Annotated in this window: 54 protein-coding genes (1 of these 54 only partly in view); 30 read left to right on the top strand and 24 right to left on the bottom strand. The window is 67.3% G+C overall.

The window, feature by feature from the left end; translation table 11 throughout:
* A protein-coding gene (locus LQ955_RS07050; RefSeq protein ID WP_231027461.1) for a pyruvate carboxylase crosses the window boundary here: on the bottom strand, positions 1-1,280 show its start. Its footprint begins 2,122 nt before the window's first position; the window shows 1,280 of its 3,402 coding nt (coding positions 1-1,280); it begins with the start codon at positions 1,278-1,280; its stop codon lies beyond the left edge, outside the window.
* 88 nt (positions 1,281-1,368) lie between these two features.
* Between LQ955_RS07050 and LQ955_RS07055 the strand changes: the two genes are divergently transcribed.
* A complete protein-coding gene (locus LQ955_RS07055; protein ID WP_231027462.1) occupies positions 1,369-2,184 on the top strand; it encodes a ParA family protein in 816 nt (271 codons plus the stop codon).
* Between the two features lie 82 nt (positions 2,185-2,266).
* On the opposite strand, the gene LQ955_RS07060 is transcribed toward LQ955_RS07055, so the two are convergent.
* The 3 genes from LQ955_RS07060 to LQ955_RS07070 all read right to left on the bottom strand — a co-directional run bounded on the left by LQ955_RS07060 (position 2,267) and on the right by LQ955_RS07070 (position 4,140).
* Entirely contained in the window at positions 2,267-2,812 is a 546-nt protein-coding gene (locus tag LQ955_RS07060; RefSeq protein WP_231027463.1) for a MerR family transcriptional regulator, read from the bottom strand.
* 160 nt (positions 2,813-2,972) lie between these two features.
* Complete coding sequence (gene ftsR / locus LQ955_RS07065) at positions 2,973-3,692, bottom strand: transcriptional regulator FtsR (RefSeq protein WP_231027464.1); 720 nt, start codon at positions 3,690-3,692, stop codon at positions 2,973-2,975.
* A 16-nt stretch (positions 3,693-3,708) separates the two neighbouring features.
* Entirely contained in the window at positions 3,709-4,140 is a 432-nt protein-coding gene (locus tag LQ955_RS07070) for an FHA domain-containing protein (RefSeq protein WP_231028081.1), read from the bottom strand.
* 177 nt (positions 4,141-4,317) lie between these two features.
* Between LQ955_RS07070 and LQ955_RS07075 the strand changes: the two genes are divergently transcribed.
* From LQ955_RS07075 to LQ955_RS07090, 4 genes are all read left to right on the top strand, one after another.
* The gene (locus LQ955_RS07075; RefSeq protein ID WP_231027465.1) at positions 4,318-5,139 is read left to right on the top strand and encodes a DUF1295 domain-containing protein; all 822 of its coding nucleotides are present in this window, start codon (positions 4,318-4,320) and stop codon (positions 5,137-5,139) included.
* 23 nt (positions 5,140-5,162) lie between these two features.
* Positions 5,163-6,014, top strand: a complete 852-nt coding sequence (locus LQ955_RS07080; RefSeq protein WP_231027466.1) for a DUF3097 domain-containing protein — start codon at positions 5,163-5,165, stop codon at positions 6,012-6,014.
* Between the two features lie 72 nt (positions 6,015-6,086).
* A complete protein-coding gene (locus LQ955_RS07085) occupies positions 6,087-6,953 on the top strand; it encodes an aminodeoxychorismate lyase (RefSeq protein WP_231027467.1) in 867 nt (288 codons plus the stop codon).
* Positions 6,950-7,687 (top strand): trimeric intracellular cation channel family protein, encoded by a 738-nt coding sequence (locus tag LQ955_RS07090; RefSeq protein WP_231027468.1) that lies wholly within the window; start codon positions 6,950-6,952, stop codon positions 7,685-7,687. Before LQ955_RS07085 ends, LQ955_RS07090 begins: the two co-directional genes overlap by 4 nt.
* A gap of 61 nt (positions 7,688-7,748) precedes the next feature.
* Here the strand turns inward: LQ955_RS07090 and LQ955_RS07095 are convergent, their stop codons facing one another.
* A complete protein-coding gene (locus LQ955_RS07095) occupies positions 7,749-9,371 on the bottom strand; it encodes a S1C family serine protease (protein ID WP_231027469.1) in 1,623 nt (540 codons plus the stop codon).
* A 290-nt stretch (positions 9,372-9,661) separates the two neighbouring features.
* Between LQ955_RS07095 and LQ955_RS07100 the strand changes: the two genes are divergently transcribed.
* Complete coding sequence (locus LQ955_RS07100; protein WP_231027470.1) at positions 9,662-11,341, top strand: coiled-coil domain-containing protein; 1,680 nt, start codon at positions 9,662-9,664, stop codon at positions 11,339-11,341.
* Positions 11,342-11,395: 54 nt separating this feature from the next.
* Positions 11,396-11,767 (top strand): RNA-binding S4 domain-containing protein, encoded by a 372-nt coding sequence (locus LQ955_RS07105; protein WP_231027471.1) that lies wholly within the window; start codon positions 11,396-11,398, stop codon positions 11,765-11,767.
* A gap of 108 nt (positions 11,768-11,875) precedes the next feature.
* Here LQ955_RS07105 and LQ955_RS07110 read toward each other — a convergent pair whose 3' ends face one another.
* The 6 genes from LQ955_RS07110 to LQ955_RS07135 form a co-directional block, all read right to left on the bottom strand.
* Positions 11,876-12,823, bottom strand: a complete 948-nt coding sequence (locus LQ955_RS07110; RefSeq protein WP_231027472.1) for a 3-methyladenine DNA glycosylase — start codon at positions 12,821-12,823, stop codon at positions 11,876-11,878.
* Positions 12,824-12,859: 36 nt separating this feature from the next.
* Positions 12,860-14,161 carry an FtsX-like permease family protein gene (locus LQ955_RS07115; protein WP_231027473.1) on the bottom strand — a complete coding sequence of 434 codons (1,302 nt, stop codon included), beginning with the start codon at positions 14,159-14,161 and terminating at the stop codon, positions 12,860-12,862.
* A gap of 155 nt (positions 14,162-14,316) precedes the next feature.
* Positions 14,317-14,958, bottom strand: a complete 642-nt coding sequence (locus LQ955_RS07120) for an ABC transporter ATP-binding protein (protein ID WP_231027474.1) — start codon at positions 14,956-14,958, stop codon at positions 14,317-14,319.
* Positions 14,955-16,238, bottom strand: coding sequence for a peptidoglycan-binding domain-containing protein (locus tag LQ955_RS20075; RefSeq protein ID WP_304961540.1), 1,284 nt, complete (start codon positions 16,236-16,238; stop codon positions 14,955-14,957). Before LQ955_RS20075 ends, LQ955_RS07120 begins: the two co-directional genes overlap by 4 nt.
* Positions 16,235-16,453 carry a hypothetical protein gene (locus LQ955_RS07130; protein WP_231027475.1) on the bottom strand — a complete coding sequence of 73 codons (219 nt, stop codon included), beginning with the start codon at positions 16,451-16,453 and terminating at the stop codon, positions 16,235-16,237. The genes LQ955_RS20075 and LQ955_RS07130 overlap by 4 nt, the downstream gene beginning before the upstream one ends.
* A 3-nt stretch (positions 16,454-16,456) precedes the next feature.
* Positions 16,457-16,777 (bottom strand): hypothetical protein, encoded by a 321-nt coding sequence (locus LQ955_RS07135; protein ID WP_231027476.1) that lies wholly within the window; start codon positions 16,775-16,777, stop codon positions 16,457-16,459.
* A 186-nt stretch (positions 16,778-16,963) separates the two neighbouring features.
* Between LQ955_RS07135 and LQ955_RS07140 the strand changes: the two genes are divergently transcribed.
* Positions 16,964-17,518 carry a hypothetical protein gene (locus LQ955_RS07140; RefSeq protein WP_231027477.1) on the top strand — a complete coding sequence of 185 codons (555 nt, stop codon included), beginning with the start codon at positions 16,964-16,966 and terminating at the stop codon, positions 17,516-17,518.
* A 39-nt stretch (positions 17,519-17,557) separates the two neighbouring features.
* On the opposite strand, the gene LQ955_RS07145 is transcribed toward LQ955_RS07140, so the two are convergent.
* Positions 17,558-19,192 carry a ribonuclease E domain-containing protein gene (locus tag LQ955_RS07145; protein WP_231027478.1) on the bottom strand — a complete coding sequence of 545 codons (1,635 nt, stop codon included), beginning with the start codon at positions 19,190-19,192 and terminating at the stop codon, positions 17,558-17,560.
* Between the two features lie 209 nt (positions 19,193-19,401).
* The gene (locus tag LQ955_RS07150) at positions 19,402-20,343 is read right to left on the bottom strand and encodes a DnaJ domain-containing protein (protein ID WP_231027479.1); all 942 of its coding nucleotides are present in this window, start codon (positions 20,341-20,343) and stop codon (positions 19,402-19,404) included.
* A gap of 100 nt (positions 20,344-20,443) precedes the next feature.
* Between LQ955_RS07150 and LQ955_RS07155 the strand changes: the two genes are divergently transcribed.
* Entirely contained in the window at positions 20,444-21,283 is an 840-nt protein-coding gene (locus LQ955_RS07155) for an aldo/keto reductase (protein WP_231027480.1), read from the top strand.
* Here LQ955_RS07155 and LQ955_RS07160 read toward each other — a convergent pair.
* A complete protein-coding gene (locus LQ955_RS07160; protein WP_231027481.1) occupies positions 21,280-22,248 on the bottom strand; it encodes a helix-turn-helix transcriptional regulator in 969 nt (322 codons plus the stop codon). The two genes, LQ955_RS07155 and LQ955_RS07160, sit on opposite strands and share 4 nt — an antisense overlap.
* A gap of 106 nt (positions 22,249-22,354) precedes the next feature.
* Here LQ955_RS07160 and LQ955_RS07165 point away from each other — a divergent pair, with 106 nt between their 5' ends.
* The 4 genes from LQ955_RS07165 to LQ955_RS07180 all read left to right on the top strand — a co-directional run bounded on the left by LQ955_RS07165 (position 22,355) and on the right by LQ955_RS07180 (position 24,458).
* Positions 22,355-22,723, top strand: coding sequence for a glyoxalase superfamily protein (locus LQ955_RS07165; RefSeq protein ID WP_231027482.1), 369 nt, complete (start codon positions 22,355-22,357; stop codon positions 22,721-22,723).
* Positions 22,724-22,787: 64 nt separating this feature from the next.
* Positions 22,788-23,171 (top strand): ArsR/SmtB family transcription factor, encoded by a 384-nt coding sequence (locus LQ955_RS07170; protein ID WP_231027483.1) that lies wholly within the window; start codon positions 22,788-22,790, stop codon positions 23,169-23,171.
* A complete protein-coding gene (locus LQ955_RS07175; RefSeq protein ID WP_231027484.1) occupies positions 23,164-23,637 on the top strand; it encodes an SRPBCC family protein in 474 nt (157 codons plus the stop codon). The genes LQ955_RS07170 and LQ955_RS07175 overlap by 8 nt, the downstream gene beginning before the upstream one ends.
* Positions 23,638-23,639: 2 nt before the next feature.
* Positions 23,640-24,458: an alpha/beta fold hydrolase gene (locus LQ955_RS07180; protein ID WP_231027485.1), complete on the top strand. Its 819-nt coding sequence runs from the start codon at positions 23,640-23,642 to the stop codon at positions 24,456-24,458.
* Positions 24,459-24,510: 52 nt separating this feature from the next.
* On the opposite strand, the gene LQ955_RS07185 is transcribed toward LQ955_RS07180, so the two are convergent.
* Positions 24,511-25,917, bottom strand: a complete 1,407-nt coding sequence (locus LQ955_RS07185; protein ID WP_231027486.1) for an aminotransferase-like domain-containing protein — start codon at positions 25,915-25,917, stop codon at positions 24,511-24,513.
* Here LQ955_RS07185 and LQ955_RS07190 point away from each other — a divergent pair.
* From LQ955_RS07190 to LQ955_RS07200, 3 genes are all read left to right on the top strand, one after another.
* The gene (locus LQ955_RS07190; protein WP_231027487.1) at positions 25,916-26,938 is read left to right on the top strand and encodes a DMT family transporter; all 1,023 of its coding nucleotides are present in this window, start codon (positions 25,916-25,918) and stop codon (positions 26,936-26,938) included. The genes LQ955_RS07185 and LQ955_RS07190 overlap by 2 nt on opposite strands.
* Positions 26,935-27,432, top strand: a complete 498-nt coding sequence (locus LQ955_RS07195) for a pyridoxamine 5'-phosphate oxidase family protein (protein ID WP_231027488.1) — start codon at positions 26,935-26,937, stop codon at positions 27,430-27,432. The genes LQ955_RS07190 and LQ955_RS07195 overlap by 4 nt, the downstream gene beginning before the upstream one ends.
* A gap of 98 nt (positions 27,433-27,530) precedes the next feature.
* Positions 27,531-27,881 carry an A1S_2505 family phage non-structural protein gene (locus LQ955_RS07200; protein ID WP_231027489.1) on the top strand — a complete coding sequence of 117 codons (351 nt, stop codon included), beginning with the start codon at positions 27,531-27,533 and terminating at the stop codon, positions 27,879-27,881.
* Positions 27,882-28,054: 173 nt separating this feature from the next.
* Here LQ955_RS07200 and LQ955_RS07205 read toward each other — a convergent pair whose 3' ends face one another.
* On the bottom strand, positions 28,055-29,128 hold the full coding sequence (locus LQ955_RS07205; RefSeq protein WP_231027490.1) for an LLM class flavin-dependent oxidoreductase: 1,074 nt from the start codon (positions 29,126-29,128) through the stop codon (positions 28,055-28,057).
* A 155-nt stretch (positions 29,129-29,283) separates the two neighbouring features.
* Here LQ955_RS07205 and LQ955_RS07210 point away from each other — a divergent pair, with 155 nt between their 5' ends.
* On the top strand, positions 29,284-30,744 hold the full coding sequence (locus LQ955_RS07210) for an LCP family protein (protein WP_231027491.1): 1,461 nt from the start codon (positions 29,284-29,286) through the stop codon (positions 30,742-30,744).
* Between the two features lie 109 nt (positions 30,745-30,853).
* Here the strand turns inward: LQ955_RS07210 and LQ955_RS07215 are convergent, their stop codons facing one another.
* Positions 30,854-31,552: a hypothetical protein gene (locus tag LQ955_RS07215; RefSeq protein WP_231027492.1), complete on the bottom strand. Its 699-nt coding sequence runs from the start codon at positions 31,550-31,552 to the stop codon at positions 30,854-30,856.
* Positions 31,553-31,707: 155 nt separating this feature from the next.
* Between LQ955_RS07215 and LQ955_RS07220 the strand changes: the two genes are divergently transcribed.
* From LQ955_RS07220 to dhaK, 5 genes are all read left to right on the top strand, one after another.
* Complete coding sequence (locus LQ955_RS07220; RefSeq protein ID WP_231027493.1) at positions 31,708-32,451, top strand: GAF domain-containing protein; 744 nt, start codon at positions 31,708-31,710, stop codon at positions 32,449-32,451.
* A gap of 85 nt (positions 32,452-32,536) precedes the next feature.
* Positions 32,537-33,397: a class II fructose-bisphosphate aldolase gene (locus LQ955_RS07225; RefSeq protein ID WP_231027494.1), complete on the top strand. Its 861-nt coding sequence runs from the start codon at positions 32,537-32,539 to the stop codon at positions 33,395-33,397.
* 4 nt (positions 33,398-33,401) lie between these two features.
* A complete protein-coding gene (locus tag LQ955_RS07230; RefSeq protein WP_231027495.1) occupies positions 33,402-34,277 on the top strand; it encodes an HAD-IA family hydrolase in 876 nt (291 codons plus the stop codon).
* A complete protein-coding gene (gene dhaL / locus LQ955_RS07235; protein ID WP_231027496.1) occupies positions 34,274-34,909 on the top strand; it encodes a dihydroxyacetone kinase subunit DhaL in 636 nt (211 codons plus the stop codon). The genes LQ955_RS07230 and dhaL overlap by 4 nt, the downstream gene beginning before the upstream one ends.
* 59 nt (positions 34,910-34,968) lie before the next feature.
* Complete coding sequence (gene dhaK, locus LQ955_RS07240; RefSeq protein ID WP_231027497.1) at positions 34,969-35,964, top strand: dihydroxyacetone kinase subunit DhaK; 996 nt, start codon at positions 34,969-34,971, stop codon at positions 35,962-35,964.
* A 204-nt stretch (positions 35,965-36,168) separates the two neighbouring features.
* On the opposite strand, the gene LQ955_RS07245 is transcribed toward dhaK, so the two are convergent.
* Positions 36,169-37,581, bottom strand: a complete 1,413-nt coding sequence (locus LQ955_RS07245) for a glucose-6-phosphate dehydrogenase (protein WP_231027498.1) — start codon at positions 37,579-37,581, stop codon at positions 36,169-36,171.
* Between the two features lie 110 nt (positions 37,582-37,691).
* On the opposite strand from LQ955_RS07245, the gene LQ955_RS07250 reads away from it, so the two are divergent.
* The 4 genes from LQ955_RS07250 (at position 37,692) to LQ955_RS07265 (ending at position 43,129) form a co-directional block, all read left to right on the top strand.
* A complete protein-coding gene (locus LQ955_RS07250) occupies positions 37,692-38,723 on the top strand; it encodes a hypothetical protein (RefSeq protein ID WP_231027499.1) in 1,032 nt (343 codons plus the stop codon).
* 30 nt (positions 38,724-38,753) lie between these two features.
* Positions 38,754-39,821, top strand: a complete 1,068-nt coding sequence (locus LQ955_RS07255; RefSeq protein WP_231027500.1) for a hypothetical protein — start codon at positions 38,754-38,756, stop codon at positions 39,819-39,821.
* A 74-nt stretch (positions 39,822-39,895) separates the two neighbouring features.
* A complete protein-coding gene (locus LQ955_RS07260; protein ID WP_231027501.1) occupies positions 39,896-41,617 on the top strand; it encodes a class I adenylate-forming enzyme family protein in 1,722 nt (573 codons plus the stop codon).
* Positions 41,618-41,761: 144 nt separating this feature from the next.
* Positions 41,762-43,129 carry an MFS transporter gene (locus tag LQ955_RS07265; protein WP_231028082.1) on the top strand — a complete coding sequence of 456 codons (1,368 nt, stop codon included), beginning with the start codon at positions 41,762-41,764 and terminating at the stop codon, positions 43,127-43,129.
* Positions 43,130-43,172: 43 nt separating this feature from the next.
* Here LQ955_RS07265 and LQ955_RS07270 read toward each other — a convergent pair whose 3' ends face one another.
* Genes LQ955_RS07270 through LQ955_RS07280 form a run of 4 tightly spaced genes read right to left on the bottom strand, consistent with a single transcriptional unit; the run spans position 43,173 to position 47,347 of the window.
* The gene (locus tag LQ955_RS07270; protein ID WP_231027502.1) at positions 43,173-44,513 is read right to left on the bottom strand and encodes a helix-turn-helix transcriptional regulator; all 1,341 of its coding nucleotides are present in this window, start codon (positions 44,511-44,513) and stop codon (positions 43,173-43,175) included.
* Positions 44,510-46,108 (bottom strand): helix-turn-helix transcriptional regulator, encoded by a 1,599-nt coding sequence (locus tag LQ955_RS07275; protein WP_231027503.1) that lies wholly within the window; start codon positions 46,106-46,108, stop codon positions 44,510-44,512. The genes LQ955_RS07270 and LQ955_RS07275 overlap by 4 nt, the downstream gene beginning before the upstream one ends.
* A gap of 9 nt (positions 46,109-46,117) precedes the next feature.
* Entirely contained in the window at positions 46,118-46,888 is a 771-nt protein-coding gene (locus LQ955_RS20175) for an SOS response-associated peptidase family protein (protein ID WP_390623450.1), read from the bottom strand.
* Between the two features lie 39 nt (positions 46,889-46,927).
* Positions 46,928-47,347 carry a hypothetical protein gene (locus tag LQ955_RS07280; protein ID WP_231027504.1) on the bottom strand — a complete coding sequence of 140 codons (420 nt, stop codon included), beginning with the start codon at positions 47,345-47,347 and terminating at the stop codon, positions 46,928-46,930.
* A gap of 91 nt (positions 47,348-47,438) precedes the next feature.
* Here LQ955_RS07280 and LQ955_RS07285 point away from each other — a divergent pair, with 91 nt between their 5' ends.
* The 4 genes from LQ955_RS07285 (at position 47,439) to LQ955_RS07300 (ending at position 52,164) form a co-directional block, all read left to right on the top strand.
* Entirely contained in the window at positions 47,439-48,863 is a 1,425-nt protein-coding gene (locus LQ955_RS07285; RefSeq protein ID WP_231027505.1) for a GAF domain-containing protein, read from the top strand.
* A 76-nt stretch (positions 48,864-48,939) separates the two neighbouring features.
* Complete coding sequence (exaC, locus tag LQ955_RS07290; RefSeq protein WP_231027506.1) at positions 48,940-50,463, top strand: acetaldehyde dehydrogenase ExaC; 1,524 nt, start codon at positions 48,940-48,942, stop codon at positions 50,461-50,463.
* Between the two features lie 114 nt (positions 50,464-50,577).
* Positions 50,578-50,988 (top strand): DUF779 domain-containing protein, encoded by a 411-nt coding sequence (locus LQ955_RS07295; RefSeq protein WP_231027507.1) that lies wholly within the window; start codon positions 50,578-50,580, stop codon positions 50,986-50,988.
* 204 nt (positions 50,989-51,192) lie between these two features.
* Positions 51,193-52,164 (top strand): D-2-hydroxyacid dehydrogenase family protein, encoded by a 972-nt coding sequence (locus tag LQ955_RS07300; protein ID WP_231027508.1) that lies wholly within the window; start codon positions 51,193-51,195, stop codon positions 52,162-52,164.
* Positions 52,165-52,577: 413 nt separating this feature from the next.
* On the opposite strand, the gene LQ955_RS07305 is transcribed toward LQ955_RS07300, so the two are convergent.
* Both LQ955_RS07305 and LQ955_RS07310 read right to left on the bottom strand, forming a co-directional pair.
* Entirely contained in the window at positions 52,578-55,292 is a 2,715-nt protein-coding gene (locus tag LQ955_RS07305) for an FAD-dependent oxidoreductase (protein ID WP_231027509.1), read from the bottom strand.
* Entirely contained in the window at positions 55,273-56,124 is an 852-nt protein-coding gene (locus LQ955_RS07310) for an SDR family oxidoreductase (RefSeq protein ID WP_231027510.1), read from the bottom strand. The genes LQ955_RS07305 and LQ955_RS07310 overlap by 20 nt, the downstream gene beginning before the upstream one ends.
* Positions 56,125-56,142: the final 18 nt, after the last annotated feature.

The raw sequence follows: 56,142 nt of genomic DNA on the forward strand, positions 1-56,142 counted from the left end.
ATGTTCGTGGAGACACCGCGAATGCGGAACTCCGCCAGGGCACGCTTCGAGCGGCGCACCGCGGTAGCGAAGTCACGCCCGCGGCACGTGAGCTTGGCGAGCATCGAGTCGAAGTGCGGGCTGATCTGGGCACCGGATGCCACGGTTCCACCGTCGAGGCGAATGCCCGCGCCGCCCGGCGAACGATACGTGGTGATCTTGCCCGTGTCGGGCCGGAAGCCCGCGTTCGGGTCTTCGGTGGTGATGCGGCACTGCAGCGCCGCCCCGCGCAACACGATCGTGTCTTGCGTCAGACCGAGCTCGGAGAGAGACGAGCCCGAGGCGATGAGCATCTGCGACTGAACCAAGTCGACGTCGGTGACCTCTTCGGTGACGGTGTGCTCGACCTGAATGCGTGGGTTCATCTCGATGAAGACGTGCTCCCCCGCGCGCTCCCCCACGGTATCCACCAAGAACTCGACCGTACCGGCGTTCACGTACCCGATCGACTTGGCGAACTTGATGGCGTCGGAGTGCAGCGCATCGCGCAGCTCGTCGCTGATGTTGGGTGCCGGAGCGATCTCGATGACCTTCTGGTTGCGGCGCTGTACCGAGCAATCGCGCTCGAACAGGTGCAACGTGGTGCCGTGCGCGTCGGCGAGAATCTGCACCTCGATGTGCCGGGGCCGCAGAACCGCCTGCTCCAAGAACATGGTCGGGTCGCCGAACGCACTGTCGGCCTCTCGCATGGCCGCCTCGAGCGCACCGCGCAGATCGGCGGGGGTCTCGACCCGGCGCATGCCGCGCCCGCCACCACCGGCGACGGCCTTGGCGAAGATCGGAAAACCGATCGCCTCCGCCCCGGCGATGAGCTCCTCGATGTCTCGAGTCGCCGGCGTCGACTTCAGCACCGGAACACCCGCAGCGATCGCGTGTTCCTTAGCGGTGACCTTGTTGCCGGCCATCTCGAGCACGTGCTGACCCGGGCCGATGAAGGTAATGCCGTTCTCGGCGGCGGCCTTTGCGAGCTCGGGGTTCTCCGACAAGAAGCCGTACCCCGGGTAGATGGCGTCGGCGCCCGACTCCTTCGCGACGCGAATGATCTCGCTGACATCGAGATACGCGCGAACCGGATGCCCGACCTCGCCGATCTGGTAGGCCTCGTCTGCCTTCAGACGATGCATCGAGTTTCGGTCTTCGTAGGGAAAGACGGCAACCGTCTTTGCACCGAGTTCATACGCAGCCCGAAATGCACGGATCGCGATTTCACCACGGTTTGCTACCAGAATCTTCTTGAACATGGAGTCCTTCTGATGGTCGTGCGGCATCGATGCAGCACACAGGCGACAGTTAGGTTCTCCCAGCCTAGTGAAGGTAACGTAGACGATTGTGCATGTACTCAGCGTCAGCTCACTCAAGGGCGGTGTCGGTAAGACGACCGTGACCCTCGGTTTGGCTTCGGCAGCCTTCGCAAAGGGGCTGCGTACGCTTGTCGTCGACCTCGATCCGCAGTCCGATGTCTCGACCGGTATGGACATCAACGTCACGGGCCACCTCAACGTGGCCGACGTTCTCGCGTCGCCGAAAGAGAAGATCGTGCGCGCCGCCATCGCTCCGAGCGGCTGGACCAAAGACCGCGGCGGCACCATCGACGTCATGATCGGTTCGCCGTCGGCACTCAACTTCGACGGGCCGCACCCGTCTATCCGCGACATCTGGAAGCTCGAAGAGGCACTGGCCACCGTCGAGAGCGACTATGATCTCGTGCTCATCGACTGCGCCCCCTCGCTGAACGCCTTGACTCGCACCGCCTGGGCCGCGAGCGACCGGGTGACCGTCGTCACCGAGCCCGGGCTGTTCTCCGTGGCCGCCGCCGACCGCGCTCTTCGCGCCATCGAAGAGATTCGCCGTGGGCTCTCGCCTCGGCTGCAGCCGCTCGGCATCATCGTCAACCGGGTTCGTTCGCAGTCGCTCGAGCACCAGTTTCGTATCAAAGAGTTGCGCGACATGTTCGGACCGCTGGTGCTCTCGCCACAGTTGCCCGAGCGCACGTCGCTGCAGCAGGCGCAGGGCGCGGCCAAGCCGCTGCACGTCTGGCCGGGTGAGGGCGCGCAAGAGATGGCGCGCAACTTCGACCTGCTGCTCGAGCGCGTGATGCGCACGGGCCGTCTCGGCGACTACGCCGACCTCGCCGCCAAGAGCTGACCGAAAGGGCCTACGCGCTGCCAGCGGCACGCAGCTTGGAGCCTCTTGCCTGTGAGCTGCAGCGGGTGGTGGCTCGGGTGCGTCAGGCGCTGCGGGCCGCGCGGCGGGCGGCCAGTTCATCCATCGGGTCTGCGATGTCGGTACCCAGCTCGACGAGGCTCGACTCGACCTCACGCAGAACCTTGCCCACGGCGATGCCGAAGACGCCCTGACCGCGGCTGACGAGGTCGATGACCTCGTCGTTCGAGGTGCAGAGGTACACACTTGCGCCATCACTCATCAGCGTCGTCTGAGCCAAGTCGGTGACACCGGATTCACGCAGCTGCTCGATGGCGGTACGAATCTGCTGAAGCGAGATTCCCGTGTCGAGAAGACGCTTCACCAGTTTGAGAACAAGAATGTCGCGAAAGCCGTAGAGACGCTGCGAACCAGAGCCGGCCGCGCCGCGCACGGTGGGCTCGACGAGGCTCGTGCGTGCCCAATAGTCGAGCTGGCGGTAGGTGATTCCCGCCGCGCGGGCCGCGACGGCACCGCGGTACCCTGCAGCGTCGTCGAGCTCGGGAAGACCGTCGGTGAAGAGCAAGCCCTGATCGAAACGAGCTTGCTCGTCGTGGACATGCTCATTCATGCGTTACGCCCTTCTGGTTCGGCATTCAGCCGATTTCACTACCTGACCCACGCTAGCGAGCGGACTTGCCCCGGGCAACGACATTCGCTTAAATGCCCCGGCGTGTCGTCGCTGTGTTCGTGTTGCTGGGTTTCTTCCACTCTACGTGGCCGAGCTCGTTCTATGGTGTCAACTTCGCAAGCGCCGATCGAATCAGGCTTGTTCGCACCATCTCGAGCTGACCGGAGATCTCGGCGGCGCGCTCAGCGACCTGGGCCCGGCTCGTGACATTGTTGCGGCGCGCGACGGGCACGAGAGCGCTCTCGATGAGCCCGACCTCGCGATCTGCCGCGGCACGAAAGCCGCGCAGGTGTCGCGGTTCGATGCCGACCTTCTGCAGCTCCACCAGCGCCTTCAGCACGGCCAAGGCGTCGTCGCCGTACGTTTCGGATGCCGTGACCAACGAGGCGCTCACAGCGTCGTTCAGCAGGCCGGCGCTCGCGCGTGCCTCCCGTACGAGATCGTCACGCGAGTACCGGCGCGCCCCGCCGAGCATCGAGGGAGCACCGGTGAGCGCAGCACCGGGCATCGGCGGGTTGAGCCCGGCGTCGAGGTCGAGCAGGTACTGCTTGATGACGTTCAGCGGCAGGTAACAATCTCGCTGCATGGCCAGCACCAGCCGCAACCGCTCGACGTCACCCTCGGAGAACTTGCGATAACCCGAGGGCGTGCGCGCCGGGCTGACGAGACCGCGCTCTTCGAGAAAGCGCAGCTTCGACGGGCTCACGTCGCTGAACTCGGGCTGCAGAAGAGAAAGCACCTGCCCGATGCTGAGCAGGTTGGCAGCTGCGGTGCTGGGGGCGGAACGGGAATGCGAGGCGCGGGCTGAGGAGGCCGCCACTAGTGACCCGCCCCCACTAGATCTCCGCGTTCGCCGCCACGTCGCGACGTGAGGGATAGAAGGTGAGCCGGAACTTGCCGACCTGGATCTCTGAGCCGTCACTGAGCAGAGCGTCGTCGATGCGTACTCCGTCGAAGTAAGTGCCGTTCAGCGAGTGCAGGTCGCGAACACGGAAGGTCTTGCCGACGCGCGTGAATTCGGCGTGCCGACGAGAGACCGTTACGTCGTCGAGAAAAATGTCGGCATCGGGGTGCCGGCCGACCGTGGCCGTCAGCGTGTCGAGCAGAAAGCGCGCGCCCGCATTCGGGCCGCGCCGCACGATCAGCAGCGCCGAGCCCGACGGCAGAGCCGCAATGGCGTCGAGTTCTTCGCTCGACACGCCGCCTTCGAGGGCAGCGAGCTGCGATGCGAACTCGCCCGTGAGGTTGAGCGTGGTGTCGCTCGACATGCTGTCGAAGGGCCGCGCATGCTGCCCGCCATCGCCTGCCGCACCCGCACGCGTCACGTTCGCGCTGGATTGTTCGGTCTCATCTGACATCGTCGACCCTCCTCACGTCTCCAGAGTAGCCGATTCGGTGGGGGCGCCCACCAGCCTTGTGCACAACTCCCACGATACGATTTTCAGATGAGCCCTCTGTTCTGGTGCCTGCTGGTTTTCGCCGCCGTCTGTGTCGTGGTGTGGGTTTTGTCGATGCTCACGAACGAGCACTCTTGGGTCGATCGCATCTGGTCGGTCGTGCCCGTGGTGTACGCCTGGATCTTCGCTGCGTCGGCGGGCCTCGGTGATCTGCGCCTGAACGTCGTTGCGACGCTGATCACGCTGTGGGGCATCCGCCTGACCTTCAATTTCGCTCGAAAGGGCGGCTACAAGCGCGGCGGCGAAGACTACCGCTGGCAGATTCTGCGCTCCCGGATGCCCGGCTGGCAGTTTCAGGTGTTCAACATCTTCTTCATCACGATCTACCAGAACATCCTCTTGCTGCTGATCACCCTGCCGATGCTCACCATGACGCAGAACCCCCGGCCATTCGGGGCGCTCGACGTCATCGCGACCATCGTGTTCGCGGGCTTTCTCGTCGGCGAGACCACCGCCGACCAGCAGCAGTGGAACTTTCACCAGCGCAAGAATTCCGACATCGCAGCCGGTCGCCAGCCGAACCCGCGCTTTCTGCAATCCGGACTCTTCTCGGTGTCGCGACACCCCAATTTCTTCTTCGAACAGGCACAGTGGTGGGTGGTGTTCTTCTTCGGCGCCATCGCAGCGGGCTCTGTACTGCAGTGGACGGTCGCCGGCGCCGTGCTGCTCACGGTGCTCTTCATCGGCTCGACCTCGTTCACCGAGAGCATCAGCAAATCGCGCTACCCGGAATACGCCGACTACCAGGCCAGAACCTCGGCGCTCATTCCGTGGTTTCCGCGGCGCGGTGCGGCAACCCGAACGGCGTAGCGCAGCGCTGTAACGTCTGACGGGTGACTTTCGATCGATACGGCTCCGACGTTCTTGCCGACTTCTCGCGCCGCCCGGTGCGCCAGGCCGCTCCCAAACTCGAGGCGACGCTCGACCTGGTGGTCGAAGACATCGGCACCGATTTCTGCGGGTCGGTGACGGCCGTCGACGGCAAGCTGGTGCAGCTCGAAGACCGGCACGGCAAGCGCCGCACCTTTCCGCTCGGCGGAGGTTTTCTGTTCGAAGGCTCACCGGTCATCCTCGTCGCCCCGGCGAAGAAGGCGCCCACCGGCACCGCCCGCACCGCTTCGGGCTCGGTCAAGGCTCCGGATGCCCGGGCCAGAGTCGCACGGGCCAGCCGCATCTTCGTCGAAGGCCGGCACGACGCCGAACTCGTGGAGAAGGTCTGGGGTGACGACCTGCGCGCCGAGGGTGTCGTGGTGGAGTACCTCGAAGGAGTCGACCACCTCGACGAGGCGCTGCGCGACTTCGCTCCGACCACCGAACGCAGGGTCGGCGTGCTCGTCGATCACCTCGTGCAGGGTTCGAAAGAGAGCCGCATCGCCGACCAGGTGATGACGGGAAAGTACTCGGGCGCGGTGCTCATCGTCGGGCATCCGTACATCGACGTGTGGCAGTCGGTGAAGCCCGAACGGCTCGGCATCACCGCGTGGCCGACCGTGCCGCGCAGCATCGAGTGGAAACACGGCATCTGCGAGGCGTTCGGCTGGCCGCACGACGACCAGGCCGACATCGCAGCCGCGTGGCAGCGCATTCTCGGCCGGGTGCGCAGCTACACCGACCTCGAACCCGAGCTGCTCGGCCGGGTCGAGCAGCTGATCGACTTCGTCACCAGCGCGCCAGGCGGCGAGTAACACCGCGAGCCGGGTAGCGGGCACGGGCGCGGCTGCGAACGAGGCCAGGCTCGCACCTCGATAATGGTCAGCATGGCTACACCCGTTCTTCTCCTTCTGCGCGACCCCGCCGGCTCCCCCGGATTCGACAGCGCCGACCCTGGTCAGTCGGCAGCGAGCGCCTTCGACCTCGGCATCACCCGCGGCGACGGCATCTTCGAGACCATCACGGTCATCGGCGGCATTCCGCAGGCACTGGATGCCCACCTCGCCCGTTTCGCACGTTCGGCCGCGCTGCTCGAGTTGCCGGAGCCGCACCAGGCTGCCTGGCGTGGGGCCGTCTTCGCCGCAATCGACGCGCACGACGAGGCGATCGAGGCGTTTGTGAAGCTCATCTACACCCGCGGAATCGAGGGCACGGACTCCCCCACCGGGTGGGTCTCGATGCTGCCGAGCGCAGACTTCACGACCGAGCGTACGGCCGGCGTCGCGGTGGTGCTGCTCGACCGCGGTTACCACAGCACCATCGCCCAGACCTCGCCGTGGCTGCTGCAGGGCGCGAAGACGCTCTCGTACGCCATCAACCGCGCCGCCGCGCGCGAAGCGCACCGCCGGGGTGCCGACGATGTCATCTTCGTGAGCACTGATGGGCTGCTGCTCGAAGGGCCCAGTTCCACGGTCGTGCTGAAGCTCGACGGCCGCATCGTGACGCCCGAGACTACGCTCGGCATTCTGCCGGGCACGACACAAGAGAGCATCTTCGAGATCGCCCGGGTGAACGGGTACCCGACGGCCTACGAACGGCTGACTCCCGACGATCTGGCCCGAGCGGATGCCGCGTGGCTGGTGTCGAGCGTGCGGAATGCCGCACCGATCCGCTCGGTCGACGGGCGGGCGCGTGCGGTCGATGCCGAGCTGACGGAGTCCATCAACGCGGGGCTGGCGGCGCGCACGCAGTGAGCGACACGGGCGGGGGCAGCGCGGGCGCTGGTGGCATGGGCGACGGCCACGGTAGGGCCAGCGGAGACGGGCCGCTGCCGACAACGCGGAGTGTTGCAGTGGCGGAGAGCCGGGCATCCCGTGTCGGCCGTCGAATGTACTCGGTGGTCGACCACGCGGCCACCGGTATCTTCGCCATCGAGGGCGCGACCGCCGGGGTGCTTTCGGGGCTCGATGTGCTCGGGGTACTCGTGGTCGGCTTCTGCACGGCCCTTGCCGGCGGCATTCTGCGCGACGTGCTGCTCGGCGATCTTCCGCCGGCCGCGTTCCGCTCGCCATCGCGCATCGTGGTGGCGCTGCTGGCGGCCGCGTTCACCTGCCTGATCGCAGGCGAGCTCAACGAGGTGCCGACGGGGCTGCTTTCGGTTCTGGATGCCGCGGGGCTGGCCCTGTTCACCGTGACCGGAGCGCAGAAGGCGCTCGACCACCACTCGAACGGTCTCGTCGTGGTGATTCTGGGCACGATGACGGCGGTCGGCGGCGGGGTGGTGCGCGATGTGCTGCTCAACCGTGTACCGCTGGTGCTGAGCGGCGACTTCTACGCGACGGCTGCGGCTGCGGGCGCGTTGGCCGTCTACATCGCCACCCGGGCCAAGTTCGCGCCGGTCTGGGCGATGAGCGCCGGTTTCGCCGTGTGTTTCGTGCTGCGACTCGTCGCCTTAACGTACGGATGGCAGCTACCGTCGTTTCGGTAACTGCCATCCGTTCGGCCGGGCGCTTCGGGTGTGCTCCGGCTGTGCTGGTGCTCTGTCGTGCTTAGGCGGCCGGGCCCTGAATCAGGGTGACCTTTGCGCTCTGCGCGGCGCCGGTGGAATCGGTCCAGCTGACGGTGATGGAGTCACCGGGCTTGAACGACTTGAGCGTGCTGGTGAGGTCGGATCCTGAGGCGACGGCCGTACCGTTCACCGCGGTGATCGTGTCGCCCGCGGCGAGGCCGGCCGTAGCGGCGGGGGTGCCGTCGATGACACCGGCGACGGATGCGCCGGCCGTCGTGCTCGAACCCGTGCCCTGGCCACCGACGCCGAGGCCGGAGGTCGCGGAGCCGACCTCGATGCCGAGGAACGCCGGGTAGCCGATGACGATCGAGTCGGTCGCGGTGCCCGACAGAATCTGCTTGGCGATGCTCAGCGCACTGTTGATCGGAATCGCGAACCCGGTGACGTCGCTCGAGCCGCTCGAAGCGGCGGTGTCGATACCGATGACCTCGCCGTCGGAGTCGAGCAGCGGGCCGCCCGAGTCGCCGGCTTGAATGTCGGCCGAGATCTGAATCATGCCGGAGAGCGTTTCGCTCGCGGCGCTGCCCTCTGCCTCGGTGGTGACCGACTGGTTCAGCGCGTCGACGGTGCCGGCTGCTGCCGACAGCGTTCCCGTTCCACCCGCGTTGCCGACACCGGTCACGTCGTCGCCTGCGGCAACGGAGTTCGAGGTGTCGACCTTGGCCGTGGTGAGACCGGATGCGTCGGCGAGCTTCAAGACGGCGACATCGTGTGTCGCGTCGGTGCCGACGACGGTGGCCGTGTAGGTCTTTCCGGTCTGGGGCACGGTCACCGTGATGCTGGTGGACCCTTCGACGACGTGGTTGTTGGTGAGAATCTCGCCGTCGGAGGTGAGCACGATGCCGGTGCCGGCCGCTGCAGCACTTTCGTACTTCAGCTCGGTGTTGATCAGAACGACGCCGACGGACTCGGCATCCGTTGCGTCGGTGGCGGCCGAGGTGCTGGTGCCGGCGCCGGAGCCGGTCGAACCCGATCCGTCGCCGGTCGAGCCCGACGAACCCGAGCCGCTGCCGTAGCCATAGCCGTAGCCGTTGCTGCCGGAGCCGGGAACGAAGCCGTTGCCCGAACCGGTCGAACCGCTGCCGGTGGATCCGCTGCTGCCGGAGCCGCCGTTGGTGGTACCCGTGGTGCCGTTGTCGATCACCGAGGTGTGCGATGAGAAGGCGCTGAGCGCGAGCGGTACTCCGGCGGCGAGGGTGGCGCCGACGCTGGCGCCTCCGACGAGGAGTGCGGCGGCCGCGGCGCCGAGGATCAGGAACGTGCGGGGGCGCCAGATGCGGTCTGAGTGCGTGTGGTGGGCCTGCTGGGGCTGCGTCGGTGCCGGCTGCTGAGCGTAGGGCTGGCCGGGGTACTGCTGGCCGGGGGTCTGCTGCGCGTACTGCTGCTGCGGGTTCGGCTGGCCGGCGTACTGCTGCTGTGCGTACTGCTGGTCGAGGTTCGGGGTCTGCGGGTAAGCCGCAGTCTGGGCGTTCACGGGCTGGGCCGGAATCGCGGTCGGTGCGACGGGGGCGACTGGTGCAACCGAGGCAACCGGGGTCTGAGCGATGTCGGCGACGGGCTCTACCGGCGACGGCTGGTCTGCTGCGGGCTGTGGGGTTTCCATTTCTTCCTCTCGGGGCCCGAAGTGGGCTGAGACAAGACAACGCCCCGAACTTATGAACAAGCTATGTGGTGGTCTGATTTTGTCTGGGAGTCGTCTTTACGCCGGCTGAGCATTATTCGCCCGGTCCATTTCGCGCCAGCCGCGCCATTCCGGGGCGGCCAGACCTTGCTGCGACCGATTGTTCGCGGTGTTGGCCGGCTCCATTTGATGCAGCTGTCAGGGCAGTTAAGCTGGTTACCGGGCAGACGACAACTCGCACCCGCAGAATTATCGAAGCCACGAGGAGCACCATGACTGACGACTCCACCGCAGAATCGGGCACGACGCCCGAGAACGTCGACGAAACTGCGCTCACCGTCGAAGACCAACCGACCGTCGCCGAACCGAACTCGACGACGGAAATCGCGACCGCCGCAACGCCGGGCAGCAGCAGCTCCGTCGTCAGGCCGGTCGCCGCGACCGGTTACGTGCTCACCCGTCGCGATCGCACGGCCATGAAGATGGTCGATTGGGCCGTCGGGTTCGGCTCGGCCGAGTTCCAGTCGCGTTACAAGCCGGTCAGCGACGAACTCTTCACTCATCACTTCATCGACCCCACCGCCCGGCCCGCGTTCGTGCCGCCGGCCATCGCCAGCGTCGAACAGCTCGACCAGACGAGCGACCCGCTCGAGATCATCCGGGCCCACCTCGGGGTGGTCATCGACGATCGTCAGGCGCGCGACAAGGCCCGGCTCGATGCCCAGACGCACTACGAAGAGGTGAGTCGCACCCTCGCCGACGTCGAAGCCCGTGCCGAGCGCCTCGACACGGAACTCGCCGAGACCACCGAACGGCTGCGGGTCGCAGACGCCGAGATCGTGACGCTGAACGAGCGGCTCGAGGCTGAAGTGTCAGGGCTGCACACCGACTATTCGGCGCAGATCGACGCGCTGCGCGCACAGCTCGAAACCGATACGGCCGAACAGCGCCTCGCCCACGAAGAGGAGATCACTCGTCTTCACGGCGAACATGCCGCCGCCCTCGCGCTGCTCGCCAGCTCACACGATACGACCGTGGGCGGTCTGACGACCGGGCACGAGACGGCACTCGCCGAGCTGGATGCCCAGCACACTGCCGAGCTGGCCGACGCCGACGCACAGCACGACGAAGCGATCGCCGCGCTGCAAGCCGAGCACGATGAGCGGCACGGTGCCGCGGCGCTGCAACTCGCGGCAGCCGTTGCGGCAGCGGAGCTCACCACTCGGCACCTCACCGAAGCTCGACTCGAAGCGAGCTCGCTCACCGCCCAGCGTGATAGGGCCATCGCCGAGGCATCCGAATGGCGCAGCCGGCTCGAGCAGGTCGTCGCGGGGCTCGCCAGCACCACCGATGTCGGCGAGTGGACCGTCGACAATGCACCGGATGCCCGGCTCGTCGACTTCGTTGCGCAAACCCAGCTCGAGCTCACCACGCAGCTCGAGCTCGCTCAGGCGACGCTCGACGAGATCGAAGATGTGGCGACCGCACAGCTGGTCGACGAGAACGAGACCAGCGATTACGCCATCGGGGCGAACGACGCGGCCGTGCTGGTGCTCAACTCGCTCTACGGCGAGGGTGAGGCTGAGGAGGTCGACGGGTTCGAGGGGTCGGGGGTCGACGGGGTCGACGGCACTCCGGCGGATGCTGATATTGATGCCGACGGCGCCGCCGCGGCCGACGCTCAGCCCGACGCGGCCGAACTCGACGCGGCGACGGCCGACGTCGAAGAGCTGGTCGCCAATGGGTCAGAAACCGATGCCGCCGAGTCCGAAGGCGACGAGCTGGTCGCCGACGGAGCACAATCCGACAGCGTCACCGATGAAGCCGACGGGGACGACGCGACCGAGATAGACAACGCCGACGCCGAGTTCGAGAACGCCCTGGGCGGCGAGGTCGACGTCGATTTCGAGAACCACTTCAACGCGAACGCGCAGCAGAACCGCGCCTCGTGACGGTGTCACCGTGACCGAGGTCCGGCGCGCGCCGCTAGCGCCGACGATGCTGCGATGACCGAGCTCCTCTCTGCCCGCGTCGACAGTTGGGCCTGGGCGGTCCGGCTGTTCAAGACCCGCTCGGCCGCGACGGCGGCCTGTCGCGCCGGACACGTTCGGGTGAACGGCGAGCGAGTCAAGGCCGCGGCTCCGTTGCACATCGGCGACGAGGTGCGCATTCGCAGCGGCGGATTCGACCGCATCATCGAGGTGCGTCGGCTCGTGGTGAAGCGCGTGTCAGCGCCGGTCGCCGCGGAGTGTCTTCTCGACCACACTCCCCCGCCGCCACCCCGGGAGACGGTCGCCCTGGTGGCCATCCGCGACCGTGGGGCCGGTCGCCCCACCAAGCGCGAACGTCGCGAGGTCGACAAACTGCGCGGTCGCTGACCCCTCCCGTCCCGCCCTCTCGCGCCGCCCACCCGCGCAGGTTGCACGAAAGTACCTTCGGCGCGCCCGGGAGGGCCTTTGCGCAACGCCCGGCTAGGGATGAACGGGTCAGGCAGCGCTGATGCGGGTCTCGAGCGCGACGGGCCCGACGCGGGAGGCGGCCGCGCGAGCGAGGGTGATGGCCCCGAGCATCCGCTCGCGGAGGGCGTTCGAGCGCTCGGCGAAGACGCGCTGGCGGGCCGCGTACTCGACTTTTCCCTCGCGAGTCTCGATTCGCACTGGTTCGAGGCCGAATGACGACACGTCGTAGGGTGAGGCCTGCATGTCGAGCTGGCGGATGTCGCGGGCCAGCTCGAAGGCGTCGAGTAGCAGTTCTCCCGGCACGACGGGGCCGAGCTTGATGGCCCACTTGTAAACGTCCATGCCGGCGTGCAGGCAGCCGGCCTGCTCGGTGTGCTCTTGGTTCTCTCGGCTCGGCCGACCGGAGTTCAGGCCTACGGCTTCGGGCGTGAAGAACCTGAACGCATCGAAGTGTGTGCAGACGATGTGGTTCGTCTCGACGACCTGGTCTGTCTCGGCGGCCGACAGACGCAACGGAATGCTCTCATGACGCACCTCGCCCTCTTTCACGCGGTACACCATCGCCCACTCGTGCAGCCCAAAACATCCGAACTGCGCCGGCCGCGCCGCTGTGGCGCCCAGCAGCCGTTCGATGAACCCGAACGTGGCGCCCCGGGCGGCGAGAAGAGCGGCGGAGTCGACAAAACTGCCGCCGTGGGAATCCTCTGCGTACCACTTGTAGCCGGAGCGCTCGGCCTCGGCCCCGTGCTCCAGAACCGCGCCGGCACCTGGGTGATAACGCCGCAGCAGCGACGGCTTATAGGGATAGTACGTGAACAAGAAGTCGTCGACGGCGTGCGTCTCGCCCGTCTGGCGGCGTTCGCGCCAGCCGGCGGTGAGGGCATCCGCGCGGCGCTGGTGCGCCTCTTCGGCTCGCCGCCACTCGGCCACGGGCACGCGCGGCAACTCGGCTGCGGGCACGCGCTCGAACTCCATGATTCGAGCCTACCCGCGAGCGCCGTTGAGGTGCGCTCAGGCGACGCGAAGCTCGCGCAGGGGGTCACGGGTGGAGGCGACGACGGCCGGAACCACCGATGCCACGACGGCGGTGAGCACAGCGAGCAGGGCGACGGCGAACGTGAAGGTGGCGGTCGGCGGCGGATCGCCAGTGAGTGCCAGTAGGAGGTCTGCCGCCGTGCATCCGGTGACCGCGCCGATGCTGCCGAGGAGGGCGACCTGGGTCAGAAGCAGGGCGACGATGAGCGATCGTGACGCGCCGAGGGCGCGGCGGCGGCCGAAATCTCGCCGCCGCAAGAGCACCAGCGCGTAGACGACGGCGGCCACGAGAACGGATCCGACGCCGAACACCAGCAGCGTCAGCGATCGGCTGAAGTCGCCGAGCTGCGACTGCACCGACGCGCTGAGCGCGGCCAGCTGTTCGCTCGTCGTCACGGTGACCTTGCTGCGGTCGACGACAGCCAGCACCGACTCGACGAGGGCCGTGACGGCGGTGACCTGAGCACTGGTGGCAGCGACGACAACGAGCACGCTGACGGGCTGCGGATGCTCGGGGTCGGCCACAGCGGGAACGACCACCACCGGGTCGAGCACCGCGAGCTCGTCGGGCAGCGCCGTCGCCCTGTCGACCACGTATTCGGCGCTCGAGGCGACCGACTCGACGCTCCCGACGCCGTCGGCGAGCCCGAGTGCTCGGGCGGCAGCGGGCGACGCGACGGCGCGCGGTGCAGAGGGGGCGGGCGGGGTGGCGCCGACAGCTCCTGTGCGGTTGGGGCCGAACGGGGCGCCTCCGACGGGTGTGCCGTCGGCCTCGGCCGAAGCAACCGAAACAGCCGAAGCAGCCGAGGCAGTAGTGGGAGCCATGCCGAGAGTGGGCGCAGAGGCATTCGCGAGTTCTGAGGCACTCGCGGGCGGAACCGAGTATTGCCGGCGGAGCGCCACCCGCGTACCACCGTCGACCCGGGCGTTGCGCACGTCGTCGGCCGGACCGAACGCGGTGACCGAGGAGATCTGGGTCGCTTCGGCCAGGCGGCCGAGCACAGACGTGTCGAGTCCGGATGACTCGGGCGCACGCACGACGATCAAGCGTGTGCCCTCGTTGTCGATGCTCGACACGATGGCGTTCTGCGCACCCACTGCACGCCCGGTGGTCAGCACCACCACCGCACACAACACCGCGACGATCGTCACGGCCACAGCGGAGGTCACCCGCGCGGCCAACGCCGCCGCGGCCGCCTCACGCAGCAGCGCCACGACCTGCCGCCACCGGACACCATCGCGCGAGCCGTACGCCCGCGCCGCTGGCGGCCCCGGCACCACCGCGTGGCTACCTGCCGCCGGCCCCAGCGCGTCGGCGCCACCGCCGGGCGCAGGTGACGCCGCCGAACCCCGGGTCCGGCCGGGTGCCGGGTAGTCACACCCGGCCGGATCCGCAGTCCGGCGCTGCACGTGGGCTCGGTGCCGGCCGTCGCTCACAGCGTCACGCGCCGATCGCACTCGCCGACCACGGCCGCGTCGTGCGTCGCGATCAGCACGCCCGCGCCCGCAGCGGCTCGCTCCCGCAGCGCGCCGAACACCACCGCAGCGGATGCTCGGTCGAGGTTGCCCGTCGGCTCATCGGCGAGCACGATCGCCGGCTCATTCATCAGGGCACGGCAGAGCGCGATTCGCTGGGCTTGGCCGCCCGAGATCTGACCGGGACGCGACTGCGCCCGCTTCTGCACCCCGAATCGTTGCAGCAAGCGGTGTGCCTGCTCGACCGATCGGCTCCGATCCACGCCCCGGTACAGGCTCGTCTCGACGACGTTGTCGAGAATGCTGCGCTTGGAGTCGAGAGCCGCATCTTGAAAGACGAAGCCCAGCCGCGTGGCACGCAACCGTGCTCGGTCGGCGTCGCCGAGGGCGGAGGTCGGGCATCCGTTCACCAGAACCTCGCCCGCCGTCGGCCGCACCATGAGGCCGAGCAGGTAGAGCAGGGTCGACTTTCCGCGACCCGACGGACCGGTGAGGGCGACGATCTCCCCCGGATGCACGGCCAGGTCGATGTCAGCGAGAACGGGTGCCGCGCGGTCGTAGCGAAAGCAGAGGCCGCGAGCCTCGAGGGCGATCGTCACGGAGCCCCCGAAGCCGCGGGTGCCGCCGGTTCGGCCGGTGCCGCGGGTGCCGCCGGTGCCGCCGGGTGCGCCTCTGCGGGAGCTTGCGCCGACGCCGCAACACGAATCGAGAGCCCCGCCGCCACCCCGGTCACGATCGACTGGCCCGCTGCCTCGGCCCGCACGGTGACCGGATGCACGACCCCCTCGGCATCGACCACGACCACCTGCTCGGAGGCGTCGGTCTGCACAGCAGCCGACGGCACGACAACGCCGTGCACCGGCTCGACCGTCACCACCCTCGACACGAAGAGGGTCTGACCGGCGACGGCGACCGCGTCGCAGTGCGCGCCGCAGATCGACGCGCCGTCGCCACCCCCAGCCCCGTCGCCACTCGCCGCGTCGCCACCCGCAGCCCCGCCGTCGCCACCCCCAGGCGCGTCGCCACCCGCAGCCGCGCCGTCGCCACCCCCTGCGCCTCCGGAATCCGCGCCACCCGCCGCCTCGAGCGAGATCACCACCGTGCCCGTCGCTGTCTCGCTTCGCCCCGCCGCCACCGCATTCCACGTGTCGCCAGCCCCGTCATCGATGACCACACGTGTTCCGGTCGACACCTGTTGCGACTGCGCCTCACTCACCGGCAGGGTGAAGACCGGGGCAGCACCGAGCCACGACACCGCCGCTTCTCCGCCCGACAGCGTTGCCCCGCGATGCACCACGTCGGGCGCGAGCACCAATCGCGCCGGCAGTTCGGGCACGAACACCACGTCGCCGAACGCCACCTCGCCCGTCGCCTCGACTCCGATCGACTGCTGCCATTGCATTATCGCGTCGACCGTCGACGAGCCCGCTGTGCCGTCGGCCGCCCCCGAGTAGAACCCGCGTGCGGCGAGCATCGTTTGAAGCTGGCCGACGTCGCCTCCGCTGTCGCCGGCAGCGATGGCCCGATACGCCGGAACCGCCCCCTGAGCCGCCACCACGGGCCGCAGATTCACCGAATACAGCCGGTCGCCGCTCGAGATGAGCTGACCCGGCTGCGCATCCACCGTCGTCACCACGCCGGCCGCCTCGTTCGTGCCGACGGGGCTGACGTTCCAACTGGCGGCGGCGTTCAGCGTGAGGTGCGAACCCACATCGCCCTCGGCCGCGGTGACCAGCGAGTACCCGTCGTTCGTCGGCACTCCGGGCGCCGGCGACAGGATGACCGTGAACGCCCACCCCGCACAGGCAGCCGTCGCGACCAGCGCCGCAACGCCGATCGTGACGACCGCCCGGGGCAGCCGCAGCTTGTGTCGGCTCACGACCCGACGGCCCCTGCCCGCCGGATGATCGACGCCAGCACCCAGACCGTCTCGCTCTCGAGCCGACTCACCTCGTCGAGCACGCGCTTGTCGAAGCGGCCCAGCCGAACGCCCGCCTCGGCGCACGCCAGCACGAGAGGATCAGACCCGCGCAGGCGTTCGCTGAGAACCGCGCGACGGGTGTCGGCGAGCGTTTCGAAAGGGCCGTTCGTCATTGCTTAGAACGATCCGTTCGCGCAGGAGAAGGCGTGCCCGGTCTCGGTGCCCGAGGGGTAGCTGATCTGCATGGTGACGACCCCGTTGCCGTACGAGAACCGGTGAAAGCCCGACCCGAAGGTCTGACTGCCCCACGCGACACCGTTCGCCTGGTGGTAATGCACACTGGTCGCGTTGACGTACGCGGTGGATGCGGCGGCGGGACCGCCGAACCCGCAGATCTGCGAACCGATGTCTGTCGATGCCGAGGCACCGAGGGCGCTGCCCAGAACCAGCCCGCCGGCCAGCACGGCCGCCGCGATCGACGCGGGAATGACCTTCATGTGATGTTCCTTTCACACCCCGGATTCGCGTTGACCTGAAGCCATTTCAGTGCGATCCTGGTGGTGATGAATCCTCACTATATGCCTCATGCTTTTAGACCACAACCCCGTTCGGGGGGAGCGCCGAGGCGCTCGTTCCGGATCTCGCCGAGGCGACCTGCAGGGCGACCTGCCGGGCGAATCCGGATGCCCGTGGTCACGGCCGCGGCGGCGGCACTGCTCGCCGTGACTGTGGCCGTGACCCTCAGCGGGTGCGCCGGCGCCGAGAACAGTTCAGCACCCACGTCTGACACCCGAGCATCCACCTTGCCCGCGCTCAGCCAGTCGCCCGTCGCCGATGCGCTGTACCGCTGCCTGATCGCGCGCGGCTGGCAGGTGACGCTCACCGACGACGGGGCCGTGCAGGCCTCGAGCGACACGATTCCGAAGGAGCAATACCAGCTCTACCTGAGCGACACGTGGGCCTGCAACAGCCAGGTCGCCGCCCAGTTTCCGGTCGACGACAATCAGAAGCACCTGCTCTACGCGGCCGAGCTGGCCGAACGCAGCTGTCTGCAGCAGCACGGCTACCAGGTCGACGATCCCCCGAGCCTGCAGCAGTTTCTCGACGAATACGACTCGAAACCGTGGTCGGCCATGGCGTCGTCTGAGCTCGCGACACTCGCCCAGACCATGTCAGACGCCGACTGGAAGGCCATCAACCAGGCGTGCCCCCAACCCGTTCCGGGCGCACTGCATTAGCCGAGCATCCGATCGCCGCGAATGCGGCGCCGAGGCAGATCAGCTGCTCTTGAGTGCGACACCCTTGGCGTTCAAGAAGTCGATGTGATCGTGCGTGCACGTGTCGTCGAAGGGGGCGAAGTTCGAGACCGAGACCGATCCGCGGCATTCGGCCTGGCCGAGTCCGCTGCCGGGTGGCACGAGAGGGTCGAGCAGCGCGATGAGCTTGAGCGAATCCGCGTCGCCACCGGTGAGCCCGTGCCCGTTGAGAATGTAGAAGTCCACCGCGTGGCCACCGCCGTCGGTGTAGTGCGCCGAAGCGGTTCCTGCACCCTCGATCTGGCCCGTGCACTTGCGGTTGATGTCGCTGATGCCGACCTTCGAGAAGTTGTCGACCGCCACCTTGATGGCCTGCAGAACGCGATAGTCGACGCCGCAGTTCGGCACCACGACGCCGTTCGCGAGATTCTGGATCTCGACGATGTGATTCGGCACCGACCCCACGAGCTTGCCCGACGCGACGTCGGCCATCAATTCGGCTGCGAGAGCCTGCACGGTGGGTGAGACGGTGGTGCCGGTGGTGGAGTCCATCGAGGCGATATCGCCCGTCGAGGTGTACCCGTCGCGCGGGGCGTCTTGAATGGTGCCGGTGTTGCCGACGGTCAGGCTCTGGATGCCCATCTCAGCCGAGGCAGACGAATGCGAGTTGCCGAGCACACCCAGATCGGAGTACGCGTAGGCCGGAAGGGCGACGGTGGCGACGAGCCCGGCGGTCGCGACCATGACGATCGTGTTGACGATGGTGCGCTTGCGGGCTTTCGGATGGGTGGAGGCGGCCCGAGACGAGGCACGCCTTCGACCCGGCAGCACACGCCGTTTGCCAGGCGCAGCCACCGATGTCGAGGCCGCGCGCGGCGTTGCGATCTCGGGCGTGCGGGGGAAGGTCAGTGCGCTCACGCTGGTCACCACGGGAGCCTCGTTTAACGCTGCGGCATCGACCTCGGCCTGCAGTGCCGCCGTGACGGGCTGAGGCTCGGAGGGCGTGGTGACGACGGCGATCTGCTCTGTCGGCGCGTCGTCGACGAACGCATTATTACGAGCATCGCTCGCGTCGTACAGGTGATGTTGCGGCTCGTCGGCGAGCAAGTGAGCGGGAACCGGTTCATCGACGTCGACGGCCGGAACAAACGTCTCTGACGTCGCGGACACCACGGTGAGAGGCGTCTCGACCTCGGCGACAGGAGTCTCGACGACACGGGTCTCGACGACGGGCTGCGGCGCCTTCGCCATGTCGGCGATCTGCTGCGCGAACAGCGACTTCGAAACGGTTCGCGGCGCGGCGGCAGCGGGCGGCGCAGCGGCAGTGGGCTGCGCAGCAGTAGCGACCGCCGCCGCCGGAGCGACCGTGACCGGAGCCACAGGCTCGACCGCGGCTGAGGCGGCCAGCGCCTTGGCGAGCTCACGATCGCGGCGCTGACGACGGGATTCCACCACGGGCAGAGCCTCAGACGCGGCTTCGCGTTGACGAAGCTCACGACGACTGAGCGGCGCAGCAGCGTCCGCAGCAGCACCGGCTGATTCAGCACCGACTGATTCAGCACCGAGCGGCGTAGTGACGACGGGGAGGTCGAACGTGGATTTCGGGCCGGTTGCCTGGTCGCCTTCGGCGCCTGGTTCTCTGCTCGAACGCGTCACGTGTCGTATTCCTCCGGCACTCTCGGTGCCCACAGGCCAGCGTGTTTCACTAGCCCGACGATCGGGTAAAAGCGCGCCCGATCAGCCATCTTGTTCTTCGGGTGAACAAGGCGACTTGTCGAGGTTATCCTTTCGTTACCAATTTGTCACATCCATGCGTAAACATTCAGCCTTTTTTGTGGTCGGCGTGTGCACGTTAACACCGGGGCCTAAACGAAGCGGATGCCCGCCTGCAATCGTGATCGCAGATCGAAGATTCGGTCGATCGACTCACCTTCGGATCCGCCGAGCCCATTGCGCAGCAGCTGCGGCAGAACCGACCGCCGAATCACCACAGCGCCCGCCAGTCGCCCCCGCTCCACCTGCTCGAACGGCGCCGCGAGATCGTCGTCGGGCACCACGATGACCACGGCGCTGAACCGCACACCGAGCTCACGACCGAGCGCGCGCGCGTTCGTGGCGAGGGTGCGCAGCGGCTCATCGTCGTCGCCGATCGCCTCCCCCACGAGTTCGCCTTTCGACAGCCGCACGGGGCTGCCCCAGTCATACGACTGCACAGCGAAGACTCCGCCGGGCCCGAGCACGACGTGGTCGACGTTCTGCCCAGTCTTCGCGACGGCGACGTTGTTCCAGACCGTGAACCCGATGCCGAGAGTCGACACGATGCGCGCCGTCTCTTCTTCGGCCATCGCCTTGGCCAACCAGCGCCTGACCTCTCGCGGCGCCGACCGCACGAGTGCCGGGTCGTACGGATCTTTCAGCTCGACGCCGCGCCCCACCCACTCGCGCATCAGGCGCAAGAAGTGCTCCCGCTCCTCGCCGCCCGGGTGACCGTACGACCGCGCCTTGGGCGACGCGCCCTGGCCGGGGCCGGCGGCGGATGCCCGGCTGCCGCCCGCGAATGACGAACCCCGGGCATCCGGAGCCGTGACCCGCGCACCCACCCCCGAATCGTACGCGGCACGCTCGGTCGGGGTGCCCACCAGCTCCCACGCGTCTTGCACGGCCTGGAACAGCACGGCGCTGCCGCCTGTGTCGGGATGCGTCTCGCGCAGGCGCAGCCGGTACGCGCGACGCAGCTCGTCGTCAGACGACCCAGGGCTGACGCCGAGCACCTCGTACGGTGAGCGCGACGCGAAACTGCCGTTCATACCTGCGGTGGTCTCGCTTTCGAGAAGACGGTGCGCACGAGCACGGGAGGTGCCGGGCGCAGATTCGGGTGACGCAACGATAGCTCCCTAAGCTTGAAGCATGACGAATACCGTACCGAATTACACCCTCAATAATGGCGTCACGATTCCGCAGGAGGGTTTCGGCGTCTTTCGCGTCGACCCCGACAAGACCGGTCGCATCGTGCGTGACGCGCTCGAGGTGGGCTACCGGCACATCGATACGGCGGCCATCTACAAGAACGAAGAGGGCGTGGGTCACGCTATCGCGCAGGCCGCCAAAGACGGTCTCGTGGAACGCGAAGACCTGTTCATCACGACCAAACTGTGGAACTCCGACCAGACGAACGCGACTCCGGCCTTCGAGAAGAGCCTCGGTCGACTCGGTCTCGACTACGTCGACCTCTATCTGATCCACTGGCCGACGCCCGAGCGCGGAACGTTCATCGAGGCCTGGAAGACGCTCGAGCAGATCTACGCCACCGGCCTCGTGAAGTCGATCGGCGTGTCGAACTTCACTGTGCCCCAGCTCGAGCAGCTGCTCGCCGAGACCTCGATCGTTCCGGCCGTCAACCAGATCGAGCTGCACGTCGACTTTCAGCAGCCCGAACTGCGCGCCTTTCACGCCGCGCACGGCATCGCCACCGAGGCCTGGGGGCCGCTCGGGCACGGCACGATCAACGGCTCGCCCGAGCTGGCAGCCATTGCGGATGCCCACCAGAAGTCCGTCGCCCAGACCGTGCTGCGCTGGCAGCTGCAGATCGGCAACATTCTGATTCCCAAGTCGAACAGTCGCGAACGACAGGCCGAGAACCTCGACATCTACGACTTCGAACTCACGGCCGACGAACTGGCCACCATCGCCACGCTCGACCGCGGCGACGAGGGCCGCAACGGCGGGCATCCCCTCGAAGTGAACTAAGCCGGCCGGGCCGACGCCAGTCGCGTGGCCGACGCCGCGAGAAAGTCGAGCGTCTCGGCGTCGGCCTGCACCTCGTAGGCGATGCCGGCGGGAATCCAGAGCAGAGTGCTGACGAGCGTCTCGAGGGTGTCGGCCGCGATCGGCCAGCGCGTGACCTGCGGATGCCCGGGGTCTTCTGTCGCGCCGCGGGCCCACACCCCGAGCAGCTCGGAGAACCGCGCGAGCGGCACCTGCAGCACGACCTCGGCGGTGAAGCGCCGGCCCGCGGCGCCGAAGCTGCGCTCGACGTAGGTTGCGGCATCCACCTCCGGCAGCTCGCGAGGCTCGAAGTGCACGCGCGTGCCGAAGAAGTGCGACAGGCGGTCGACCCGGAACGTGCGCCACTCGTCTCGGCCCAGGTCGAAGCACACCAGAAACCACCGCCGGCGGGCCGCGACCAGGGCGTGCGGCTCGACACTGCGACTCGACTCTGTTTTGTCGACGGCGACGTAGTCGAATCGAATGCGCTCGTGGTCGCGGCAGGCCAGCGCCAATTGCCCGAGCAACTCCCCCGCGACCGGTTCGCCGCGCGGGGTCTCGGGCGTGATCGTCGCCGCGAGCGCGTTCACCCGTTCACGCACGGCCGGTGGCAGCACTTGCTCGAACTTCGCCAGAGCGGTCTGCGTCGTGAGCGCACCATCGACGAGCCCCTGCGCGGCGGCCAATCGCAGACCGATGGCCATCGTCACCGCCTCATCGTTGGTCAGCAGCAGCGGTGGCAGTTGAGAACCGGCTTCGAGCCGATAGCCGCCGAGCGAGCCGCGCTCCGCGGTCACGCGATAACCGAGCTCGCGCAGTCGCTCGATGTCGCGCCGCAGGGTTCGTGCGGTGATGCCGAGCCTCTCGGCGAGCTCCGACCCGGGCCAGTGCCGGTGCGTCTGCAACAGATTCAGCAGCTCCAGGGTTCGAGAGGTGGTTTCGGCCATGTCTTCAGTCTGCCTTCTCAACAGGACAGAAATCGACCTATATCGTCTCTACGCTCGTGCCAACAGCTCGAACGCCGGGCCCGTATCACTCACAGAGGAGCACTCCATGGACTTCAGAATCGAACTCATCTTGGTTCCCGTCACCGACGTCGACCGCGCGAAAGCGTTCTACGTCGACCAGGTCGGCTTTCACGCCGACTTCGACCAGCGTGTGAGCGAGCACGTACGGTTCGTGCAGCTCACCCCGCAGGGATCCGCCTGCTCGATCGCCTTCGGTGAGGGCATCAGCGAAATGCAGCCCGGCACCCTCAACGCCATTCAAGTCGTCATCGACGATGCAGCGGATGCCCACCGGCACCTCACCGAGCACGGGGTCGAGGCGACCGAACCCGATTTGCAGCCCTGGGGAACCTTCGTCACCTTCGCCGACCCCGACGGCAACCGCTGGATCTTGCAGCAGATGCCCAAGCGTTGACTCTTGACATGTCGACGCGCCGGAGTATATTTGCCCTATCAGTTATAGAACCGATGGGTTATGAATGCCACACGATCAGCTCGACTCCGTTTTCTCGGCCCTCGCCGACCCGACCAGGCGCGGGATACTGCAACGCCTCACGCTCGGCGATGCCACGGTCGCGCAACTCGGCGAGCCGTTCGCGGTGAGCCAGCCGGCCATCTCGAAACACCTCAAGGTGCTCGAACAGGCCGGCCTGGTATCTCGCACTCGGGTGGCGACCTCTCGGCTGAGCCACCTCGAAGCGCAACCGCTGAAGGAGGCGACGGCGTGGATGCAGCGGTACAAGAAGTACTGGAACGAGAGCTTCGACAAACTCGACAGCGCGCTGGCAACCTTTCAGGCGACGCCCTCCCAGCCCGCAGACGGGTCGCCCAACACCGAACCGAAAGGATCAGACCATGAGTGACGCTCGCCCCGCCGAGATCGCCGACACCGACGTCTACATCACGCGAATGTTCGCTGCCCCGCGTGAGCTCGTCTTTCGGTTCTTCACCGAACCGGAGCACCTCGCCTCGTGGTTCGGGCCGACCGGGTTCTCCGTTCCGGTCGAGACTGTGGAGATCGACCCGCGGGTCGGCGGCCGCTGGAATCTGAGCATGGTCGACGACACGACCGGGGAGTCGTACCCCATTCGCGGCGAGATCGTCGAGTTCGACCCACCCGAACGCATCGTGGTGGCGATGAACGCGCAGAGCGATCTCGGCCCGCTCGACAAGATCACGCTGCGGCTGCAGTTTCACGACCACGGCGAGCGCACCCGCCTGACTCTTCACCAAGGCCCGTTCAGTGCCATCGAACGTCAGCACACCGAGGGCGGCTGGGAGCTTTCGTTCGCCAAGCTCGACTCGCTCTTCGCCCGTGACGAGGTGTAGAAATGACCATCGACCAGAACAGCACCGGCACGCAGTTCGTGACGAGTGCCGACGGAACCCGCATCGCGTATGAGAAGGTCGGCGCGGGCCCCGCGCTCGTGCTCGTCGACGGCGCGATGTGCCGTCGATCCTTCGGCCCGGCGAGGCCGCTCGCGAAAGAACTCGCCGACCGGTTCACGGTGTACCTCTACGATCGCCGCGGGCGCGACGAAAGCGGCGACACCGCGCCCTACGCCGTCGGCCGTGAGGTCGAAGACCTCGCTGCGATCATCCGGGCCACCGGCGAGACGCCGTTCGTCTCCGGGTCGTCGTCGGGCGCGGCGCTGGCTCTCGAGGCCGCAGCCGCTGCGCTGCCGATGCGAAAGCTGGCCGTGTTCGAGGCGCCGTACATGGTCGCGGTGGAGGGGCATCGTGCACCGGTCGACAGCGCTGCACAGGCACGCGCGTTGATCGCGCAGGGCAAGCGCGGTGACGCCGTGAAGTTCTTCATGAGCGACATGGTCGGTGCGCCGGCTATAGCCACGGTGTTCATGCGCCTGATGCCGGGCGTGTGGAAGAAGGCCACCGCAGCGGCACACACCATTCCCTACGACGCGGAGGTCATGGGAGACTTCAGCGTTCCGGTGCAGCGTTTCGCGGGCATCCGGGTGCCGACGCTCGTGATCGTGGGCGGCAAGAGCCCCGATTCGATGCGGGTCGCCGAGCAGGCAGTCACCGATGCCGTGCCGGGCGCACAATTGCAGACCTTGCCAGGGCAAATGCACCAGGTGTCGGCGAAGGCGCTCGCGCCGATGCTGGCGGCCTACTTCACAGAAAACTGACGTCGCTCGAGACTGACTCCACTCGAGACTGACGTCACTCAAGACTGAGCCGTCAACGAGAGCGGATCGCCTCAGCGATCACCTCGACGCCCTCGCCGAAGCGCTCGGGGTGCGGTCCGGAGAAGTTGAGCCGCACGAACGATCCAGGCGGTTCGGCCGGGTACCACTCGCCACCGGGCGCCATCGACACCCCCTTGCTCAGGCACTCGGCCACGAGCCGAGCGACATCGACGCCGTCGTCGAAACGAAGCCAGAGGTTCAGCCCGCCCTTGGGCAGATACGTCAGCGTTTCGGCGCCGAGGTGCTCGACGACGTGCGCGGCGAGCGTATCGCGCCGCACTCGAAGAGCCTCGCGCAGGCGCACGAGATGCGAACGCCAGCCCGGATCGGTGACCACGTCGAGCGCCGCCGCCTGCAGCGTTCCGCTCACATAGAGGTCGGTCACCGTGCGGTCGACCTGGATGCGCGCCAGTGCCGGCCCGCGAGCGATCACCGCGCCGACCCGCAGCGAGGGCGAGACGCTCTTGCTGAGCGACCGCAGGTACACCACGTGACCGTCGGTGTCGTGCCAGAGGAGCGGGCGAACATCCGCATCGATACCGAAGTCGTGCGCCCAGTCGTCTTCGATGAGAAACGCGTTGCGAGCGCGGATCACCTCGAGCAGGCTCGCAGCTTCCGCTGACGACCAGAGGGCACCGGTGGGGTTCGCGAAGTGCGGCTGCGCATAGAACAGCCGGGCGCCCGAGGTTTCGAGCGCCTCGTCGAGCTCGGCGGCGGCGGGGGCCCGCGACCCACGCGCTATCGGTACGATGACGAGGCCCGCCTGGCGAGCCGCGGCGATCGCACCCCAGTACGTGGGCGACTCCATCACGATCGCGTCGCCCGGCTGGGCCAACGCGCGAAAGACGGAGATCAACGCGCTCTGACTGCCGGGCACCACGATGGTGTCGTCGCCAGAGATTCCGGATGCCCGGGCGACCGCATTGGCATCGATCTCGCTCGCGAAATACGCCCGCAGCTCAGGCATGCCCCCGAGCAGCGGCCTGTCGATGTCAGGGCTGCGGCGGGCCGCGCGGCCGAGCGCCTGCCGAATCAGGCGCTGAGGCAGCAGCGCTTCGCTCGGATAGGCGCTGTGCATGGCGATCGGCACGCTGGAATCGAGTGACATCGCCGTGCCCACCACGTTCTGAGCGGCCCGGGTCGATGCCAGCGCAGTGGTCTGCCACGAGAAGTCGGCGCGCCGAATGGCGGGGCGAGCCGAGACGAACGTTCCGGTGCCGGGTCGGGTCTCGATGAGTCCGGCGGCCGCGAGCCGGTGCAACGCGCTCTGCACGGTGAGCGGGCTCACCGCGAACTGCGCCACGAGGGCACGCGTCGACGGCAGGCGATCACCCGCGGATGCTGCCGTGACGAGTGCCCGGAGGTGTCGCTCGATCTCGGCAGTGCTATCGTTGTTCATGACAGAACACAGTAGCGCTATCGAGAGTTCGACGCCAGTGGTATCGACGCTGGCGGCTCGCACGGCAGAGCGACGCACTGATGCCGCGAACGACCGCCCGCGGGCATCCGCCGGCCTGGTCTTCGGTTTTCTCGGTGTGCTCTCGTTCTCGTTCACGCTGCCGTTCACGCGGGTTGCCGTGGAGTCGCTCGATCCGCTGTTCGTCGGGGCCGGGCGCGCGGTCGTGGCCGCGGTGTTGTCGCTTATCGTGCTGCTGATCATCCGGCCGCGCCTGCCACGATCGTGGCAGTGGCTGCGACTGCTGGTGGTCGCCGCCGGAGTGGTCGCGGGCTTTCCGCTGCTCACCAGCTTCGCCATGCAGACCACACCCGCCTCGCACGGGGCTGTCGTGATCGGGGTATTGCCGGCAGCGACCGCGGTCGTCGCCGTGCTGCGCGGCGGCGAGCGCCCCAGCCGAGCGTTCTGGGTCGCGAGCATCGCCGGGCTGCTGGCCGTCGTCGCCTTTGTCGCCATCAGCGATGGCGGGCTCACCGGGCTGCAGCCGTCAGACCTGCTGCTGCTCGGGGCCGTGGTTCTGGCGGCGATCGGCTATGCCGAGGGAGCGCTTCTCGCTCGAGAGCTCGGCTCGTGGCAGATCATCTGCTGGGCGCTGGTGATCGGCTTGCCGGTCATGCTGCCTCTTGCGCTGATCGGGGCGTCTCATCTTTCACCCGCCGCCTCTCTCGGCGGCGCACCGGAGGCGTGGCTGGCCTTCGGATATGTTAGCGTGATCAGCCAGTTCGTCGGCTTCTTCGTGTGGTACCGCGGTCTCGCGATCGGCCCCATCGCCCGGGTCAGCCAGGTGCAGCTGCTACAGCCCGTACTCACCCTCGTCTGGGCCGCGCTGCTCTTCGGCGAGCACCTCGAACCGATCGTCATTGTCGCGGCCGCCGTCGTGATCGCCTGCGCGGGTCTCGCTGTTCGAGCCCGCATTGTCAACCCCGTTACCCCGGCGGGAGGCGAGCGTACCGTCGAAACATGACCGATACAGACACCACTCACGAAGAAGACCTGAAGAACCTCGCCGAGTTGATCAAGAAGGCGCGTGTCGCGTTGTTGACGACCGTCACGGGGTCAGGCGACCTGCACTCGCGACCGCTCGCCATCAAAGAAGAAGAGTTCGACGGCACCCTGTGGTTCTTCACTCAAGACCCGAGCGCGAAGACGGCGAACATTCGTGACAATCCTCGCGTGAACGTCTCGCTCGAGGCCGGAAAGGGCTGGGTCTCGCTGGCGGGCACCGCCACAGTCGTTCGTGATGCCGCGAAGATCGATGAGCTCTGGGACACGTCGGCCGAAGCATGGTTCCCCGAGGGCCGTCAAGACCCCACCGTCGCGCTCATCAAGGTCGATGCAACGTCGGCCGAGTACTGGAGCACGAACGAACCGGCCCCCGTCACACTGTTCAAGGTGGCTCGCGCGGCCGTCACGGGTGGTCAGCCCGACATCGGCGAGTCGCACACGGTGGAGCTCTGAACCGCGAGCCCTGAACCGACGCCCGGGGGCGGGCTGCTGCGAACAGTGCGCCGCCGGAGCGCCTCCACAGAAGACGCCTTCACCGAAGAGAGTGCTTCATGAACCACATCACCGAGCTGGCCCCCGGCGAGGTGTTCGTATTCGGCTCCAATGCCGGCGGCCTGCACGGCGGCGGCGCGGCCCGCACTGCCTACGAGAAGTTCGGCGCCGTGTGGGGTCAGGCCAACGGACTGCAGGGCCAGAGCTACGGCATTGACACGATGAGCGGGCTCAAGACCCTGGGCGCCGAAGTCGCCAGCTTTCTCGACTTCGCCCGCGGGCATCCGCAGCTCACGTTTCTCGTCACCGAAATCGGCTGCGGCATCGCGGGCTACCGCCCGGAGCAGATCGCACCGTTCTTCACCGACGTGCCCGCGAACGTACAGTTGCCCGCGAGCTTCGTGCGCTGAGGGCTGCGCCGACACGGAATCCGCTCCGGGCCGCACAAAAACAGAGGAGGATTCGACACGGCAGCGGCTATTCGCCGGCGCTGTGGCGAATCCTCCGCTGTTTTACGTAGCAGCGGCTGCTTGCGCGTCAGCGGCGGGGGCGTCAGCGGCGGGGGGCGGCCGCCAGAACGCCGCTAGCCTGCGACGCGCACGGCAGCGCTTTCGGCCAGCAGTTCTTTCACGCGCGGCACCACCTGGGTGCCGTACAGCTCTATGTTGGTCATCATGCGCTCGTGCGAGAGAGTGCCCGCCCCGTACTTGAGGTCGAAGCGGCTCACGCCCAGTGCCTCGATGTTGCGCGCCATCTTCTGCGCCACCGTTTCGGGTGAGCCGACGTAGAGCGCTCCTTCGACGCTGGCCTCGGCGTCGAACTGCAGGCGAGTCAGGGGCGGCCACCCGCGGGAGGCGCCGATGCGCGCATGCATACCCTGGTAGTGCGAGAAGAACTCGTTACGGGCATCCTCATCGGTCGCGGCCACATACCCGGGCGAGTGCATGCCCACCGCATCGAACGGCTGCTCGAACTGGGCCAGCGCGCGGTGGTAGAGGTCGACGTACGGCGCGAAGCGCACCGGCGAACCGCCGATGATCGCGAGCATCATGGGCAGGCCGTAGCGCGCGGTGCGAACCACCGACTCCGGGCTGCCACCCACGCCGACCCAGGTGCGCAGCGAACCGCGCTCGGTGGTGGGAAAAACCGCCTGGTCGGTGAGGGATGCCCGCGTCGATCCACTCCAGGTGACGGGCTTCTCCGAACGAAGCGCGGCGAACAGCTCGAGCTTCTCTTCGAACAGCGTCTCGTACTCAGACAGGTCGTACCCGAACAGCGGGAACGACTCGGTGAACGATCCGCGCCCCAGAATCACTTCTGCCCGACCGCTCGAGACCGCGTCGAGCGTGGCAAACCGCTGATAGACCCGCACCGGGTCGTCCGAGCTCAGCACAGTGACCGCCGAACCGAGGTGGATGTTCGTGGTTCGAGCCGCGATCGCAGCAAGCACCACATCGGGTGCCGACACCGCGAAGTCTTCACGGTGGTGCTCCCCTACGCCGAAGAAGCTCAGCCCCACCTGGTCGGCGAGCACGCCCTCTTCGACGACGTTGCGAATGACCTGTGCCTGCGAAACAGCACCGCCATCGGGGGTCTGAGTTACGTCGCCGAACGTGTCGAGACCGAACTCGATCTGCCTTGATTCGTGGTCTGTCATGAGAAGCCTTCATTCTCTCGGAATCACTTGCATGCGTTTGCATGAGTGCCAACCGGATCTACCGTCAATTATTCCGCGACCTGCCTGGTGTGTATTTTCGAAAGAACCGGGTCGCTGAGCGGGTTGTTGGCGGTCGATGCCTAGGCTCGGTGGCGATGACAACCCAGACTCCGCCCCATCAGCACCGTGTTCTGACTCCCGAGCAGCGCCGGCGACGCCGGCGTCGCCAGGTGGCGACCCGCTGGTCGGTCATCGGAGTCGTGCTCATTCTGCTTGTCGCGGGCGGCTATGTCGTCTACAACTACCAGCGCTTCGTCAACGGCATCACGCACATCGACGCGCTGCCGGGCGGCGCGACGAACAACAAAGACCAGAACATCCTGCTCGTCGGAGACGACCATCGCCCCGACAACGCCACCCCCGAGCAACTCGCCCAGCTCGGCACCGAAGAAGACGGCGGCGGCACCAGCACCGACACCATGATCATCGTGCACCTGCCGGCCGACGGCAGTTCGGCCACCATGATCTCGCTGCCCCGCGACTCCTGGGTCGACATTCCGGGTTTCGGGCAAGACAAGCTCAATTCGGCCTTCACCTACGGAACCGAGAACGGTGGCGGTGATGCTGGCGGGGCGAAACTGCTCATCACGACCATCCAGAACCTCACCGGGCTGACGATCGACCACTTCGTTCGGGTCTCGCTGCTCGGTTTCTACAACGTCGTCAACGCGCTGGGGCCCGTACAGGTGTGCCTGAACGAGGCGGTCGACGATCCATTCTCGGCCATCAACCTGCCGGCCGGCGTCTCGACGCTCGACGCCTCGCAGGCGCTCTCGTTCGTGCGCCAACGGCACGGGCTGCCCAACGGCGACCTCGATCGCGAGGTGCGCCAGCAGTACTTCTTGTCGGTCGAGGCGCGCCAGATTCTGTCGGCCGGAACCCTGCTCAACCCCGGCAAGCTCGCCGGCGTTCTCGACGCCATCAGTTCGTCGATCGAGACGGATTCGGGCCTCAACATCATCGACCTCGCCACGCAGATGCGCGGGCTGAACGCCGACAACATCCACTCCACCACGATTCCCATCACCGGCACCCCGACGATCACGGTCGACGGGAACGATGTCTCCATCGTTCAAGTCGACACGGCGGCGATGCCCGGGTTCATCGCCAGCGTGCTGGGCACGTCGGCTCCGGCCGCATCGTCGTCGGCGACGCCCTCGGCCTACGACAGTGCAACTGCCTCGGCGGTCGGCGACGTGACCGTCACGGTACTGAACGGCAGCAACGGAGACGGCGTCGCCGCCTCGAACACCGACGCGCTGAGCGGCTTCGGCTTCAAGACGGGCACGCCAGGCGACGCCGACCCGCGGGCGACCACGACCATCCAGTACGCCGCCGGCAACGAGGGCCACGCGAAGGCCGTCGCCGCGTACTACCCCGGCGCGACGCTGGAGGTCGCCGATGTCAGTGACGTGACGGTCATTCTGGGTCAAGACGACCTGACCGCGACCGACCCGAACGCGGCAGCGACGGATGCACCGGCCGCCCCCGACACGTCGACCCCCGCCCCGACGGCCCCCACGAAGAGCTACGCCTCGGGCGCCTGCATCAACTGACGCCCGCCGGGCCCTGCAGCCCGCCCTGCGCTGCCGGTGCCCGATGCCCTCCCTCTGACACCGCGCCACCGCACCCTGGTGCGGATTGGAGCGACCGAGGCGCGGCGTGTCAGCGCATAGCGGCGACGTACGCGCGCAGGCCGACCGAGAGGTCGACACAGACGCCGAGCAGAATGTCGAGATTCGCGGGCGTCGGCGCCTCGCGCAGCACCAACCGCGTGCCGAGGTTCGGAAACTTCAGCGGAGCGCCCGTCACGTTCAGCCACCGATCGGTGAAGTAGTCGAGGTCTGAGAGCGCAAAGCCGAGGTCGAGCAGGGTGTTCGCGGTGATGTTCCAGCCGCCCGAGCGCAGAATCACGTCGAGCGTGCCAACCGGCTCTGCTGCCGCATCGAGCACCCGAAGCCGATACGATTCGTCGCCTTTTACGCCGGCGGGGTCGGCGACGATCGTGTAGAGCGCCGTGCCGCTCACTGCGACCACCGTCGACTCCTCACCCCGAGTGATGCGGGCGAGCTCGAGCGGGCCGTCAGAGACGGTCGACACTCCGCCGGCGGAGCTTTCGACGGTGAGCGTGGAGCCGGCACGCGTCACGATCGAGTGTTTGCCGAGGCCCCCGTTCTTGAACCCGAACAGGATGCCCAGCTTGCCCCCTGCACCCTCGGCACCGCCTTGGCGCGCCACGGCCAGCGGCTCGCCCCCCGGTTCTGACGTCGTCGGGCCGTCGTCGAAGGTCTGCACGAGGGCGTTACCGGCGGCCCGCGAGAGGCGGCCGTTGACGATGACGATCGAGGGAAGCTCAGGGTTCATGCCAACACAATAGCGCAGACTCGAGCAATCGTCATCACGTGTCTCTTCCCATATCGAGGCCCCACGGGCTGAGCGCTCGACCCCCTGAAGTGGCACTGCCCCGCGCGAAGGCGCATGATAAGAACAGTATTGACGATCTCAACGATGAGGGCTTCATGACGCTGATGGCTTCGCTCGCCGAAGAACTCGCGGGCGAGTTCCGCCTGCAACCGCTGCTCGAAAAGATTCTGACCAACGCGGTGCGACTGCTGGGCTGCCGCAGCGGATCGATCTGCACCATCGATCACGCCGCCGCGACCTATCGCAAAGAGGTCGACCTCGACGTGCACTGCCAGGCCGGTCACGTGTTCCAGCTCGACGAGGGAGTGACCGGCGCAGTTGTGCGCGCCGGTGCTTTCGTGAGTTTCGCCTCGTACGCGTCTGTTCCGCGCGGTCACATCAGCCGCGACGACGAACGTTTCGGCAGCCCGGTCATCGGCGTGCCCATCACGGTCAACGACGGCATGATCGGGGCGTTCGTCGTGTTCGGCGAGCCCGGGCATCCGTTCACCGAGGCCGACGCCGAGCTTCTCGAATTGTTCGCCACCCACGCCGCCGTGGCCATCGTGAACTCGAAGATGCACACCGCTGACCTCGATCGGGCCGTCGCCAAGGCGCTGGGCACTGCCCCGGCCGGTGCTCTGCCCGTACGACTGACCGCTCGCGAAAAGCAGGTGCGCAACCTGGTTGTCAAGGGCCTTCCCGACAAGCAGATCGCCACCCTGCTCGCCATCTCGGCGAAGACCGTCGAAAAGCACGTCGGTTCGATTCTGCACAAATGCGGTGTGCCGAACCGAACCGCCCTGGCGAGCATGGCCAGGGCCGAGGGTGATGAGCGGTATGGGGGAAATCCCGCATAGCCGCTCGCGGCCGATCTGCATAGATTCGCAGAGGAGGCCGTAAAACGGCCATCCTGTGGTCGAAGCCGCGCAGAAGGAGACGCCGATGCCTGTCGTGTCGCTGAAAGAAATCGTCGACCGGGCCTTTGCCGAACGGTACGGTGTGCCCGCCATCAACATCGTCAACGACCTCACGCTCGAAGCCGTTCTCACCGGTGCGGTGAACAGCAACTCCCCCGTCATCGTGCAGACCTCGGTGAAGACGGTTCGGGCCATCGGCGCTCCCGTCTTGTTCGCGATGTGGCAAGCGATGACCGCCGACATCGCCGTGCCGGTCACCCTTCATCTGGACCACTGCCCCTATCGCGACGTGATCAGTGAGTGCCTTGAACTCGGCTGGAACTCCGTACTCTTCGACGCATCGCAGCTGCCGGTCGAAGAGAACCAGCGGCAGACCGTGGAGGTCGTCGCCGAGGCCCGCCGGTATGGAGCACACGTCGAGGGTGAGATCGAGTCGATCACCGGGGTCGAAGACGGCGTCGGCAGCGACACCGAATCGAAGCGGCAGTCGCTCGAGGTCTCGCTGCGCTTCATCGAGGCCACCGGAATCGACGTGTTCGCGCCCGCCATCGGCAACGCCCACGGGGTCTACAAGACCGAACCGCAGCTCGACTTCGATCGGGTCTCCGAGCTGGTCGCCGCGCATCCGATTCCCATCGCCTTGCACGGGGGCAGCGGAATGACCGACGCCCAGTTTCACGACCTGATCGCACGCGGCTGCGCCAAGGTCAACATCTCGACGTCGCTCAAGATGGTGTTCATGCAGTCGTCGCTCGCGAGTCTGAAGCGCAGCGAAGAGACGGCCAAGTGGGATCCGCCCACCCTGTTCGCCGACGTCTCGCGCGACGTCGTCGCCCTCACCTCGAGCCTCGCCGAGACCTTCGGCTCCGCCGGAAAAGCCTGGTAACCGGATGCCCGCCCTCATCTTCGACTGCGATGGAGTTCTGGCCGACACCGAACGCGACGGTCACCTGGTCGCGTTCAACCAGATCTTCGACGAATTCGGCCTGCCCGTGCACTGGACCGAGGCCGACTACGCCGTGAAGGTGCTCATCGGGGGCGGAAAAGAGCGGCTCGCCAGCCTGCTCACGCCCGAGTTCGTCGCCGAGGCCGGGTTGCCCACCGACCCGGGCGAGCAGGCGGCGCTCGTGGCCCGGTGGCACAAGCGCAAGACCGAGATCTACACGGCACTGGTGGCGTCCGGTGCGCTGCCGGGGCGGCCCGGAATCGAGCGCATCGTGGTCGAGGCGGCAGCCCACGGGTACACGCTCGCGGTCGCTTCGACGTCGGCCGAGGCGTCGGTGCGCGCGGTGCTCGAGCATGCGGTGGGGGCCGAACGGGCATCCACCTTTCACGTGTTCGCGGGTGACATCGTGGCGGCGAAGAAGCCGGCGCCCGACATCTACCTCGCCGCGCTGGAGGCGCTCGACCTGCAACCCGACGAGGCCGTGGTGGTCGAAGACAGCAACAACGGGCTGCGCGCGGCACTGGCCGCGGGGCTCAACACCATCGTCACCGTCAGCAGTTTCACGGTCGACGAAGACTTCACGGGCGCGGCGCTCGTGGTGAGTTCTCTCGGCGAACCGGGTGACGCAGGCGACCACCACTTCACCGTGCTGGCCGATGCCGCGGGCATCCACCCCCGCGGTTTTGTCGACATCACGGATATCGACGCAGTACTCGCCCTGCCCGCGCCGACAATCGCATCGACGCCGACGCCGACGTCATCGCCAAAACCGGCGCCGCCCCACAGCCCACTCCCCAGAACAACGGAGGTACCCCGATGACCGACGACCTCGCCCTCACCGAATTCGTGGTGCGCACCATCGCCGAAGAATCAGTGGCGCAAGAGAAGTACTTCGGCGAACTCGACGCGGTTGTCGGCGACGGCGATTTCGGCTACTCCCTCGCCCGCGGCTTCGAGTTCGTGCTGGCCGACTTCGACTCGATCGATCGAATTGACGCCGGCACGTTTTTGAGCAAGGTGGCCGTCATGATCACGAGCCACATCGGCGGAACATCCGGCCCGCTCTGGGGCACCGCCTTTCTGCGCGCCGGCAGCAGTCTGAAAGGCAACGAGAACATCTCGGGCCCCGACGTTGTCGCCGCTCTGCGTGCGGCCGTCGAGGGCATCAAGAAGCGCGGCAAGGCCGAACTCGGCGATAAGACCCTGCTCGACGCTCTCGTACCCTCCATCGATGCCCTCGAAACCTCGCTCGCCGCCGGCGACGATGCGGCGACCGCGGCAGAAACGTTCGCGGCGACGGCTCGCAGCGCGGCGGAGGCCACGAGCACGCTGGAGGCCCGCCGAGGGCGTGCCAGCTACACCGGCGAGCGCAGCATCGGGTCGGTCGACGCCGGCGCCATGGGCATCGCCGTGCTCGCCGAGAAGATCGCGGCGACCTGGCCGACGGGCTGAGCCCGAGCACCCGCAAACCCTCCCCCTAACCCCAACCCTCACAACGACGTGGAGACACCATGAAGAAGTTCATCAACGACCCGAAGCAGTTCGTTCCCGAGATGCTCGAGGGCATCGCTCTGGCCAACCCCGACACCCTGCGGTACGTGCCCGCCTACAACCTCATTCACCGAGCGGATGCCCCGAACCATAACAAGGTGACGATCATCCAGGGTTCCGGTTCGGGCCACGAGCCTGCTCACGTCATGACGGTGGGAAAGGGGATGCTCGACGGCGCCTGCCCCGGCGACGTGTTCGCCGCGCCGCCGCTCGACTTCATCACCGAGACCGTGAAGCTGCTCGCCAGCGACAAGGGCGTGCTGCTGCTGGTGAACAACTACACCGGCGACCGCATGGCGTTCGAGATGGCCGAAGAAGTGGCCGAGGCCGATGGAGTCAACGTGAAGACCCTCTTCATCGACGACGATGTCGCCGTGAAAGACTCCACCTACACGGTAGGGCGTCGTGGGGTCGCCGGTAACTTCTTCGTCATGAAGGCGGTCGGCGCCGCTGCTGAAAACGGCGCCGACCTCGATGAACTCGTGCGCATCGGCGAAAAGGTCAACTCAGTGACCCGCACCATGGGCATCGCGCTCACGGCCTGCACGCCGCCGGCCAAGGGCGAGCCGCTCTTCGAACTCGGCGACGACGAGATCGAGATCGGCGTGGGCATCCACGGCGAGCCGGGCCGCCGCCGCGAGAAGTGGATGCCCGCGAACGACATCGCCGACGTACTGCTCGATGCGATCGTGCCCGACCTGCCGTTTTCGAGCGGAGACCGCGTCGCCGTGATGGTCAATGGGCTCGGCGGAACCCCCATCAGCGAGCTCTACCTGCTGTACGGCGTCATTCACAAGAAGCTCGAGGCGCTCGGAATCTCCGTCGGACGCAACTACGTGGGCGAGTACTGTACCTCGCTCGACATGGCCGGCGCCTCCCTCACTCTCGTCAAGCTCGACGACGAGATCGAATCCCTGCTCGCCGCCCCCGCCGAGATCGCCATCCGCGTCTTCTGACCCGCTCGCGCGGCTCGGTTCACCTCCGTCTTGCGCAGAAGCACCGAAAACGCGACGCATGGGTGCTTCTGCGCAAACCCGGCGGGCGAAGGAGCGGCGCGCGGGGCCGAGCGTCAGGCGACGGAAGCCGGCGCACTAGGCTCTCTCGTCTGAAGCGGCTTCTTTCGAGAGCGTGGGCGCACGCGGCGTGGCGGGCGGGCCGGTTCAGACGGTGACGTCGTGGCGCCAGGCGGCGGGGCCCTGCGACCCCGCGCGATACGACTCCAGCGGCACCTCGTTCTTGCGCCACGAGTTCAGCACGGGAGCCACGATGCGCCAGCACTGCTCCGCGACGTCGCCACGAATCGAGAGCGTGGGGTCGTTGCCGAGCACCCCGCGCATCACCTCGCCGTACGCGGTGACCGGGCTGTCGGCGAGCGTCGTGGCGAGGTCGTGGCGTTCGAGCCCGAACGGATCCCCGTCGCCGTTCATGGTGAGCTCGAGCGTGAGTGACGACGGGCGCAAGCCCACCACGATGCGCTCGGGCGCCTCGACACCCTTGAGCCCACGCGGCACAAACCCCACGGGCTTGAGTGTCAGGATGATCTCTTTGCGGGGCACCCCGATTGCCTTTCCGCTGCGCAGCACGAACGGCACACCGGCCCAGCGCCGCGTGTTCACCTCGACCACCATCTCGGCGAGCGTCTCGGTCTCGAGCGACGTGTCGACACCTTTCTCTGACGCATAACCCGGCAACTCCCGGGTGCCGATCGTGCCGGCGGTGTACCGCGCACGTCGGCTCGGGGCATCCGTACCGCCCAGCACCGGAGCACCCGACCAGACCTGCGTCGCCCGCAGCACCTGCGCGGTCGCGGCGCGAAAGTCGACGGGGTCGATGCTCGTCGGGGCCTCCATCGCCACGATCGACAGCACCTGCAGCAAGTGCGACTGCAGCATGTCTTTCAGCGCGCCCGAGTGGTCGTAATACCCCGCTCGGCCTTCGAGCCCGAGGTCTTCGTCGTAGATGATCTCGACCTTCTCGACGTTGTCGGCGTTCCACACCGGCTCGATGAGCCGGTTCACGAACCGCAGGCCCAGGATGTTCAAGACCGTCGCCATGCCCAAGAAGTGGTCGACCCGGTGAATCTGCTCTTCGGGCACGACCTTCAGCAGGTGCCGATTGAGCGTGGCGGCGCTGCGCGAATCCGAACCGAACGGCTTCTCGAGCGCCAGCACCGTACCCTCCGGCAGGTCGACGGTGGCAAGGGTCTTCGCTACCTCGGCCACGATCGCCGGCGGCAGCGCGAAGTAGATCACCAGCTCGCCGTCGACGTCGGCCAGCACCCGTTCGAGGTCGTCGTGCGAAGTCGGATCGGCGACCACGTACGCGGCCGACTTCACGAGAGCCTTCGCGGCCGCCCCCTTCACCTTGATGCCGTCGAAGGCCTTCTGCACGGTGGCCTGCCACTGCTGATCGGTCTTCGGCGAGCGCCCGGAACCCAGAATGCGCAGCCCCTCGATGAGCGCCGCGTCGCTCGAAACTCCCCCGGCGATGAGGCTGCCGAGCCCCGGTAGCAGCAGGCGCTCGGTCAGGTCTCCACTGGCACCGAGAATGAGCAGGGTCTTAGGCGTCGTCATGCTTCGAGCGTACTTCTGCGGCGAGGCTTTCGGCGGGTCCCGGCGCGGCTCTTGACATCGGCTACAGTAATCGTCAGTTCTGCTTTGCATCATCACCACCGGGGGAACACGTGGGTAACACTCAAGCTGCGCCGACGCGGCGCTCGAAAATCGTCGGGCTGTCGATCTTCGCGGCCGTCGCCGTGCTGCTCGTCGCGACCGGCATCGTGGTCAACGTCGAGCACAACACCGCGGTGCACAACGCAGCCGCATCCTCCGCCGTGCAGGCCACGGCCGACCTCGACACCGCAACACAGGCCCGGGATGCCGCACTCGCCTCCCTACGCACCACCACCACCGCGGCCGACACGTTCACCGCAACGCTCACGGCCTCCCTCGCCGAAACCGACGGCTTCGTCGCACCGGATGCCCGCACCGCCGCCCTGGCAACCCAACCCGCCCTCGCCACCGAACAAGCAACCGCCGTCGCTCTCACTGCAACCGACCCCGGAGTCACCGCATCGACGACGGGTGCGACCTCCACCGTCTCGTCCGTGAACCTGGACTCGCTCACCCTCGGTGAGCTGCGCGCCTTCGCCGTGACCGCCACGGCGAACACCGCGACGATGGAGGCCGACACCGTGAAGTACCAGGCCGAGCAGGCCGCCGTCGCAGGGCGGATGCAGGCCGGCGCGGCCGCATTCGACGCCGCCGCGTCGACTGTCGCTACTGAGGGCGCGTCCATCGCGGCCGCGAACCTGAGCGCCGACCAGCCCGCGAAAGACGCCCTCACGAGCGCCATCGCCGGAGTCGCGACAGCCGCAACCGCTCCCGACGCCAGCAACCCGAAAGGGTTGGGCGCGGTCGCCTCGGCACTCAGCACCTACGTGACCGCCGCCAGGGCCGCCCAGGTCAGTAGCGCCGCGGCCGAGACGGCACGCGCCCAAGCGGCGGCAGAAGCAGCTCGCGAAGCGGCGGCCGAACGCGCCGCCTCGAGCCGGTCGTCTTCGTCGTCGAACTCGTCGAGTGCGAGCTCGTCTGCGTCAGGAGGCGACGGCATGGTCGCCGTCGATCCGGCGATTCTCGCCGCGGAACTGGCTGCATTCGAGGCGTCGGTCAGGGCGAAGTGCGTTCCTATCGACGGCACGCCTTGCTATCCCTGATCGACTGAACTACCACCACCGGAGGAATACGTGGGCATCAACGAAACCGAGCCGACTAAAGCCACACCGACGCGGCGCTCGAGAGCCGTCGGCCTGTCAGTCTTCGCCGCCGTCGCCGCCCTGCTCGTAGCGACCGGCATCGTCGTGAACGTTCAGCACAACGCCGACGTGCACACCGCCGCCCTCGCCTCGGCCACACAGGCAGCAGCAGATCTCGACACGGCAACTCAGGCTCGGGAGACCGCACTCGCCTCCCTGCGCACCACCACCGCTGCGGCCGACGCCTTCACCACCACCATGACCGCCTCCCTCGCAGAGACCGACGGATTCGTCGCACCGGATGCCCACGCCGCCGCCCTTGCGACACAACCCGGCCTCGCCACCGAACAGGCCAGCGCCGTCGTTCTGGTCAGCTCCGATCCGGCAAGCGACGGCACCACGGCCACCGTGTCAGATGCCAGAACGACGGTTGCGGCATCGTCGACCGACCTCACGTCGTTGACGCTCGGCGAACTTCGGGCGTTCGCCAGCACCGCGGCCGCCAGCACCACCGCCGTCGACGCGGCAATCGCGAAGTACACCGCGGAACAGACGGCCGTGGAGGCCCAGCTCGCGTCGGCGCAGACCGCGCTCATCGCTGTGGCAAACTCTGTCGCGACCGAAGGCGCCACCCTCACTGCGGCGAATCAGAGCGCCGACCAGCCGGCCAAAGACGCCCTGAGCGCCGCCATCGCCGCTGTTGCCACGACCGCAAGCACTCCCGGGGCCGCCGGAACGACGGGCCCCGACACCGCCGCCATCACCGCGGCACTCAGCTCCTACGTCACCGCCGCGAAGGCCGCGCAGGCAAGCAGCGCCGCCGCCGAGACCGCACGAGCCGCCGCCGCCGCAGCAGCTGCCGAAGCCGCCCGCGACGCAGCGAATACTGCGCGCGACTCGTCGTCTGGCTCGACATCGTCATCTGGAGACGGATCCAGCACGATGGTGGCGACCTTCCCGCCATTCGACGAGGCTGCGATGGTAGCCGAAATCGAAGCTCGCATGAAGGCTCAGAACAAGGCTGCAGGCAACTGCCTTATCCCCACCTGGTGCGAGTGACAATCAGGAATCGATCGAATCGGGCGTAACCTGTCCATCGGAATTTGTTCACCTCCGATTCGATTGAGGTTTTCATGAGCATCACTGTCGACTCCGCCCAGACACTGTCGAGCGACGAGCACCACAACGGCTACGAACCGAACACCGACTACGACCCCACCGCGTTCCGCAACGTGTTCGAGCACAACTTCACGTTCGCCTCGGCGGTGGAGCGCAACATCCATCGCTTCGCCAACCGCCCGGCCATCAGTGACCCGTCGACGGGTCGTTCGTGGACGTTCCGCGAATTCGGCGACGTGACGGGCGCCCTTGGCGAAGGCCTGAAACAGAACGGCATCGGGGTGGGCAGTGTCGTCGCCTACCAGCTCATGAACCGCCCCGAGTTCGCGTTTCTGTACGTGGCCGCCCAGGGTCTGCGCGCCGTGAGTTCACCGATGAACTTTCGCCTCGCCCCCGCCGAGACCGCGCACATTCTGAACGACTCGCAGCCGGCCATCTTCGTCTACGAGACCTGGGCGACCGCCGACGTCAGCGCCGCGCTCGGGCTGGCCGATTTCGAGCCGCCGGTGCTGGTTGCGGTGGGTGACGGCGACATCGTTCCCGGTTCGCTGCGCTTCGACGACCTGTTGGTCGACGGTGCCCCCAGCTTCCGGGCGAACCCCGAAGCCACCGTGTGGGACGAGACCAGCCGCCTCTACACGAGCGGTACGACGGGCATGCCGAAGGCGGTGCCGCTGACGAGCCTGAACGAGGTTCTCACGGCGCATGACGCGATCATCCACTTTCCCCTCGGCCCGACCGACAAGACCATGAACATGTCGCCCTGGTTCCACCGCGGCGGCAACTACTGCGCCGGCCCGAACTCGACGCTGTACGTGGGCGCCGAGGCCGTGTGCCTGCAGCAGTTCACTCCCGAAGCCGTGCTCGACGCCGTCGAGAAGAACAAGCTGACCTATGTCATCGGTGCTCCGACCAATCTCGAACGCCTCGCCGACGAGCAGGAGGCGCACCCGCGCGACCTCAGCTCCCTCAGCGGCATCGTCACGATGGGCGCTCCCCTCGACCGCGCCGCCGCCTTGCGCTACCAGCGTGTGCTCACCAAGCGCATCGCCAACGGCTACGGCACCACCGAGGCCTTCTGGAACACCTACCTGCGCCCCGAAGACCTGCCCGACGCGGCCGGTGCCGCCGGCCGCGCCTGCCTCGACGACGACGTCGCCGTGGTGAAGGTCTACGCCGACCGCCTCGCCACGCCCGACGACCTGGCCGACAAGAACACGCACGAGATCGGCGAGGTCATCATGCGCACGGTCAAGAGCGGCTACGCCTACCGCAACAACCCCAAAGAAGAGGCCGAGAAGTTCCACGACGGCTGGATCTACCCGGGCGACCTCGCCAGCTGGGACGAGAACGAAATCGTCACCATCATCGGCCGCAAAGACGACATGATCATCTCGGGCGGTGAGAACGTGCATCCGGTTCAGGTCGAAGAGGTTCTCGCCGGGCATCCGGATGTCGCGGACAGCATCGTCGTCGGCCTGCCCGACGAACAGTGGGGCGAAGTCGTCGTCGCGTACGTGCAACCCCGAGAGGGGCGGATGCTCGACCGCGCTGAAGCGGCGAAATCGCTCGAGGACTTCACCCGAGAAAGCGTCTCGCTCGCCGGCTACAAGCGCCCGCGGCGGTACACCTTCGTCACGGAACTGCCCTACACGGCCACCGGTAAGAAGCAGCACTTCGTTCTCAAGAAGCAGGCCCCGGCCGACAACGAGGCAGGCAAGTTCGTCACGCCCTAAGCTAGAAAAGGTACTTCGTAGACGGCAACAAACACGTTCGTCTCCGACCTCTTCTCGAAAGGCACCGTGACCAAGGAACAGACCGAAAGCGTCAGAACCGGCGTAGGTTTTCGCTCCGAACGCGGGCCGTTGCTCATCGCCCTCATGCTGGCCACCGGGCTGGTTGCGATCGACTCGACCATTCTGGCGACCTCGGTGCCGTCGATCGTGGGCGACCTGGGCGATTTCTCGCAGTTTCCGTGGCTGTTCTCGATCTACCTGCTCGCGCAGGCGGTGTCGGTGCCGGTCTACGCAAAGCTGAGCGATACCTTCGGGCGCAAGCCGATCATCCTGTTCGGAATCGCCCTGTTTCTCGTCGGCTCGATTCTGTGCGGGTTCGCCTGGAGCATGCCGGCGCTCATCGCCTTCCGCGTTGTTCAAGGCCTCGGCGCGGGCGCTGTTCAGCCGATGGCCGTGACCATCGCGGGTGACATCTACACTGTTGCCGAGCGGGCGAAGGTGCAGGGCTACCTCGCGAGCGTCTGGGCGATCTCGTCGGTTGCGGGGCCCGCGCTCGGCGGGTTTTTCTCAGAGTTCGTTTCATGGCGATGGATCTTCTTCGTCAACGTTCCGCTGTGCATCATCGCCGGTCTCATGATCTGGCAGCGCTTTCACGAGAAGATCGAGAAGCGCGAGCACCGCATCGACTACGCCGGGTCGGTGGTGCTGACTCTGGCGATCAGCGCGCTCATTCTGGCTGTTCTCGAGGGCGGTCAGGCCTGGGCGTGGGATTCGCCGTACAGCATCGGTGCCTTCGTCTTCGGCGGCGTGATGCTGGTGGTGTTCGTCTTCGTGGAGCGCCACGCGGCGGAGCCCGTGTTGCCGCTGTGGGTGTTTTCCAGGCGACTGCTGCTCACCACCACCCTCATCTCGCTCGGAGTGGGCGCGATTCTGCTCGGGGTGACGTCGTTCGTACCGACCTATCTCGAGGGCGCGCTGCACATCACCCCGCTGGTGTCGGGTTTGGCGGTCGCGGCCATCACACTCGGCTGGCCGATCTCAGCGTCACAATCGGGTCGGTTCTATCTGCGCATCGGCTTTCGCCAGACCATCCTCATCGGGCTCAGCATCACCGTTCTGGGGGCGCTGTCGCTCTGGCTGTCGGCCCCGAACCCCAACCTGCTGATCGTCACTCTGAGTTGTTTCGTGATCGGCCTCGGTCTCGGCCTCAGCGCCACGCCGGGCCTCATCGCGGCGCAATCGAGCGTGCCGTGGGAGGAGCGCGGAGTGGTGACAGGAACGAACTTCTTCGCCCGTTCCATCGGCAGCGCGGTCGGCGTAGCGATCTTCGGTGCCATCGCCAACAGCATCTACGCGGCGCACGACGGCGGTCAGCAAGTGCCGGCGACGGTCGCCCTGGCCTCCGGCGCGGCGTTTCTCGCGGTGCTCGTCTGTGCGGCCGCTGTCGTGGTGGCCGCGTTCGCGATGCCGGATGCCCGCCTCCAGTCCGACGGACGCGTCGGTCACGCGTAGGCACCGCACCCTCGCTGGACTCGGCCGTGGTCCCGGCCCCGGGTTATGCCAGGTCGAGCACCTCGAACACACCCGATCGCTTCGCCAGTGACACAGCGTCGGCGCGGGAGCCGACGCCGAGCTTCACGTAAATGCCTCGGCAGTGCGATGCGATCGTGCTACGGCTGGTGAAGAGTTCGTGCCCGATTTCTGCGAGCGTCGAGGTGCTGCCGAGTTTTCGCAGAACCTCCCATTCTCGCGCGGACAGGTCGCCGAACGACTCCGCAACCTCATCGAGCCCGTTTCGCGGACGGTCGACGAGCGAACCGATCGCGAACGGAGGCAGGGAGGTGATTTGTTCCGCCAGCCCGGCGAGCGCGGCACGGTGTCGCGTCGGCAGCGCGCAGACCTCCGCCGCGCCGGATTCCGCACACAGCGGAGCGAGTCGAACAAGGCACGCGACCGCAGATTCCGTTCGGCCCATGGCCTGAAAGGCCGCAGCGCGAACGGCCAACAGAAGCACCCTCGTTCGAGAGCTGTGCGAGACCGTGCCGCGAGCGCACTCGTCCGTGCGTCGCACCGCGACTTCGGGTCGCCCGACGGCGAGCAGCGCGATCGCCTGGAAGCTGGGGCGGCAGAGGTGTTGGTGTCGGTGCTCGACAGCTTCGCTCGGCGAGTGCCGCATCACGAATCCGAGCTCGCCTCCCGCTAGAGCGGCCGCCGAAGCGGCCCCCTCTCGTGCCGCAGCCAGCGCTGGAGCAATCGGTATGCCCGGTGACACCCCTGCCTGTGCATCCGTCTCTGCCAGCGCAGCCGTCTCCGCCAATGCACTAATCGCTCGCTCAGGCTGGCCAGACAGTAGCGCCTGGCCGGAGCGAAGCACCCGCGCGGCGATCGCCCAAGTGTCGTCGTCAGCCCTACCGGCAGCCAACTCCGTTGCTAAGCCACCAGCCTCCTCGAGCTGCAATCGTGACAGGGCGATAACACCTCGTGCCGCGTGCTGTCGCGAGCGCACCGCGAATCCGGCGGCGCCGAGTCGACTCCCCCCGAGCACCGTTTCGAGTTTGTCGAGGCGTTCTTCGGCACGCGAAAGATCACCGGCAACGGCATACACGCACGCCAGGTCGCCGAGCGCGAACAGTCGCGCTCCACTCGCCGAGTCGCGCCGCGCCCTTTCCAAGAGCGGAACCGCTGCGCGGTCGTCACCGATCGCCCACAAGACCTCACCGGCAGCGCACCAGACCCACGGCAACCTGGTTCGAACGCTCTTGTACGCCGCGCCGTCGAGCTCGTCGATACGCAACAGCGCTGTGCGGGCATCCGTCTCGGCTCGCCGAAAGAGCCCCGAGCGAAGAAGCGCACGCAGGTGAGAAGCCGTGCTCTGAATAGTGCGTGCCGAGGTCAACGATCCGACGGCTTCAGCGCGAACCAGCCCGCTACTTCAGCGAGATCGACCGCCCCGGCTCGCGAACCCACCCCGAGCTTCGACGTGAGGTTGCGAACGTGCGATTTGACCGTGTTGCGCGACGTGAAGGTCGCCTCGCCGATCTGCGAGAGCGTCTCCGTTCCGCGCAGCCGGGTCAACAACGACCGTTCTGCGGGCGTCAGCTTTCCGATGGTTCTGTAGACCTCTTCGAGCCGGTTCGGCGAGTCGACCGTCAGACGCCGAACTCCGTCGGGAACGGCGCCGTACTGACCAACTTCAGACTCGGCGGCCTCAGATTCGGCGGCCTCAGATTCTGCGAGCAGTTCGGCCAGCACCGACGGAGCAAGAAGGGCGGCTCCGGAATATCCGCCCGACGACGCCACACCCGTCCAGCGGGCGAAGTGGGCCAGCGCAGCCTCCTGGTCGCCCGTCAACTGGGCGGCGGCCGCCTGGATGAGCGGCAGCGCCGTCGCGGTCGACGGGCTGTGTGCCGGGCCAAGGGCGAGGCAGGAAGAAATCGACTCCAGAGCAGACCGGGGCAGCCCGAGCGCGAGATAGCTGAAGCCGCGCAGGGACTCGAAGCAGATCTGGTGGGCGGGCAGCCCGGAATACTCGGCCGTCGACCCGATGACGACTCCCGGTCGCCCCAGAAACACTTCGACAAGGGCTGATGAATAGACGATCTGCGCACGTACGGCGGGCGACGCGCTGTCGATCTCGAATCCGAGCGAAACTCGCTCGAGATGAGTGACGGCGCTCGCGGCCTGCCCAGACAGGCACCAATACAGAACCTGAACCTCGAGTGCTGCAAACCGCCACTGTGGTTCGGCTATCTCGAGAACACGAGCGAGTTCGTCAAAAGACTCGCGTGCCTCTGAGAAGCGAAGCAGCCCCGTATTCACGAGCACCAGCGCGGCCAACACCGGAATGCGGTTCTGGTGCGGCGGCCAGCCGTGCTCGGCGATCACGGCGAGGGCGGCTTCGGCTGGCGCTTTCGCCGCCGGAAGCTGCCCCGACAACGACAAACCGAGCGCCACGTAACCCAGCCCGAGGTAGCGGAGGTAGTCGGGATTGCCTGGCGTTGCTGCGCGTGTGAACAGGTCGAACGCTTCGCGATTCTGATGCAGCAGTTGCAGCGCCAGCCCTCCCGTGAGCCACACCGCAGCGATAGACGGCAGCCACGCGGCAGCCGTCGAATCGTGCGCGTTGAATGTCGGCTCGGCGAATGCCTCCCGGCATCGGTCGATCAGCGCCACGGCCGGCTGCGGTGTTCCTCTGTTCGAGAGGGCCCGAATGGCAGCGGCAACGCGAAGGGCCGTCTGAGGAGTAATGGTGTCTGCACGAACGGCCCGGATGATCAGGTCGCCGAGAGTCGGATCGAGTTCCACTGTGCTGCCGGGCATCGAGCTGAGCACGATGTGGGCCGCGACGGCGTCGAGATCGTCATGCAGCTCTGCGTCAGACATCGAGAGCGCGAGCTCCGACGCCTCGGCCACTCCCCCCAGGTCGTGCAGCGAAGCGGTGACAAGGGCGACCAACCTCTCTGCCCGCGGGGTGGCAGTCAGGGAGGTCACCTTCTCAGTTTACTGACACCCAACATCCGCGAAGATCGGCGCCGTAACTCTCGTCGCACTGCGTGCAGACGCCACTGCTATCGGCACCGAGACCCTGTGACCGCTCAGCGAGTCGATCAGCGCCCGGGTAGACGGCGAAGGCTCCACGAACTGCTCGACGGATGTTCGTGGATCACTCGTGAGCCATGATGCCCAGTCCGTTTGGTGGAGCACGGCCGGCACTGTTTTCGCTGGATCGCGACTTTCAGGCGAGTCTCGGGTCACGAAAGCGACGGACACCTCTTCTCGCCCACCAACCCGCCGAACGCTGAAGAGTCCCATCGCCGCAATGATCGGCACCGGACCCTGCACGAAACACGGCACCTGCTCGCCGACTGGTGGGTGCGCCCACTCGAAGAAACCATTCATCGGAATGAGACACCGACTCCGAATGACGGCATTCCGAAACACCCCGTTCTGGCTCAATCGTTCGACGCCGACCGAGGATACGGGCTTCAGCTCTCCGCGGTTCCACGACGGTATGTACCCCCACTTCGCCAACACGAGTTCCCGGAGGTCAGGTTTCTGAGATGCCGCGGAACGCACGATAAGAACTCGTTCGCCCACCCCGAACCGATACGATATTCGCCAGCCGGTCGCCCGTGTCGCCTCGGCGGCCAGCGCCGCGGCAATGTCGTCAACGGATGACGTGAGCGCGAATCTTTCGAACATGTGGTTCAAAACTAAGCGCCACACGAGCGCTCCTCCGGCCGTTCGGCGCGATCCCACCCGCACTTTCATCCACAGCGATTCATCTACAGCGACCGTGACCGGTATCAGCTACATCGCGTCGTCGTCTTCTTCGTCATCATCGTCTGCGGTGGCCTTGGCGCGAGCCTCCGTGGACTCGCCTGTCGCCTGTGCCTTCGCCTCGGCCTCGAGGGCCTTTTCGTGCTCACGGCGACTCGGAACCATCGACATGATGAACAGCAGCCAGAGTAGCGCGAAGATCACCAGCGCGGCCACCAGGTCGCTCCAGCGGAAGGGGTAGAGTCTGCCGTCGATCGAGAGCACCAGCACCGTCTCGATGATCGCGAACGCTCCGAAGAACGCCGCCATGGCTCCGCGTGTGATGTGAAACCGGCCCCCGCGTCGATGCAGTTCCGTTCGGCGCAACTCGACCATGAGCGCGAGCAGCAGCACCGGCAGAATCTGCGATAACGCGGTTGCCGTCGCGACGTCGAAGAACGAGATCTTCATACGACGAGCGTACTGGCTGTGAGGTTTACGACCGTGAGCACGGCACGCGGAGGTATTCTGTCAGCGACAGATCAGCGTAGATCGGAGAACGGTGGCCAACCCCTACAGCGTCGCGCCGAGCCACGAACGCCGCAGCGACGAACTCGCCTACGAGTCGACGCTCGCCGGTGAGCTCTTCGTTCCCGGCGTGCGGCAACTCGTCGAAGAGAGCTGGCAACGCTCCCTCGAGCTGCACCTCGACCCCGACCGCATCGATCCCGGCTTCGACCTCGACGATCGTGAGCTGCGCGAGTACCGCCAGGAGCATCCGCTCGCGCTGGTGCTGCCGGTCATCCACCGTCTGCTCATTCAGCACACCTTCGAGACCGGGCTGATCATCGCCGTCGGCGACCAGGCCGGTCGCCTGCTCTGGATCGACGGCGACCGCGACCTGCGCCGCAAAGCCGAGAGCATGCTCTTCGTCGAGGGTGCGAACTGGTCGGAGAACAACGTCGGAACGAGCGCTCCGGGCACCGCACTTGCCCTTGACCACGGCATTCAGATCGGCGGCGCCGAGCACTTCAACCGCATCGTGCACCCCTGGAGCTGCACTGCGGTGCCCGTGCACGACCCGTCGAGCGGCTCGATTCTGGGCGTCGTCGACATCACCGGTGGCGACAACGCCGTCTCGCCCACGACCCTTCCGCTGCTCGAGGCGGCCGTGGCCGCCGCCGAAGCCGAGCTGCGCATCCACCAGCTCACTCAGCCGCGCCCGCCGGCTCGGCGCGCCGCCGTCGTGATCGGACCGTCGGCGCCGCACACGTCGGCCACCCCCAGCGGCACGGGAATACCCGCGTCGATCACGGTAACGACTGCGCCGCGTGCCCTGAGCGCTTCGCCGGCCCCGAAGCAGCGCTCCAGAGCAGTGGATGCCCTGCAGCTCTCTGTGCTCGGCCGCGAGCTCGGGCGGCTCGGCCGCGGCGAGAACAATTTCGAACTGAGTGTGCGCCACTCCGAGATTCTCACCCTGCTCGCCTGGAACCGGCACGGTCTCACCGCGGAGCAGCTCGCACACAAGCTGTACGCCAACGAGAATTCCGTGGCGACGCTACGCGCGGAGATGGTGCGGCTGCGGGCGGTGCTCACCCAGGCCGACACCGGGCTCGAGGTGGCTTCACGCCCGTACCGGTTGTCGGGCGAGCTCGAACTCGACGCACACAGCGTGCTGGCGTTTCTGCAGCGCGGAGCACACCGGGTCGCACTCGGCGCCTATTCCGGGCCGGTACTGCTCGGCTCGAGTGCTCCCGGCATCGTCGACATTCGTTCGGAGGTGAGTTCGAGCATCCGTGAGGCGCTGCTGACCGATGGGTCGGCCGAGGTGCTGCTCGAGTACCCGCGCACCGACGAGTGTGTGTACGACCGCGAGGTGTGGGTGCAGTGCCTGCAGCGGCTTTCGGCCCGATCGCCGAAGCGGGCATCCGTCGTATCGCGCATCGAGCGGATCGACCAGGAGCTCTCGCAACCTTCTGCAACGTAGCCGCAACGCTGCCCGACGTACCGTCGTGGTGTGCCCAGAGCTGGGCGCCATCGACAACGACGTCAAAGGACAGAACATGACCGTCTACGCCGCCCCGGGAACACCGGATGCGAAAGTCACCTTCAAACCCCGCTACGAGAACTGGATCGGCGGAGAATGGGTGAAGCCCGTCAAGGGCCAGTACTTCGAAGACATCACCCCCGTCACCGGAAAGCCCTTCGCCGAGGTCGCTCGCGGCACCGCCGAAGACATCGAGCTGGCGCTCGACGCCGCGTGCAAGGCCGCCCCCGCGTGGGGCAAGACCTCCTCGACCGAGCGCGCTGCCGTGCTCAACAAGATCGCCGACGTCATCGACGCCAACCTCGAGCTGCTCGCGGTCGCCGAGACGTGGGACAACGGCAAGCCGATCCGCGAGCCGCTCAACGCCGACCTGCCCTTGGCGTCGGACCACTTCCGCTACTTCGCGGCCGCCATTCGGGCGCAAGACGGCGACCACGCCGAACTCGACCACGACACCGTGGCGTACCAGTTCCACGAGCCGCTCGGTGTTGTCGGGCAGATCATTCCGTGGAACTTTCCGATTCTGATGGCCGTGTGGAAGCTCGCCCCTGCGCTGGCCGCAGGCAACGCCGTGGTGCTGAAGCCGGCCGAGCAGACCCCGGTGTCGATTCTCGTTCTCATCGAGCTCATCGGCGACATCCTGCCGCCCGGTGTGCTCAACATCGTCAACGGATTCGGTGTCGAGGCCGGCAAGCCGCTCGCGTCGAGCCCGCGCATCCGCAAGATCGCCTTCACCGGTGAGACCAGCACCGGCCGGCTCATCTCGCAGTACGCCAGCGCGAACCTCATCCCCGTCACGCTCGAACTGGGCGGCAAGTCGCCGAACATCTTCTTCAGCGATGTGGCCGACTCCGACGACGCGTTCTACGACAAGGCGCAAGAGGGTTTCACGCTCTTCGCGTTCAACCAGGGTGAGGTCTGCACGTGCCCCAGCCGCGCGCTGATTCAGAAGCCGATCTACGACTCGTTCCTCGACACGGTGACGGCACGAACGGCCAAGGCCATCCAGGGAAACCCGCTCGACACCGACACCCAGGTCGGCGCCCAGGCGTCGAACGACCAGCTCGAGAAGATTCTGAGCTACCTCGACATCGGCAAGCAAGAGGGCGCGAAACTGCGTCTCGGCGGGGAGCGCGCCGATCTCGGCGGAGACCTCACCGACGGCTACTACGTGCAGCCGACCATCTTCGAGGGCAACAACAAGATGCGCATCTTCCAAGAGGAGATCTTCGGCCCGGTCGTCGCCGTCACCTCGTTCGACGACTACGACGACGCGATCTCCATCGCCAACGACACGCTCTACGGCCTCGGCGCCGGTGTCTGGTCGCGCAACGGCACCACTGCGTATCGCGCCGGCCGCGACATCCAGGCCGGGCGGGTGTGGGTGAACAACTACCACGCCTACCCCGCGGGCGCAGCGTTCGGCGGTTACAAGAGTTCGGGCATCGGCCGCGAGAACAACAAGCTGGCGCTCGACCACTACCAGCAGACCAAGAACCTGCTGGTGTCGTACAGCGACAACGCGCTCGGGTTCTTCTAAACCCGCACCTGCGTGCCCGGCCGGGTCTCGCCCGAGGCCCGGCCGGGCATCCCTTCGCCTCTGTCGGCGAGAGGATGCTCGGCGTAGTGTTTCACCAAGAAAGAAGGTCTGCTCATGCTCGACTCTGCAGTGACAATCGACCGAGAAACACAGTCGCGGGTCGCACTGAATGACACGAGCGTGGAGTTGCTGCGCAAGCTGTGGACGCAGTACGGCCCGCTCATGTTCCACCAGTCGGGCGGATGCTGCGACGGCAGCTCGCCGATGTGCTACCCGGCCGGCGACTTTCTCACCTCTGACAACGACGTACTGCTCGGCACGTTCGACATCGGGCCCGACGCCGACGGGGCTCCGATGCCGATCGACTTCTGGATGTCGCGGGAGCAATTCGCCTACTGGAGTCACACCCACCTCACGATCGACGTGGTGAAGGGGCGCGGCAGCGGGTTCTCGGTGGAGGCGCCCGAGGGCGTGCGATTCATGATCCGCTCGCGGCTGATGGACTCGGCGACGCCCTTCGCGTAATGCCGTTCGTGCGGCGCTGTTTTCGTGTGGCGCTGCTTTCGCGCGGCGCCCTCTTTGCGCGACGCCCTCTTTGCGCGGCGCACTCTTTGCGCGGCGCACTCTTTGCGCAGCGGCGTTTCGCGCGGCGATTTTGGTCGCTAAATCGGGAGTTTAGGAGCCAAAATCGACGCGCGAATCGGCCCGCGCGCGACATAGATTTGAGAGGTGAAAACAGCCCGCTCGACCGTGACCATTCTCGACGATTACCAGGGCGTCGCGCTCACGTCGGCGGACTGGAGTGCGGTGCTCGCGAATCACGATGTCGACGTGGTGCGGGAGCACATCTCCGACCCCGACACGTTGGTCGATCGGCTCGGGCACAGCGCTGTGGTGGTCGCGATGCGCGAGCGCACCCCGTTCGATGCCGCGCTGCTGCGCCGGCTGCCCGCGCTGCGCCTGCTGGTGACGACGGGCATTGCCAACGCCTCCATTGACGTCGCCGCAGCGAACGAGCTCGGCATCGTGGTGAGCGGCACGGGCGGCGTCTCGACGGCCGTGCCCGAACTCACTCTCGGCATGATGATCGCCCTTACCCGCAACATCGCGGCCGAAGACCGCTCGATGCGCGAGGGCGGCTGGCAGCACACCATCGGCCCTGGCATCTCGGGCAGAACGCTCGGGATCGTCGGGCTCGGCAAGCAGGGCGTGCCGGTCGCGCGGCTCGCCCAGGCCTTCGGAATGAGCGTAATCGCCTGGAGCCCGAACCTCACCCAGCAGCGCGCCGACGATGCGCTTGAGGGTGTTCGCGCGGTTTCGAAACAGCAACTGTTTTCGACGGCCGACGTGATCACCGTGCACATGCCGCTCAGCGAACGATCGCGCGGTCTCGTCGGGGCCGCGGATCTCGCTCATATGCGTGCTACGGCATATTTCGTGAACACCTCGCGCGGCCCCCTCGTTGAGGAGGATGCCCTGGTCGAGGCCTTACGTTCGCGAGCCATCGCGGGCGCCGCGCTCGACGTCTACGACATCGAGCCGCTGCCCGTCGATCATCCACTTCGTTCGCTGCCGAACACCCTCTTGCTGCCGCACCTCGGCTACGTCAGCACCGACTCGTACGCGGTCTTCTACGCCGACGCCGTAGCCGACATCCTCGCCTTCGAGGCCGGCGCCCCGGTGCGTGTGCTCGCCCCCTGACCCGCGTCGCGCCCGCCGCCTGCCCGCCGGCGCACCCACTGGCCTCGAGAGCGACTCTTTCGGACGAGATGAGCCGCCCCGCCGGTCGCTCTCGTCCGAATACCTCGCTCTCAACGCACGCCGCGCGGCCGCCGGAGGTGCCGAGGCAGACAGCCCCGGAAGAGTACAGACGACCACGGCGCGACGCGGCGGAGGATTTCGGACGAGACGAGCCGCCCCGCCGGTCGCTCTCGTCCGAATACCTCGCTCTCAACGGCCACGCCGCGCGGCCGCCGGAGGTGCCGAGGCAGCCAGCCGAGGAGGAGTACAGACGACCACGGCGCCACGACCCGGAAGAGTACAGACGACCACGGCGCCACGACCCGGAAGAGTACAGACGACCACGGCGCCACTCCCCAGAAGAGCACAGACGGCTATGGGGCGAGGCGGCGCGCGGCGGCGAGGCCCTCGGAGGTGGCGCGCACGGCGTCGACGGAGCGGGCATCCTTGGCGCCGCCGACGACCTCGTACGGCACAGCGGCGGTCGCGAGAGCTGTGGCGAGGGTCTCGTTCGACTCCTGCCCGGCGCAGACGATGACGGTGTCAGCCGGGATGCTCTGCGGCACCCCGTCGGCGTCGATAATGTCGAGGGTGGTCGGTGTGATCTTCTCGTAGCGGACTCCCCCGAGCATCCGCACCCCCGCGACCCTGAGCCGATCGACCGCTACCCAGCGCGAGCTGATGCCGATGCCGTCGCCGAACCGCCCGGAGCGACGCAAGACCGTGACGAGTTGGCCTGCACGCGGCAGCGGCCGCCCCGCCATCGGCGGCGCGTTGCGTTGCGGGGGTACTGCGGCCCCCGCGCCCGGCCCCGAACCTGACTCCGAGCCCACCGCCGGTATCGACACCCCCACCGGCGGTGTCACCGGCGGTATCACTGACGGCGTCGCGGCGACCGAGCCCGCGATAGCTACCGGGCCCCCCTCCGTCTGGGACGAGGCCTGCGCCGCCGCGCCGACGAGTGCCGCCGACGGCACGAGGCCGAATCGCGCGGCGAAGTGGGCGGCGCGGTCGGCCTCGCTAGCGGGCTCCGTGAGCCACGCGGCCACATCGACCCCGATGCCACCGCCGCCGATGATGGCCACGCTGCCGGCAGGAACACCGTGCGTGAGGGCGTGCTCGTAGCTGATGACATGTGGCAGCTCCGCACCCGGCACGTCGATGTGACGCGGTACAACTCCCGTCGCGACAATGACGGCGTCGAACGGTGCCGCCGAACCTGCCCGCGTCGCGGTGACGCGATCCGTCGGTCGCTCCCGACCCGCCGACCCGGCGCCCGACGCCGCAGCATTCACCGCCGATCGAGAGCCCGGCGCGATGGCCGCCGCCGACTCGCTGCGCGTAGCAATGTCCGCCGTCGACTCACTCCCCAGGAGCGTGGCAGCGGTGACCGGCTCGCCGAAACGCAGTGTCGCGCCGAGGGCGCGCAGTTCGGCGAGAGCCGAGCGGGGGGTGGCCGCGTAATCCTCTTTGCCGGGAATACGGGCTGCCAACCCGAACTGCCCGCCCGGCTCGGCTGCCGCGTCGAACAGCGTCACCTCGTGACCGCGCCGCGCCGCATCCACCGCCGCCGCGAGACCCGCCGGCCCGGCCCCCACCACCGCCAGAAGCACGGGGCGCGTCGTGAGGGTGAGCGGTGTGACGCTCTCGTGCCCCGCCCGCGGATTCACCAGGCACGACACCCGCGCCCCGATCAGCGAGCGGTCGATGCAGGCCTGATTGCAGCCGATGCACGTGTTGACGAGGTCGAACGCACCGCGTGAGCTGCGCACTATCAGCTGCGGGTCGGCCAAGAACGGCCGCGCCAGAGCCACGGCATCGATCAGCCCGCCGCTCAGCACTTCTTCGGCGTCGCGCAGGTCGGTCATCCGGTTGCTGGTGATGACGGCCACGGAGCGCGTTGCCCGAACCTCGCCAGCCGGTGCGGTGGATGCTCGCACCACACCCGCGATGCGCTCCGCGTAGCCCAGCCACGCTCCGTGCGGCACCGACGCCTGCACCGTCGGAACCCGCGACTCGTGCCAGCCGACCCCCACGCTGATGGCATCGACTCCCCCGGCCACCAGCTCGCGCACGAGGTCGTCGACCTCCTCCGCTGTCGTCGAACCCGGCATCAGGTCGTCGCCCGACACCCGCACCGCCACCGGCACCGGCGCGCTCCCCCGGGTGGTTTTCTCACTGCGGGTCGATCGAGCTACGAGTTTGTGCGGGTGTGCCGCCGAATCACCCGCAGAAACTCGTAGCTCGATGGCCTGATCGGCGGCAACCGGATCGGCGGCGACCGGGTCGGCGGCAACCGGGCCGGCCGCAACCGAGGCGACCGCGGCGCGCACCGCCGCCAGCACCTGGAGGGCGAAGCGGCGGCGGCGAGCCGCGTCGCCGCCCCAGGCGTCGTCGCGCAAGTTGGTGAGGGGCGAGCAGAACTGGTTGACGAGGTAGCCCTCTGAGGCCATGATCTCTACCGCGTCGAAACCGAGCCGCACAGCCGTCGCGGCCGCGGCCGCATAGTCAGAAATAACCCCCCAGACGTCGTCGTCGGTGAGCTCCCGCGGCACCGCGCCACGTGCCGCGCGCCACGGCACCGCGCTGGGAGCGACCTGCTGCAGCGGCTCACCGTCAGCCCCGAGCAGCCCGTCGAGCAGGGCATAGCGGCCCGCGTGGAACAGCTGCGCCGACACCAGGCCGCCTGCCGCATGAACCGCTTCGACGGCGAAGGCCAGCCGGGCATCCGTCGCCGGTTCACCGAGCACCGCGTAGTCGGCCGCACCACGCCCCGAAGGGCTCACCGCGAGCCCGCCCGTCACGATGAGCGCCGCACCACCCTCGACGCGTTCGCGCCAGAACGCGGCGATCGCCTCGCCTCCGTCGTCGACGAGCTCGAGCCCGGTGTGCATACTGCCCATGACGACTCGATGCGGCACCTCGAGCGAGCCGAGCCGCCAGGGCGTCAGCGTGCGGGCGAGCGGATGCCCGGCCTCCGCCGCGCGGCCAGGCGCCCCGGCGCCCGCGCTAGAGCCGGCCCTCTCGCCCGAGCCCGAACTGGAACCGGCCCGCTCGTCCGAGCCCGAACTAGCTGGCGGCGTCGCCATCACCCGCGCCGGCCACTCCGAAGACCGCGTCGTGCAGGTCGCCCGTCGTGTCGCTCCAGAACGGCGGAGCAACCACCGTGAGACCACCGTCGACCGTCAGCGTCTGCCCGGTGATGTACCCCGCCGACGGGCCGAGCAAGAAGTCGACCGCCGACGCCATGTCTTCTGCCGTTCCCGGCCGCCCTAGTGGAATCTTCTCGATCACGCTCGACATCGGGGCCATTCCGGGCACACGATTGTAGAAGAAGTCGAGCGAATCCGTGTCGATGAGACCGCCGTTGACGGCGTTCACCGTGATGTTGCGCGGGCCGAATTCAGCCGCCATGTACTTGACGTACATCTCTGCTGCCGCCTTCGCGGCCCCCAGCGACGCATAGGTCGGAAACGCCCGCAGCGAGCCATAACTCGTCAACACGACGATGCGTCCGCCCGCGGAATCCATGAGTTCTGCCGCCCGCTGTGCCCCGAGCACGAACGACCGCACGTTCATGGCCCAGTTGCGGTCGAGGTGGTGCAGCTTGAGCTGCAAAATAGGCTTGAAGGCGCTGGCGGCAGCGTTGGCCACGAAGATGTCGAGTCGACCGTAGGTCGAGCGAACCTGGTCGAACATCGCATCGATGTCGTCGGGCTCTTCGATGTTGGCCTGAACGGTGAATCCGTCGGCACCGGCCGCACGAACCTCACGCAGAGTCTCTTCGGCGAGGTCTGCGTTGGCTTTGTAGTTCACGACGACGTTGATGCCGCGCTTGGCGAGCTTGACGGCGAGCACCTTTCCGATGCCGCGTGAGCTGCCGGTGATCAGCGCGACAGGCGCCGACGAAGTGGTGGTCATGAAAATAGTCTCCTGGTC

Source organism: Subtercola endophyticus, from assembly GCF_021044565.1.
GTDB lineage: Bacteria > Actinomycetota > Actinomycetes > Actinomycetales > Microbacteriaceae > Subtercola > Subtercola endophyticus.

Bases quoted from the DNA above. Each gene is read 5' to 3' on its own strand.
- LQ955_RS07060 (WP_231027463.1), bottom strand. From the start codon at position 2,812: ATGAATGAGCATGTCCACGACGAGCAAGCTCGTTTCGATCAGGGCTTG.
- LQ955_RS07070 (WP_231028081.1), bottom strand. From the start codon at position 4,140: ATGTCGAGCGACACCACGCTCAACCTCACGGGCGAGTTCGCATCGCAG.
- LQ955_RS07075 (WP_231027465.1), top strand. From the start codon at position 4,318: ATGAGCCCTCTGTTCTGGTGCCTGCTGGTTTTCGCCGCCGTCTGTGTC.
- LQ955_RS07085 (WP_231027467.1), top strand. From the start codon at position 6,087: ATGGCTACACCCGTTCTTCTCCTTCTGCGCGACCCCGCCGGCTCCCCC.
- LQ955_RS07095 (WP_231027469.1), bottom strand. From the start codon at position 9,371: ATGGAAACCCCACAGCCCGCAGCAGACCAGCCGTCGCCGGTAGAGCCC.
- LQ955_RS07100 (WP_231027470.1), top strand. From the start codon at position 9,662: ATGACTGACGACTCCACCGCAGAATCGGGCACGACGCCCGAGAACGTC.
- LQ955_RS07105 (WP_231027471.1), top strand. From the start codon at position 11,396: ATGACCGAGCTCCTCTCTGCCCGCGTCGACAGTTGGGCCTGGGCGGTC.
- LQ955_RS07110 (WP_231027472.1), bottom strand. From the start codon at position 12,823: ATGGAGTTCGAGCGCGTGCCCGCAGCCGAGTTGCCGCGCGTGCCCGTG.
- LQ955_RS07130 (WP_231027475.1), bottom strand. From the start codon at position 16,453: ATGACGAACGGCCCTTTCGAAACGCTCGCCGACACCCGTCGCGCGGTT.
- LQ955_RS07135 (WP_231027476.1), bottom strand. From the start codon at position 16,777: ATGAAGGTCATTCCCGCGTCGATCGCGGCGGCCGTGCTGGCCGGCGGG.
- LQ955_RS07140 (WP_231027477.1), top strand. From the start codon at position 16,964: ATGCCCGTGGTCACGGCCGCGGCGGCGGCACTGCTCGCCGTGACTGTG.
- LQ955_RS07150 (WP_231027479.1), bottom strand. From the start codon at position 20,343: ATGAACGGCAGTTTCGCGTCGCGCTCACCGTACGAGGTGCTCGGCGTC.
- LQ955_RS07155 (WP_231027480.1), top strand. From the start codon at position 20,444: ATGACGAATACCGTACCGAATTACACCCTCAATAATGGCGTCACGATT.
- LQ955_RS07160 (WP_231027481.1), bottom strand. From the start codon at position 22,248: ATGGCCGAAACCACCTCTCGAACCCTGGAGCTGCTGAATCTGTTGCAG.
- LQ955_RS07165 (WP_231027482.1), top strand. From the start codon at position 22,355: ATGGACTTCAGAATCGAACTCATCTTGGTTCCCGTCACCGACGTCGAC.
- LQ955_RS07170 (WP_231027483.1), top strand. From the start codon at position 22,788: ATGCCACACGATCAGCTCGACTCCGTTTTCTCGGCCCTCGCCGACCCG.
- LQ955_RS07175 (WP_231027484.1), top strand. From the start codon at position 23,164: ATGAGTGACGCTCGCCCCGCCGAGATCGCCGACACCGACGTCTACATC.
- LQ955_RS07180 (WP_231027485.1), top strand. From the start codon at position 23,640: ATGACCATCGACCAGAACAGCACCGGCACGCAGTTCGTGACGAGTGCC.
- LQ955_RS07190 (WP_231027487.1), top strand. From the start codon at position 25,916: ATGACAGAACACAGTAGCGCTATCGAGAGTTCGACGCCAGTGGTATCG.
- LQ955_RS07185 (WP_231027486.1), bottom strand. From the start codon at position 25,917: ATGAACAACGATAGCACTGCCGAGATCGAGCGACACCTCCGGGCACTC.
- LQ955_RS07195 (WP_231027488.1), top strand. From the start codon at position 26,935: ATGACCGATACAGACACCACTCACGAAGAAGACCTGAAGAACCTCGCC.
- LQ955_RS07200 (WP_231027489.1), top strand. From the start codon at position 27,531: ATGAACCACATCACCGAGCTGGCCCCCGGCGAGGTGTTCGTATTCGGC.
- LQ955_RS07205 (WP_231027490.1), bottom strand. From the start codon at position 29,128: ATGACAGACCACGAATCAAGGCAGATCGAGTTCGGTCTCGACACGTTC.
- LQ955_RS07210 (WP_231027491.1), top strand. From the start codon at position 29,284: ATGACAACCCAGACTCCGCCCCATCAGCACCGTGTTCTGACTCCCGAG.
- LQ955_RS07215 (WP_231027492.1), bottom strand. From the start codon at position 31,552: ATGAACCCTGAGCTTCCCTCGATCGTCATCGTCAACGGCCGCCTCTCG.
- LQ955_RS07220 (WP_231027493.1), top strand. From the start codon at position 31,708: ATGACGCTGATGGCTTCGCTCGCCGAAGAACTCGCGGGCGAGTTCCGC.
- LQ955_RS07225 (WP_231027494.1), top strand. From the start codon at position 32,537: ATGCCTGTCGTGTCGCTGAAAGAAATCGTCGACCGGGCCTTTGCCGAA.
- LQ955_RS07230 (WP_231027495.1), top strand. From the start codon at position 33,402: ATGCCCGCCCTCATCTTCGACTGCGATGGAGTTCTGGCCGACACCGAA.
- dhaL (WP_231027496.1), top strand. From the start codon at position 34,274: ATGACCGACGACCTCGCCCTCACCGAATTCGTGGTGCGCACCATCGCC.
- dhaK (WP_231027497.1), top strand. From the start codon at position 34,969: ATGAAGAAGTTCATCAACGACCCGAAGCAGTTCGTTCCCGAGATGCTC.
- LQ955_RS07245 (WP_231027498.1), bottom strand. From the start codon at position 37,581: ATGACGACGCCTAAGACCCTGCTCATTCTCGGTGCCAGTGGAGACCTG.
- LQ955_RS07260 (WP_231027501.1), top strand. From the start codon at position 39,896: ATGAGCATCACTGTCGACTCCGCCCAGACACTGTCGAGCGACGAGCAC.
- LQ955_RS07265 (WP_231028082.1), top strand. From the start codon at position 41,762: ATGCTGGCCACCGGGCTGGTTGCGATCGACTCGACCATTCTGGCGACC.
- LQ955_RS20175 (WP_390623450.1), bottom strand. From the start codon at position 46,888: ATGAAAGTGCGGGTGGGATCGCGCCGAACGGCCGGAGGAGCGCTCGTG.
- LQ955_RS07280 (WP_231027504.1), bottom strand. From the start codon at position 47,347: ATGAAGATCTCGTTCTTCGACGTCGCGACGGCAACCGCGTTATCGCAG.
- exaC (WP_231027506.1), top strand. From the start codon at position 48,940: ATGACCGTCTACGCCGCCCCGGGAACACCGGATGCGAAAGTCACCTTC.
- LQ955_RS07295 (WP_231027507.1), top strand. From the start codon at position 50,578: ATGCTCGACTCTGCAGTGACAATCGACCGAGAAACACAGTCGCGGGTC.
- LQ955_RS07305 (WP_231027509.1), bottom strand. From the start codon at position 55,292: ATGGCGACGCCGCCAGCTAGTTCGGGCTCGGACGAGCGGGCCGGTTCC.
- LQ955_RS07310 (WP_231027510.1), bottom strand. From the start codon at position 56,124: ATGACCACCACTTCGTCGGCGCCTGTCGCGCTGATCACCGGCAGCTCA.